The following is a 56,701-nucleotide window of genomic DNA, read 5'->3' as shown; positions in this document are numbered from 1 at the left end:
GAGCTCGGGCCCGGCGAGATGAAGAGCGGCGGCGAACGCCGCGATTCCATTCTGGCCGACGCCCTCGAGGCGGTAATCGCCGCCATCTACCTGGATGCCGGGTTCGAGGCCTGCCGGGCGACGGTGCTTCCCTGGTTCGATGTCGAGTTGGAGCGGCTGCCAGCCGGCAAGGTCGAGAAGGATCCCAAGACCCGTTTGCAGGAGTGGCTGCAGGGTCGGCAGTTGCCGCGGCCCGAATACATCCTGCTGGAGACCCGCGGCGACGACCATGCCCGGATCTTCCTGGTCAGCTGCCGTACCAGCGAACCCAGCCTGGAAGAGCAGGCGGAAGGCAGCTCGCTGCGCGCCGCCGAGCAGGCCGCCGCGGAGCGGATCCTGGCGAGACTGGAGGCCCGGTGAGCGAGTCCGCCACGCCTTACCGCACCGGCACCGTCGCCGTGCTCGGCCGTCCGAACGTGGGAAAGTCCACCCTGGTCAACGCCTTGGTCGGCGCCAAGGTCAGTATCGTTTCGCCCAAGCCGCAGACCACCCGGCACCGCCTGCTGGGCATCGCCACCTTCCCCGAGGGGCAGCTGTTGCTGGTGGATACCCCGGGCATCCACCGTGAGCAAAAGCGGGCCATGAACCGGATGATGAACCGCGCCGCCCGCGGCGCCGTCGAGGGCGTGGACGCCGCCGCCCTTGTGGTCGAGGCCGGTCGTTGGACCGACGAGGATGGGCTGGCCTATTCGGCCCTGCGCCAGGCGGGCGTGCCGGTGGTGCTGGTGATCAACAAGGTGGACAAGCTGGCCGAGAAGGCGCAGCTGCTGCCCTTCATCGCCCAGATCACCCGCGAGCGCGAGTTCGCCTCCGTGCACCCGATCTCCGCGCTCAAGGCCAAGGGTCTGGAGGCGCTGGTCAAGGATCTGGTGTGCTTGATGCCGGTATCCGGACCGCTGTACGGCGAGGACGAAATCACCGACCGCAGCCAGCGTTTTCTCGCCGGCGAGCTGGTGCGCGAACAGCTGATGCTGCGCCTGGGCGAGGAGCTGCCGTATTCCACCACGGTCGAGATCGAACGCTTCGAGGAGGACGGCGATCTGCTGCGCATCGCTGCCGTGATCTGGGTCGAGCGCGAGGGCCAGAAGCCCATCGTCATAGGCAAGGGTGGCGAGCGCATGAAGGCGATCGCCACCGCCGCCCGCCAGTCCATGCAGGCGCTGTTCGGGCGCAAGGTCTTCCTGGAGACCTGGTGCCGCGTGCGCGAGGGCTGGTCGGACGACGAGGCGGCGCTGCGCCGGTTCGGCTATTCGGACTGATGCCATGCGGGTGCTGGCCCAGCCCGCTTTCGTCCTGCACGCGCGGCCCTGGCGGGAAACCAGCCTGATCGTCGAGCTGCTGACCCGCGACCACGGTCGCGTCGGCGTAGTCGCCCGCGGCGTGCAGGGCCCGAAGCGGCATCCGCTGCGCGCCGCCCTGCAGCCGCTGCAGCACCTTCGCGTGGACTACCTGCCGCAAGGCGAGCTGGGCCGGCTGCTGCAGGCGGAGGCGGTGGATGCTGCGCCGGTGCTGCAGGGCGAAGCGCTGATGGCCGCCTTCTATGTCAACGAGCTGGTGCTGCGCCTGCTGCCGCGCCAGGACCCGGCACCGGGGTTGTTCGAACGTTACGGCTGCCTGCGCGCCGAGATGGGCGGTGAGGGCTCATTGGCGTGGACCTTGCGTCGCTTCGAACGCGACCTGCTGGACGAACTCGGCTATGGCCTGCCCTGGGATCAGGACGAGGCCGGCCAGCGCCTTGACCCGGCCGCCCGCTACCGCCTCGATCCGGAACGTGGCCCGGTCCGCGACACGCGCCACCAGCCCGATTCGCCCAGCGGCGCCGCCTTGCTGGCCCTGGCCGAAGACCGGCAGCCGCCACCGGCCCAGCTGGCGGAATTGCGGGTCGCGCTGCGTTCGGTGCTGCTGGCCCATCTGGGACCGACGCCGCTGAAGTCCTGGGGCCTGCTCTCGGACCTGGCCAGGCTGGGGCGGGAGTAGGCGACCGTAGCACCCGCGGATCGTCGAGGATTGTCGAGCGACGAGGCGCCGTGATCCCGCCGCATCAGACCGGGGCTGGTCGGGCGCATGACCAGATGGTGGAGCCCCGGGTGGCTGTCGCCGGCGGTGCGGGCCGGTTGGCGGCGGGCGGGGTAGGGGTGGGCGATACCTGCCGAAGGTCTGATTTGTGATGTCCGTCACATTTTTCCTGTCCTGTCGGCGGTTCGTCCCTCGTAACCTTCGAGTGCGTGCGTGCTTGGGGTGCGCGGTCGGGTGCGGGGAGGAAGCCCATGCGGGATGGTCGTTTGTTTGTGGCGATGCCGGCGCTGGCGTTGCTTGCTGCCTTGATCGCCGGACCGGTGGCGGCGCAAGCCAAGTTCAAGTGGGAGGAACACAGCGCGCTGGTCAAAGCGCGGCAGGTGGTGGGCGCGCTGGGTCCGGACTTTGCCGGTGATGATGTTGGCCTGTACAACGGCAGCCTGCGCTTTTCGGCGACCGATGTGGAGCTGCCGGGCAATGCCGCGCTGACGGTGGCGATCCGGCGCAGTTTTGCCGTAAGCGAGCATCGGACCCAGGCCTTGGCCTTCGGCGACTGGGATATCGAGCTGCCGCGCGTACATGGCGTATTTGCCCGGCAGACGGGCTGGGTCAATGCCAGCGGTAGCCCAAGCCGGTGTGCGGTGGGCAGTGTCGCGGCAGCGCAGCCCCCGGCGGTCACCCTGGGTAGCAACTTCTTCCTGCCGGAGCAGTACTGGCAGGGTCATCAGGTGGACCTGCCGGGCAGGGGCAGTCAGGAACTGTTGCTGACGGCGGCGGGGTCGCAGCGGCCTGCTGGCGGCCCGTGGTACTGGGTGACGAATGACTGGACTTATTTCGGCTGCCTGGCAAGCGTGCGCAATGGCAGCGGCCAGGGGTTCCTTGCGATTACCGCCGACGGCACCCGGTACTGGTTCGATTGGATGGCGAGCAACGGGGTAGAGGGGTTACGGGCGAAGGTCAACCAGGTCGAGGCCAGAAGCGGCGATGTCATCCTTTATCGTGACCGGGTGTCGCTGTACGCCACCCGGGTCGAGGACCGGTTCGGGAACTGGGTCACGTACAGCTATGCCAATGCGGCCGACCAGCCGGTCCGTCTGACTGCGGTGGAAGCCAGCGATGGTCGCCGGATCACGTTGGGTTATGACGGCCAGGGGCGGGTGGCCTCGGTGACGGCACACGGCCGAAGCTGGTCATACCAGTACGGGCCCGGGGGCAGTCTGACGCAGGTAGGTCTGCCGGACGGCAGCCGCTGGACGATCGACTTTGCCGCGTTGTCGTCCGCGGGTATTCGCTACGTGACCCAGGAGCCCGGGGAACCGTGGCGCGACTGTTTCAATCCGCCGGACGTCCTTAGCGGCGAGGCGGTTGGTCGCATCACCCACCCGTCTGGTGCGACTGCGGAGTTCACGGTTGCGCCGCGGCGGTTTGGCCGCTCGAACGTGCCGTACGTCTGCGAAAACGTGACCGGGCCATATAACGACCCCAATGACGACCTGCCGGCGTATCCGGTGCAGTTCTATGCGCTGGCGCTGTTGCGCAAGCGGGTAACCGGTCCCGGCCTGGCTGCGGCCGAGTGGAATTACGATTATGGCGGGGTATTTGGCTTCGCGCCGGTTCAGGGTCATTCCTTCACCGAAGTGAGGGGACCGGAAGGAACCTATGTGCGGTACACGTTCGGCAACCGTTACCGGGACAACGAGGGCCTGCTGCTGAGGGTCGAGCGGGGAACTGGGCCGACGGGGATCCTGGAGAGCCGGGATGACGAGTATCAGATCAGCGGAAGCGGCCAGCCGTTTCCGCCGATGTTGGGCCAGAGCCCGCAGCCGCGCGGCGACAGCTTTACGGCCGAGGCCTTGAGGCCACTGAAGAGCAGCGTGACCAGACGACAGGGCACCGACTTTTCTTATTTGGTGACTCAGTACGATGCTTTTGGCAGGCCGGTGTCGGTGATCCGTGCCAGTTCGCTCGGTACCAGCCGCACGGAACGCACCGAATACTTCCACCATCTGGGCGCATGGGTGCTGGGGCAGGTGGCGCGGGTGACGGTAACCGACACGGAGCCCGATGTCGTGCTTGCTGAAGTCGAGTACGACCCTACGACGGCACTGCCGCTACGGTTCTACGCGCCGGGCACGACCACGACGCGTGGTCCGCTCGAGCAATCGCTGTCCTACCACGCCGACGGCACGGTGTGGACGGTGACGGACGGGCGGGGCCAGGCGACGACGCTGACGGACTGGAAGCGGGGCATTCCGCAGACGATCGGCCAGGCGGACGGGACGGTGGTGAAGGCGGGGGTGAACGATCAGGGCTGGATCGTCTGGCGGGAGGACGAGCGGGGATCGCGAACCTGTTACGGTTACGATGGGATGGGCCGGGTGAGCGGGGTGACCTGGCCGTCGGGGAGCCAGGCCGGGGTGTGCGATGCCAGCGCCTGGGCGCCGACCGGCTACGCCTACGTGCAGGTGGCCAGCAGCGAGTACGGCCTTCCGGCCGGGCACTGGCGGGTGGTGGAGAGCCGGGGAAGCTACCGCAAGGCGACCTATTACGACGGCCTGTGGCGGCCGGTGATCGAGCGGGAGTACGACGCGGCCGACCCGGGGGGCACGCAGCGCTTCCGTGGCTGGCGCCACGACGCCTACGGGCGGGTGGTGTTCGAGGGCTACCCGCGGGCCAGTGCCAGCGGCATCGCCTCGTTCGGCCAGGGCGTGGGCACCGCCTATGACGCCCTGGGCCGGGTCACCCGGGTCAGCCAGGACAGCGAACTTGGCCCGCTCGTCACCACCACGGCCTACCTGAGCGGCTACAAGACCCGCGTCACCAACCCCCGCGGTTACAGCACCTTGACCGAGTACCTGGCCTGGGACCAGCCCAGCACGGCCTGGCCGGTGAAGATCGTCCAGGCCGAAGGACAGCCGGAACAGCAGAGCACCCAGATCGCCCGCAACGCTTTCGGCCACCCGACCCGCCTGACCCGCTCGGGCATGTACGACGGCAGTGCGCAGTCGGTGGTGCGGCAGTACGTGTATGACGCCCAGCAGCGGCTGTGCAAGCGGATCGAGCCGGAGACGGGCGCCACCCTGTTCGCCTACGACGCCGCCGGCAACCTGGCCTGGAGCGCCGAGGGGACGGGCCTGAGCACGCTGAGCTGCGACCGCGGCAGCGTGGCGGCGGCCGACAAGGTGCTGCGCCGCTATGACGCCCGCAACCGCCTGATCCTGGTGGACTACCCGGACGACACCCCGGACGTGAGCACCACTTACCACCCGGACGGCGCCGTGCACCAGGTGGTGTCCGGCCAGGTCACCCTGACCTATGGCTACAACCGCCTGGGGCGACTGACCAGCGAGCGCCTGCAGTACGGCAGCCTCGACTGGCTGACCCAGTACGGCTACACCGCCCTGGGCCACCTGGCCACGTTGACCTACCGGGACGGCCACCAGGTGAACTACGCGCCCAATGCCTTGGGCCAGCCGACCCAGGCTGGTACCTACGCCACCGGCGTCACCTACCACCCGAACGGGGCGATCAAGCAGTTCACCTACGGCAATGGCCTCGTCCACACCCTGAGCCAGAACATCCGTGGCCTGCCGGAACGCAGCCGGGACGCCCTGGGCAGCACGGTGATCCTGGACGACAGCTACGACTACGACCACAACGGCAACGTGGCGGCCATTTCGGATGGCTTGCCCGGCCAGCCCGGCAACCGGGACATGCGCTATGACGCTCTGGACCGGCTGCTTGGGGTGACCGCAGGCAGTGCTCAAGGGGGCAACGGAAGCTTCGCCTACGATGCCCTGGACAACCTCCGCCGCCTGGCCCAGGGCAGCCGGGACTACCGGCTGGCGTACGACGCGGCCAACCGCAACCATCAGGTCAAGGACGCCGCCGGGGCCGGGGTGTTCAGCCAGAGCTACGACGCCCGCGGCCGCCTGGTGCAGCGGCAGTGGGTGGGCGGTCCGACCGACACGTTCAGCTTTGACCTGGCCCACCGGCTGACCGCCAGCACGGTGGGGGGCCTGTCCAGCACCTATGTGTATGACGGCCTGGGCCGCCGGGTCCGGGAGGTGCAGGGTGCCTCGACCTACTTCCAGTACGGCCAGGATGGCCGGCTGCTGTACACGAACGACCTCAAGACCCAGTTCAGGCACAACCACATCTACCTGGGCGGGACGCTGGTGGCGACGCGGACGGTGTCGTTCGACGGCGCCGTTCGCTATGTCCGTTACCAGCACACCGACGCCCTGGGCAGCCCGGTGGCGGAGACGGACGAGGCCGGCCAGGGGGTGGGCCGCGAGCGGCTGACGGCCTGGGGCGAGCCGGCGGACGGCACCTGGCGCAATGGCCCGGGCTTCACGGGGCACCGGATGGACGCGGCCACCCGGCTGGTGTACATGCAGCAGCGCTATTACGATCCGGTGATCGGGCGGTTCCTGAGCGTGGATCCAGTGGCGGCCGACATGACGACCGGATGGAACTCCAACCGGTACAACTACGCCGCCAATAATCCGTATGCGAACCGCGACCCTGATGGGCGGGCCTGCGACAGCCTTAGCGGTAGCGGGTGCGGTATGTCAGCGTCGGGTCAGTCGACAAGCGACCCTGCCGCTGCTCGTGCGGCAGCAGGGCTTGTTGTCGACTTTATCCCTGTTGTTGGTGATGCTAAGGCTGTTTTCGAAGCCATTCAGGATCCAAGTGCAGTCAATATTGCTGCGGCGGGCGTTGGGCTTGTTCCCGTCTTTGGTGATGCTGCTGGCAAGGCCATCAAGGCAGGAAGTAACATCGCCGAGAACGCCGCCAAAGGTGCCAGAGCAGAGGATGCTGTGGCGACAAGTTTGGGCGATTCGGTGGCTGGGCGACGTGTGACGCTTGAAGCTTCAACTGGACAAAGAAGTGTTGCGGACATCGTAACGACAGATCGTGGAGTAGTAGAAGTGAAGAGTGGCGGTGGGAGACTTTCTCCTGGGCAGAGGGCGGTGCAAGCGGACATCGATGCTGGCCGCCCAGTCACGCCTCGTGGTCAGAACGCTGCGAATGCAGGTCTTGAGCCGGGCAAGCCAACCCAAATGAAATGCTATGACGTGAAGCGCTGCTGATGAGTGCCGTCGAACGTTGCGATGCGGCCTACAAGCAGAGGGTTCTGGAGGAGTGCTATAGAGCACTGGAGGCGGCAGGTTTCACGCGTTACCGGAAAGAGAATGTTGATTGGCCGCTCAGAAATGACTTTCATTGTTGGGTCGGACTCAATCATGCTTTGAAGCAGGAGTATGTGGAAGTCAATCCATTTGTTGGTGTGCACGCTGTGCCAATCATGAAGCTTTGTACCGCTCTTGAGGGACGGAAGTACAACCGTAGTATTGCGACATACGCTGTGCACATGGGCGAACTGGCACCAAATGAAAAGATGTTTCGTTTTACGCGTCAGACGAACCTTGAAGCCGAAGCAGCGCGCCTAGCGCATCTGTATGTGAGCATTGGGCTGCCTTACGGCGAGTCGATCGCAAGCTACCAGCACTTGTTGCCATTACTCCAAGAACGTGTGCCCGTGCTGGGTGGATACCCTGAACGGGTCGCCGCCTGTTTGTACCTGATGGGCCGCAAGGACGAGGCGCGCGCTTTTGTCGAAGACTTCCTAAAGGATCACCGCGGCTATTTTGAATGCTTCGCGATGCCATTCTTGAAATTGTTAACGCATTAGGGAAGGTCTGATCAACGCGCCTTGACCGCTTGATTTCAGCGTCGAGCGCCCGACCAGGCTCGGTTTGACCAAATCTACGCCATTTCGAGCCGTTTTCGACCGGGTTTCCCGTCCATCGGACGGATCTATCCCGTCGGTTGCAACACCCGTCGCCTCGCCATCCACAGGTTCGACAACGCGAACAGCGTCAACACCTGCGCCGCATTCTTCGCCAGCCCGCGGTAACGCACCTTGGTGTAGCCGAACTGCCGCTTGATCACCCGGAACGGATGCTCGACTTTCGCGCGCACGCTGGCCTTGTAGTGCTCCCACCGCGCGGCGTAGTGGCGGTCGCGCTTGTTCTTCATCGCCCGCAGCTTCGACGGCTTCTCCGCGATCAGGAAGCCCGCATCAACATGCTGCAACTCGGCGCGCTTGTCCGCCCCGGTGTAGCCGCTGTCGCCACACACTGTCTCCTCGTGCCCATGCAGCAGCTTGTGCATCTGGGTCACATCCGCCACGTTCGCCGCCGTGCATTGCACATGGTGAACAAGGCCGGATTCGTCATCGACCCCAATGTGCGCCTTCATCCCGAAATGCCACTGGTTGCCCTTCTTCGTCTGGTGCATCCCCGGGTCGCGCTGACCCTCCCGGTTCTTGGTCGAACTCGGCGCCGCAATGATCGTCGCATCCACGATCGTCCCCGACCGCAGGCTCAGCCCCTTGCGCTGCAGGTGCGCATTGACCTGCGCAAAGAGCTTCCCGGCCAGGCCGTGCTGCTCCAGCAAACGCCGGAAGTTCAGAATCGTCGTCTCGTCCGGGATGGCGTGCAGCCCGCCGATCCCGGCAAACCGGCGCATCACCGAGGTGTCGACCAGCGCCTCTTCCATCGCCGGGTCGGAAAGCGCGTACCACTGCTGCAAAAAGTGGATGCGCAGCATCGTCGCCAACGGATACGGCGGCCGGCCCGGGCGGCCCATCTTCGGGTAGTGCGGCTCGATCAGACCCAGTAGCGCCTGCCACGGCACCACCTGCTCCATCTCGGCCAGAAACAGCTCCCGGCGCGTCTGCTTGCGCTGGCCCAGGTCCTCGGCGTCACCGAACGTCAGCTGCATCGATCGTCTTTCCAGATACGGTGCGCTATTGTCGCCCAGTCAGGCTGATTTGTTCAGAGTTTCCTTAGCATGTACAAGTTGGGTAATTACCCGACACTGGGCCACCGGTAGCGGCGGTCAGGCCGTAAGCTTCCCCGTCAAGCACACAACGCGAAAGTAGAACTTCGAATCGCCCCGGTGATTCCAGAGACTCCAGGTCGAAGCAGGGCCAGATGTCCGACGCCGTGGACGGCTCGATGTTCACCGATCGACCCCATGAGCCCGTAGCCGCGTCATGCGGTTCCGGAACAAGGGGCGTTCAGTCGCGGATGAATCCGGCGCGGCCCGACCTATCAGATCCCATCCCCGGGCCGAAGCAGTTCCCGCGCCCGAAACTCGAAGGTCCGCCGGCACGCGCTGTCCCATGGCTCGTCGTGCAAGGCCCGCGCGGCCTGTCCCAGCGCGGCTGCGCCGACGAATCCGCAGCTGCCCTTGAGCCGGTGCAGGAGAGCGCGGGCGGCCGTGACATCGCCGGCATCCAGGCAGGCGAGCACCTGGCGCAACTGTTCGGGCAACTCGTCGAGGAAAAGCTTGCGCAGGTGCCGCATGGCTTCGGCGTTGTCCGCCAGGGCGGCCAGCGCCGCGCGGTCATCCCAGGCGGGCAAGGCCAGGCAGTCGCTAACGGTGCGGCGCAGGGCTTCACCGCTGACGGGTTTGCTCAGCGCGGCCCGGAAGCCCATGGTCCGCAGCATGCCGTCGGTGGCCGCGACGTCGTCGGCGGTCAGGGCCAGGGCAGGGGTATCCCGGCCCTCGCGGCGAAGCCGGGCCAGCAGGTCCCGGCCGTCGCCGTCGGGCAAGCACAGGTCGAACAGCCAGACGGCATGCCGGCGTTCGCGTGCCAGCGTCTCGGCTTCGGCGATGCCGCCGGCGCAGTCCACCGGCAAGCCCAGGGGGGCCAGTGCCTGGGACAGGAAGCCGCGACTGACCGGATCGTCTTCGAGCAGGAGCAGACCTGGATTCATCGGTGCGCACGTGTCATGGCCGTTCCCCGGCACTATGCTTGCGAGCATGCGCAGACCCGCGATCCGCGGCAAGACCTGGGGGCTGTCCCTGCTGGCGCTGTTGGCGACGCTGCCGGCGGCCTTGCCCGCGCAGGCGCGCGAGCTGCGCCTGCGGGTGGAGACGGTACGCAGCGAGGCGGCACAGCTGGCCGGCGTGCAGGCCCGTCTGCGTTGGCCCGACGACGGAGAAAGCGGCGAGCTGGAGCTGGTGGCCGAACGTGCGATCGCGCCCTTGCTGGCCTTCGAGGGGCGGGATCTGGCCTGGCGCTGCCCGCTCCAGCGCGAGGGGCCGGACGGGTGGAGCTGCGCCGGCCCGGTCAGCCTGGGTGGCCGCGAGCGGGCCGGCCTGCGGGTCGCCCTGTCGCCGGCCGCCCTGGAGGCGGTGCTGGGCCGTGGCGCCACCCGCATCGGCGTGCACACCGTCGCCGGCGCACCGGGGCAGGTGCGCGTTCAGCTGGAGAAATTGCCCGTCGCCTGGCTGCAAGGCTTCCTGTCCGGGCTCTGGGCCGACGGGCGCTGGAGTTCCGGCCGCGTCGACGGCCGGCTCGATCTCGGCCTGGGCGCGGCGACTACGGTGACAGCGGACCTACGCCTGGACGACATCGGCCTGGACACGCCCGGCGGTATACTGGCGGCGGCCGGCGTGGGCGGCGACCTGGCGCTGGACCTGGATCGGCAGGGTTCCGACACAAGCCTGCAGGCAAGGCTGAAAGTCCGCGGCGGCGAATTCCTCGCCGGCAGCCTCTACGTCCCGCTGCCTGTGGGCGGCGCCGAAGCCGAGCTGCAGATGGAGCAGCGCGGCAGCAGCCCTTGGCGTTTGCCGCGCTTGCGCTGGTTCGACCCGGGTGTGCTGGAGGTGAGTGGACGGGCGATGCTGGATGCCGAGGCCGGCCTGGACGACCTGCAACTGCAGCTGCGCATCGCCGATCTGACGACGGCCCGCGACCGTTACCTCAGCGGTTTCCTGGCGCCGGCCGGCTTTCCCGACCTGGTGCTGACCGGCGTGCTGGGCGCCGAGATCTCCATCCAGGACGCCCGCCTGACCCGCCTGGACCTCGAGGCGGAGATGCTCAACGCGGTGGACCCACGCCAACGTTTTGTCCTTTCCGGCCTGGACGGCAGCCTTCGCTGGCATGCCGGCACTGATCCGCTTGCCAGCCGCCTGGCCTGGCGTAGCGCCGCCTTGTACGGCATCGGCCTGGGCGCGGCGGAGTTCGAATTGAGCAGCCTCGACCGCGAGCTGCGCCTGGTCCGCCCCACGGCCGCCGAAACCCTGGGCGGTCGTATTACGCTCGAACACTTGCGCTGGCAGCCACCCGCAAAGGGGCGAGGCGCCCGATTCCAGCTTGGCGTCCGCCTGAACGGACTCGACCTGGGCAGCCTGTCGCAGCGCCTGGGCTGGCCACCGTTCAGCGGCAGCCTCGGCGGGCGCATTCCCTCGGCGCGTTATGCCGATGGCGTTCTTACCCTGGACGGCGGTCTGGCGATGCAGGTCTTCGGCGGCACCTTGGAGCTCTCGGACCTGGTGATGGAGCGGCCCTTTGGTGTCGCGCCGACGCTCTCGGCCAACGTCGAGATCGAGGATGTGGACATGGAGCCGATGACCGCTGCCTTCGGTTTCGGTTCCATCACCGGCCGCCTCGACGGCTACATTCGCGACCTGCGCATGGTGGACTGGTCGCCGGTGACCTTCGACGCCTACCTGCGCAGCGACGATGGCTGGAAGGGCAAGCGGCGGATCAGCCAGCGCGCGGTCGAGGACATTTCCCGGGTCGGCGGTGCCGGCCTGATGGGCAGCCTGCAGGCCCAGGCCTTGCGCCTGTTCGACGACTTCGGCTACGCCCGCCTGGCCCTGGGCTGCCAGCTGCGCGACAACGTCTGCCGGATGTCGGGCGTGGATTCAGCCGGCGATGGCTATACCATCGTCCAGGGCGCGGGGCTGCCGCGCATCCAGGTGGTGGGCTTCCGCCGCCGGGTGGATTGGCCGACCCTGGTGGCCCGCCTGAAGGCGGCCACCGAGGGCCAGGCCCCGGTCATCCAGTAAGGAGAGAGCGATGCGCAAGGCCAGTTCTAGATTCCTGCAGGTGTTCACGGTGGCGGCGGCCGTGCTGGCGCTGGGAGCATGCGTCACCATCAACGTCTATTTCCCTGCGGCCGAGGCCCAGCAGGCGGCCGAGGAGTTCGTCGAAAAGGTTATCGGCGAGGACGAGGCCAGCCCGGCCAGCGAGCAGCCGCAGGCGCTGCAGTTGCCGGCAGCTCGCCGAGGCTTCGATCCGCTGTCCCTGTTGATACCGAGCGCGCAGGCGCAATCACAGGAGCAGCTCAACATCCGTACCCCGGCCATCCAGGCGATCCGCGACCGCATGGCGCAGCGCTTCCAGGGCACCCTGCAGCCGCACTTCGACAGCGGGGCGCTCGGTTTCGGCAAAGATGGCTTGGTGGTGGTGCGCGACGCTGGTTTGTTGCCGCTCAAGGACCGGGTGGCCGTGAACGCCGCCGTGGCTGACGACAACCGCGACCGCAAGGCCCTGTACCGAGAGATTGCCGTGGCCAACAACCACCCGGAGTGGGAAGCGCAGATCCGTGAGACCTTCGCCCGGCAGTGGGTGGCCAGCGCCCGCAAGGGCTGGTGGTACCAGGCCGCCGACGGCAGCTGGAAGCAGAAGTAAGGTCCACGCAGAACGCGGCGAGCCGGGCGCAGCTCCGGCCCGCCGCGCTGTGGGCCCTGCTTTCCGCCGGCAGGGCATGGGTGTGCGACAATCCGCGGCCCGCTCCACCAGGCCGTCCCGTGTCCCGTTCCCGCAGCAAGCTTCACCAGCGCCTCGAACTCGACATCCATGATCTCAGCCACGATGGCCGCGGCGTCAGCCGCAACGCCGAGGGCAAGACGGTCTTCGTCGAGGGCGCGCTGCCGGGTGAACTGGTAAGGGCAGAGCGTACCGGCCGCAATCGTCACTTCGACGAGGCCCGCACCCTGGAGGTGGTGAGGGCCTCGCCGGACCGGACTGAGCCGCGCTGTCCGCATTTTCGCGACTGTGCCGGCTGCGTGCTGCAGCATATGCGCGAGGAGAAGCAGATCGAGGCCAAGCAGCGAACCCTGCTGGACAACCTGCGCCGCATCGGTCACGTCGAACCGGAACGGGTGCTGCCGCCACTGACCGACGCCGCCTGGAGCTACCGGCGCAAGGGCCGCTTTTCGGTGCGCTACGTCGAGAAGAAGGGTAGGACCGTGGTCGGTTTTCGCGAGGCCAACCCGCGCTTCGTCGCCGACCTTACGCAATGCCACACCGTGCTGCCGGAAATCTCGGCCGCCATTCCCGAACTGGCGGCGCTGGTGGATGGTATGGACGGTCGCCGCATCATTCCTCAGATCGAGTTCATCGCCGGCGACGAGGGCCTGGCCTTCGTGTTCCGGCACCTGGAGTCGCTGTCCGAGGGTGACCTGGAGAAGCTGCGCGACTACGCCCGCCGCAGTGGCCACGCCGTGTTCCTGCAGCCAGGAGGCGTCGACTCCGTGCATCCGCTGTGGCCAGAACGGTTCCCGCTGTCGTTCTTGCTGCCGGAATGGAACCTGCGCCTGGCGTTCCGGCCCCTGGACTTCATCCAGGTCAATGCCGGCCTCAACCACCGGATGATCCGCCTGGCGCTGGACCTGCTCGATCCGCGGCCCGAGGATCGGGTGCTCGACCTGTTCTGCGGCCTGGGCAATTTCACCCTGCCGCTGGCGCGCAGGGCGGGCCGGGTAGTGGGCGTGGAAGGCGAGGCCGGGCTGGTGCAGCGGGCGCGCGAAAACGCCGCCGCCAACGGCCTGACCAATGCCGAGTTCCATGCCGCCGACCTGGCGAAGGACCTGGCCGGCGAGCCCTGGATGCGCGCAGGCTTCGACAAGCTGCTGCTGGACCCGCCCCGGGCTGGCGCTGCCGAAGCGCTGGCGCAATTGCCGCTCAGGGGCATCGGCCGCATCGTCTATGTGTCCTGCCATCCGGGCTCGCTGGCCCGCGACGCCGGCTTCCTGGTGCGCGAGCGCGGCTACCGGCTGGTTGCCGCCGGCGCCATGGACATGTTCCCGCAGACGGCGCACGTCGAATCCATCGCCCTGTTCGAATGCTGAGGCAAGGGATGGGAATCGAGATCGAAAGGAAGTTCCGGGTGATCGGCGAGGGCTGGCGGCGCCGGGTCACGCGCTCGCAGCGCATGGTCCAGGGCTATCTCAACGACGCCGCCAGCCTGCGCGAGGGCCGGCAGCAGGCCTCGGTGCGCGTGCGCGTCGCCGGCGACCGCGCCTGGATCAATCTCAAATCACGCGAGATCGGCAGCACCCGCCAGGAATTCGACTACGAGATTCCGCTCGCCGATGCCGAAGCGCTGCTGAATCTCTGCGTAGGCGGCCGGGTGGAGAAACTGCGGCATTACGTGCACCACGGTGGCCACGTCTTCGAGGTGGACGAGTTCCTCGGCGAGAATGCCGGCCTGGTGGTGGCCGAACTGGAGCTGGACTCGGCCGATGCCGCCTTCGAACGACCCGACTGGCTGGGCGCGGAAGTGACCGGCCAGCCGCGGTACTACAACCTGGCGCTCGCCGAGCGCCCGTACGCGCGCTGGAGCGCGCAGGAGCAAGCCTGATGCTGGTGATCGGAATCGCGGGCCACAGCCTGGCCGCGGAAGAGCGGGAATGGCTGCAGCACCCGGCGGTGGCCGGCGTGATCCTGTTCTCGCGCAACTTCGCCTCGCGCGAACAGGTGGCGGAACTGACCGCCGGCATCCGCGAGGCCGCGCCGCGGCCCATACTGGTCTGCGTGGACCAGGAAGGGGGCCGCGTGCAGCGCTTCCGCGACGGCTACCTGCCGCTGCCGGCGTTGGCGGGCCTCGGCGCGATGTACGAGCGCGACCCCGCCGGTGCCCTGGCGCTGGCTCGCGAGCACGCCTGGCTGATGGCCAGCGAGATCCGCGCCACCGGCCTGGACCTGAGCTTCGCCCCGGTGGTGGACCTGGGCCGCGGAAACCGCGCCATCGGCGACCGCGCCTTCCACGCCGAGCCGGCGGTGGTGGCCGAGCTCACCCGTGCCTATGTCGCCGGCATGCACGAAGCCGGCATGGCCGCCACCCTCAAGCATTTCCCCGGCCACGGTTCGGTGCTGGAGGACACGCACTTCGACGAGGCGGTGGATCCGCGGCCGCTGGCGGTGCTGGAAGTCGAGGACCTGTTGCCTTTCCGGGCCGGCATCGCTGCCGGCGCCGACGCGGTGATGATGGCGCACGTACGCTATCCCGAGGTCGCGCCGGAGCCGGCCGGCTATTCGCCGCGCTGGATCAGCGAGATCCTGCGCGCGCGGATGGGTTTCCGCGGCGTGGTCTTCTCCGACGACATCGGCATGGCCGCGGCCGAATCGGCCGGCGGCGTGCGCGCCCGCATCCTGGCCCACCTGCGGGCGGGTTGCGACGTGGTGCTGGTCTGCCCGCCGGCCCTGGTGCCGGCCTCGCTGGCGACCATGGACGACGCGCCGCCGACCAATGCCGCGGCCTTGACCGCCTTGCTGGGCCGCGGCGCCGCCGGCTGGGACAGCCTGCTGGCGCAGCCGCGTTACGATCAGGCCCGGGCTCGCCTGGCCGGGCCGGAAGGAGTTGCCTGATGAGCCTGGACCTGGCCACCGCCCTGCAACGCTCGACGGTGCTGTACGACCGCGAGCGCCTGGACCACGAGATCCGCCGCCTGGCCGCCGAACTGGACGCACACTATGCCGGCGGCGAGCGGCCGCTGCTGCTGACCGTGATGCACGGCGGCCTGCCCTTCGCGGGCCAGCTGGCACTGGCCATGCATACCGACATCGAGTTCGATTATGTGCATGCCAGCCGCTACCGTGGCCAGACCACCGGTGCCGGCCTGGCCTGGCTGCATCGTCCGGCCACGCCGCTGCGCGGGCGCAAGGTGCTTCTGGCCGACGATATCCTCGACGAAGGCAATACCCTGCGCGCGATCCGCCAGTGGTGCCTGGACGAGGGCGCCAGCGAAGTGCGGGTGGCGGTGCTGGCGGAAAAGGAACACGACCGGCGGGTGCCCGGAATCGCCGCCGAGCATGTCGGCGTGAAGGTGCCGGACCGCTACGTCTACGGCTACGGCATGGACGTTTACGGCCAGGGCCGCAACCTGCCGGCCATCTACGCCCTGGAGGACTGAAATGGCCGGTTTGGACCTCGCGGTGATCGGCGGCACCGGCGTCTACCGCCTGGCCAGCCTGGAAGGCGCCGAGGCGGTGGGCGGCGACACGCCCTGGGGCAAGCCCTCGGGACCGGTGCGGGTGGGCACGGTGGCCGGCAAGCGGGTCGGCTTTCTGGCACGGCATGGCGAAGGCCATGCGTTGCCGCCGCATCGGGTGAACTACCGGGCCAATCTCTGGCGGCTGAAAGAGCTGGGTGCGCGGCGCGTGCTGGCCATCAACACCGTCGGCGGCATCACCGAACGTTTCGCTCCGCGGGTGCTGGCCTGCCCCGACCAGCTGATCGACTACACCTGGGGCCGTGCCGGCAGCTACTGGGACGGCGAGGGCGGCGAGGTGCTGCACGTGGACTTCGGCGATCCCTACAGCCCGGCATTCCGGGCCGAGCTGCTGGCGGCGGCGGCGCGGGCCGGCGTGGCGGTGCTGGACGGCGGCTGCTACGGCGCCACCCAGGGGCCGCGTCTGGAGACGAAGGCCGAGATCGCCCGACTGCGCCGCGACGGCTGCGATCTGGTCGGCATGACCGGCATGCCCGAAGCCGGCCTGGCCCGCGAGGCGGGTCTGGAATACGCCTGCCTGGCCGTGGTGGCCAACTGGGCGGCCGGCTGCGGCGACGCCACCGAGATCACCCTGGCCGATGTGCTGGCCAACGTCGAGGCGGCGTCGGCCGGTTTGCCGGCCGTGGTCGAGGCCTTGCTGGGGTGATTGTCAAGCGTTTTGCCCTTGTTCATACTCGGGCCGTGCACGCGGCCCGGTGAACCGGAACACGGCGCACGCTCGCTACCTACCGCATTGAGGTCACGTTTTATGAGTTTCGGCACCGTGAAGTGGTTCAACGACGCCAAGGGTTTCGGTTTCATCGCGCCCGAGGACGGCAGCGCGGACGTGTTCGTGCATTATTCCGCCATCAACGCCAAGGGCTTCCGCACGCTGCAGGAAGGCCAGCGCGTCAGCTTCGACGTCGTGCAGGGCCCGAAGGGCTCGCAGGCGGCCAACGTCGTGCCGGCCTGAACCCCGGCCAGATTGCAGATCGAACGCCTTGAACAGGAAGCCCCGCCCAGTGCGGGGCTTCCTGTTTCCGTACGCATCCGGCCCTGGCAGGGGCCGGGCCTCCGGGCTCCGCGGGCGGGGCAGCGGGTTCTGGCCGGCCGCCGCAGGGTCCGGGCTCAGTGCTGGCCGAACTGCAGCCGCGCCAGTTCGGCGTAGAGGCCGCCCTTGGCTATCAGCTCGGCGTGGCGGCCCTGGTCCACCACGCGGCCGCGGTCCATCACCACGATGCGGTCGGCCTTGAGCACGGTGGCCAGGCGGTGGGCGATCACCAGGGTGGTGCGGCCGCGCATCAGCCGCTCCAGGGCCTGCTGCACCGCACGTTCGCTTTGCGCGTCCAGGGCACTGGTGGCCTCGTCCAGCAGCAGGATCGGCGCGTCCTTGAGCAGGGCCCGGGCGATCGCCAGGCGCTGTTGCTGGCCGCCGGACAAGCGGGCGCCGCGCTCGCCCAGCTGGCTGTCGTAGCCCTCGGGCAGGGCGCTCAGGAACTCGTGTGCCTCGGCGGCGCGGGCCGCGGCCTCGATGTCGGCCTGGCGGGCGTCCAGCCGGCCGTAAGCGATGTTGTCACGGGCGCTGGCGGCGAAGATCACCGGGGCCTGCGGCACCAGGGCGATGTGCCGGCGCCACTGCACCGGGTCCAGCGCCCGCAGGTCCACACCATCCACGGTGATCGTGCCGGTCTCTGGATCGTGGAAACGCAGCAGCAGCTGGAACACCGTGCTCTTGCCGGCGCCCGAGGGCCCGACCAGCGCCACTGTCTCTCCCGGGCGCACGTCCAGGGAGAAATCCTCCAGCGCCGGCGCGTCCGGGCGGCTGGGGTAGTGGAAGCGCACGTGCTCGAAGACGAGGTGTCCGCGCACCGGGTCCGGCAGCGCGGTCGCCTGCGCCGGCACCGGCAGGCCAGGGCGCTCGTTCAGCAGCTCCTCGATACGGGCCATGCCACCGGCGGCGCGCTGCACCTCCGCCCAGACCTCGGCCAGGGCGCCGACCGAGCCGGCGCCGATCAGTGCATACAGCACGAACTGGCCCAGGGTGCCGGGGCTCATGCGCCCGGCCACCACGTCCTGGGCGCCGATCCACAGCACGGCGGTGATCGAACCGAACACCAGCACGATCACGACCGCGGTCAGCGCCGCCTGCAGGCGGATACGCCGGCGCGCCGCCCGCAGCGCCACGGCCACCGCTTCGCCGAAACGGCCTGCCTCGTAGGCTTCGCGGGCATAGCTCTGGACGGTGTGCATGGCGCCCAGGGTCTCGCCGGCGCGGGCGTTGGCCTCGGCGACGCGATCCTGGGCCGCCTTGGCCACGGCGCGCACGCGCCGGCCCGACAGCACCAGCGGCGCCACCACCAACGGAATGCCCAACAGGGCCAGCAGGGCCAGGCGCGGGCTGGTCACCGCCAGCATCACCGCGCTGCCCAGCACGGTGACGAGGCTGCGCAGGGCCACCGACATGCTGGAGCCGACCACGCTGCGCAACAGTTCGGTGTCGGCCGAGAGGCGGGAAAGCAGTTCGCTGGAACGGTTGCGCTCGAAGAAGCTCATGTCCAGCGACAGCAGGTGCTGGTACAGCGTCCGGCGCAGGTCGGCGACCATGCGTTCGCCCAGCAGGGTGACGAAGTAGAAGCGCGCCGCCGTCGCCAGCGCCAGCAGCACCGCCACCGCGAACAGCAGGGCGAACCAGCGGTCCACCGAGCCTTCCGAGGAAAAGCCCTGGTCGATCATGTGCCGCACCGCCACCGGCAACAGCAGGGTGGCGGTGGACGACAGCGCCAGCGCGCCCAGCCACAGGGCCACCAGTCCCCGGTGCGGGCGCAGGAAGGGCAGCAGCCCGCGCAGCGAGTTCACGGGCACGCGGACGCGTTCGGAGGAGCTCATGTTTCCTTGTCGGTGCGATGCAGCCGGGCGCTGCCGCGGCTCAGGTCGCGCAGTTTAGCCGCCAGCTCATCCAGGCGCGCGACCGGCAGGCGCAACCGCAGGCGCAAGCCGTCTTCATCGAAGCCTTCGCCGAGCTTGTCGGCCTGCAGCTGCGCCAGCAGCCCGTACACGGCCCCGGCGTGGGCGAAGTCGCAGGCCAGCTCGGCTTCGGCCCAGTCCACCAGATCGCGGCGCGGCGCCGTGCGCAGGCATTCCGCGGCGGCGGCGCCATAGGCGCGCGCAAGGCCGCCCACGCCCAGCTTCACGCCGCCGAACCAGCGCGTCACCACCACCACCACCTGGTCCAGCCCCTGGCCCTCGATGGCGGCCAGGATCGGCCGGCCGGCGCTACCGCCGGGCTCGCCGTCGTCGGAGAAACGGTAGTGCGGGCCGACCCGGTAAGCCCAGCAGTTGTGGCTGGCCTGGGGATCTGCGACCCCGGCCAGAAAGGTCAGGGCCTGCTCCGGTGTCGTTGCCGGGCTGGCGCGGGCCAGGAAGCGGCTCTTGCGGACCTCGAGCAGGTGCTCGGCCGGACCCGCCAGGGTCTGGGCGCGACTCACCGCTCCAATCCGGCCAGGTCGGGGGGAATGACCAGGTCCGGGTGGGCGCGTCGCAGCAGGACCAGGCTGGCGCGGGCGCCGGCCTCGTCGCCGGCGTGCAGGCGCTCGCGGATGCGTTCCAGCCAGGCTTCGGGCGGCAGTAGCCGGTCGTCCGCCACCGGCGGCAGCGGCGAGGGCGCGGCGACCGCTGCCCGAGCGCGTTCAGGCGCCGGTGCCGGAGGCTCGGTCGGTGGCGCCGCACCGGCATCGGTGGGCGCGCCCTCGTCCGCCAGGGGCGTCGGTACGGCGACCGCCTCGGCTTGCCGGAAAGCCGAGGCCTTGCGAAGTTCCACCGTTTCCGCTGCCGCTTTCGCCGCTGCCTCGAGTTCCGCCTTGGCGGCGGTGTCCGCGGTCGATGCTGCCGCTGCCGCGTGCCGGCGTTCCTCGGTCCGCGCCGCCTGCCGTTCGGCGCCGCCGCGATGGACGTCAGCCGGGTCGGCCGCGGCCGTCACATCGTCCTGCGCAGCCGCCGGCGCGATCCGGTCGCCGGTGGCGACGGCCTCCGGGGTGGCTGCCGTTCCGGGGGAAGGTGCCCGGGGCGCGGGCGGCGGCGGGGGTGGAACCGGCAGATCGGGCAGATCCGCGCCCGGATCGTCCGCCACCGGTGCCTGCCCGGCCGCCCCGACCGGGGGCAGGGGCTCGTGCCTGGCCTCGGCGATGAGTTCGCGCGGCGCCGGCGACAGGGCGGGGCGCAGCTGACCGCCGACGAAAACCGCGAGCACGGCGGCGGCGGCCGTGCCCAGTGCCCAGGCCGGCAGGCGCCGCCGCGACGGGACCGGCCGACCGCCGTCCCGGCCGGCGGCGGCGTCGGTGGCCGCGCGCAGGATGGCGGCGTCCACCCGGGCTGGCGGTTCGCCGGCCGGCAGCGCGCGCAGCACCCGGGCCAGCTCGGCTTCCTCGCCGGCCAGGGGCTGCGTACGCGGGTCCTGCGGTGTGTTCACGGCGCTGCTTTCACTCCTCGTGGATGGCGGCGATGCCAGGCTGGCGTGCCTCGCTCAGGCTGCGCGCCATGCCGACCAGTTGCAAGAACTCGCCGCGATGACCCCAGGGGTCGTCGCCGCGGGCGTCACGGGCCAGGGCCTCGACCCGCGCCCAGTCGAAATCCCCGGTGTTGCCGCCGCCGCGCAACAGGTCGGCGAAGGCGACCACCGCAGCTGCAAAGCGCAAGTCCCCGCTGGCGGTGTCCCGTACCTGGCTGCGCCTGACGGGCTGCTCCATGAGCACACTGTGCTCGTCGCCCGGCAGCTTGTAGCGCAGCTTCAGGTAGGCCAGTTCGTCGGCATGCGGCGCGGTGGCCGGTACCTTGCCATAGCGCAGCGGGTCGGAGGAATCGCAACCCATGCCAAGCAGGCAGATCTCGTAGAGGGCGGTGACGTCGTGGCCGGCGCCGATTTCGCCGGCGTCCACCCGGTCGTTGTTGAAGTCCTCGCGCGCCAAGGTCCGGTTCTCGTAGCCGATCAGCCGGTATTCGGCCACCGTGGACGGGTTGAACTCGACCTGCACCTTGACGTCGCCGGCGATGGTCAGCAGGGTCGAACCCATTTCCTCGACCAGGACCTTGCGCGCCTCCATCAGGTTGTCGGTGTAGGCGTAGTTGCCGTTGCCGGCGTCGGCCAGCCGCTCGGCGAGGGCGTCGTTGTAGTTGCCGCCGCCGAAGCCCAGCACGCTGAAGGCCACGCCGGATTCGCGACCGGCCTCGATCCTGGTTTCCAGCGCGCGCGGATCGCGGATGCCGACGTTGAAGTCGCCATCGCTGGCCAGCAGGATGCGGTTGACGCCGTTCTCGATGAAGGCCTGCTTCGCCACGGCGTAGGCCAGCTCGATGCCTTCGCCGCCATTGGTCGAGCCGCCGGCTTCCAGGCGGTTGAGCGCATCCAGGATTTCGCCATGCCGGTCGCCCGGGGTCGGCGGCAGCACCAGGCCGGCACTGCCGGCGTAGGCGACGATGGAAACCCGGTCCTGGGCGCGCAGCCGCGGCACCAGCTGGGCAAAGGCCTGCTTGAGCAGGGGCAGCTTGTCGTCCGAATACATCGAGCCCGAGGTGTCCACCAGGAACACCAGGTTGGCGGCCGGAATCTCCGCGGCCGGCACGCTGTAGCCCTTCAGTCCGACCTGCATCAGCAGGCGGCGCGGGTTCCAGGGCGCGGGCGCCAGCTCGACGCGGCTGGCGAAGGGCTGCTCGCGGCTGTCCGGAGCGGGATAGGCGTAGTCGAAGTAGTTCAGCATCTCCTCGACCCGCACCGCGTCCTTCGGCGGCAATCGGCCGGCATTGAGCATGCGCCGGACATTGCTGTAGCTGCCGGTGTCCACGTCGATGGAAAAGGTGGAAACCGGGTTCTCGGCGGTACGGACGATGCCGTTGTCCTCGAACCTGGCGTAGTTCTCGGTGTTCACCTCGGGCACCGGCGTCCGCAGGACCGGCGCAGCCGGGGCGGCGCCGGTCGGAGGCGGGGCAGACGGCGCGTACAGAGGCTGGGAGGAAGGAAGGCCGTCAGCGGCGACGGCGAGACGTTCGCTCTCGGCAGCGGCTTCGGCGCGCCGATGATGTTCGGCCTTGGCCTTGACCGGGGCATCGGCTTCCGCCTCCATGCGGGTTTCGGACGGACGCGTGCAGCCGGCGCCAAGGGCGAAGGCGAGGGCGGCGGCCAGCAGGGTCGGACGGATACGAGACATGGCGGAACTCCTGTCGGGGTGGGCACCAATGTCAACGTCCGACCGGGCGCGACGGGGTTGCGGGCAGGCGATGCTCATGACCGCAGTCTCGCCCGCAGCTTGTCCATGGCGTAACGCAGGCGGGACTTGACCGTTTCCCGGCCGACCCCGGTGATTTCACCGATCTCCTCCAGGCTCAGCTCCTGTTCCAGGCGGAGCAGGACCACTTCCCGCTGCTCATCCGGCAGTTCCTCGAGGGCGCGTTGCAGGCGGCGCCGTTCCTCGAAGGCCGACAGCTGCCGGTCCGGGCCATCCGGGTCGGGTATCGCTTCGACCATGGCCCGGGCCTCTTCCGGCGCGTCCGGGCGGTGCTGGCGGGCCCGCCAGTGGTCGGCCAGGCGGTTGTGCGCCACCTGGTACAGCCAGGTGGCGAACCTGGCTTCGGGCCGCCAGCGCTCCCTGGCGGCAATCACCCGCTGCCAGACATCCTGGAAGAGCTCCTCGGCCAGGGAGGGATCGCGCAACTGCCGCAGCAGATACCGGAACAGGGCATTGCGATGCCGGGCGTACAGGGTCTGGAAGGCGCCGACGTCGCCGGCGCCGTAGGCCAGCATCAGCGCTTCGTCGGTCGGCTCCGGGTGCATCCGGGCAGCCTAAGGCCAAGCGCGCCGGCCGGGAAGGCCGCCTGTCCGCCGCTGGTGTAGATTGGCGGCATGTCCGGTTCCGACCCGTTCGTGCAGGCCGCCGCGGACCCGGCCTCGACGTCGGGCAGGGGAGGGTGGCGGCAAGGGCGGCCCGTGCTGGTGGGCCTGCTGGTGCTGGTATCGGGCATCTACCTCAGCCTGGAATCGGCCAGCCTGGACCGGCGGCGCGAGCTGTCCGAGCGCAAGTCCCTGGTGCAACGGGAGCTGTCGGACTTCCGGGCCCGGCTGGAGACCGACGTCTATGCCTCGACCGCGCTGGTGCGCGGGCTGGCAGTACAACTGATGCTGGCCGAGGGCATCTCCGATCACGACTTCGACGCCATCGCCGCCGAACTGCTGCGCCAGCAGCCGCAGATCCTCAACCTGAGCCTTGCGCCCGGCTTCGTGATCCGTCGTATCCATCCGTTGGAAGGTAACGAGGCGGCGCTGGGGCTGGACTTGCTGCAGGACCCGGTGCAGAGCGCCGCCATGCGCAGGGCCATCAGCCAGGACGATGCCGTGCTGGCCGGCCCCTTCGAACTGGTGCAGGGCGGCCGGGCCCTGGCGGTGCGCATTCCGCTATGGCTGGACCGGGAGGGCGTTCCAAGGCTGTGGGGTGCGGTCAGCATGGTGCTGGACTACGACGCCATGCTGGAACGGGCGGGTCTGCGCCGGCTGGAGAAGGAACTGGACATCGCCATCGTCGGCCGCGACGCCGCCGGTCCGGGCGGCGAGTTGTTCCGCGGCCGCCGGCATGACGCCTCGGTGGATGCGGTACGGATGCCGGTCTTCCTGCCCGGCGGCAGCTGGCTGATCACGGCGGTGCCGCGCGAGGGATGGTTGCCACGCGGCGCCTGGCTGAACGCCAGGCTCGGTTTCCGTCTGCTGGTTTCCCTGTTGGCCGCCCTGGCCATCACCCGCATCCTGCGTGACCGGCAACGCATCCGCCGCCTCGCCGAGCGCGACGCGCTCACCGACCTGCCGAACCGGCGGCATGCCTTGCGGCGCCTGTCGCGACTGATCGTCCGCGGCCGCCGTGGTGGCGAGCGTTTCGCGCTGTTCTCGTTCGACCTGGACGGTTTCAAGCCGGTCAACGACACCCACGGTCATGCGGCCGGCGATCGGCTGCTGACGGAGATCGCCCAGCGCCTGGGCGATTCGGTGCGGCCGGGCGACCTGGTGGCGCGGATGGGTGGCGACGAATTCGTGGTGCTCGTGCCGCTGGAGCCGGGGACCGACGACGACTGGTTGCGGGCGATGGCGCGCCGCCTGCAGGCCGCGGTGGGGCGGCCCGTGGCGGTGGACGAGGAATGGGTGGTGGTCGGCGCCAGCATCGGTATTGCCCGTTTCCCGGAGGACGGCGACGACGTCGAGACCCTGCTGCGCAAGGCCGACGAGGCCATGTACCGGGCCAAGTCGGGCGGCTCGCAGGGCGTCGAATTCGCCACGCCGCTGCCGCTGGGCCGCCGTGCGCAGGACACGGGTCAGACGGACCCGCGCTGAATGCCGGCAGGGGTGCCCCTTGGCGCGCCCACTGGTTGGCGTGTCGGCGCCGGCCGCGGCGCGCCGGCGGACGCGGGTGCACGATGCCGCCGGCAACCTGGTCGAAGAGACGCGCGGCGGTGTCGTGGTGACGCGCCGCTACGACGGCCAGGGGCGGGTGGTGGAGCTGCGGCGGCCGACGGGGCAGACGCTGCCGCAGCCGGGCGGGGGGAGCTTCAGTCTGGCGGCGGGCAGCTGGCGCTACGCCTACAATGGCCCGGGCCAGCGGGTGGTCAAGCAGCGGGCTGAACCGCCCCGGCTTCTCCGCAGGCCATCCCGCCTGTGCCCTGCCGTCACGACGCGTTCCCCTTGGGGCATCGCGTGGTCCGGGTCAGCGATCCTTCCTTTCGACGCGAAGCTGCAACGAGCCGCGGGCGAGGCGGGCGGTGAGGCGGTCGTCGAGCTGCGCGTCGGCGCTGTCGGTGAGCACGCGGCCGTCGGGTCGCTGCAGGATCGCGTAACCGCGTTGGAGGGTGGCCAGCGGGCTGACGCCGGCGAGGGCGCGCCCCAGTCCCTCCAGGCGCAGGCGTCGCGGCGGCAACAGGCGCGCGGGCAGGGCGTCCAGGCGGCCGGCGGCACGCAGCAGGCGTTGCCGCAACAGCTCCAGCCGACGTTGTGGGTGGCCCTGGTCTAGCCGGCGCAGCAGGTGGGCAAGCCGATCCCGGCGAGGTTGCAGCGCCTGGCGGCCGGCCGCGGCCAGCCGATGGCGGAGATCCTCCAGCCGATGCCGGCCGCGTTCCAGCCGCAGCTGCGGCCTGGTTGCGCGCAGGCGCAACCAGGCCTGGTCGCTGCGCTGGGCGGCGGTGGCCAGACGCTGCGCCAGTCGCTCGTGCAGACGGTCGCCGGCGCGGCGCAGGCGGGTGGCCAGATCGCCGGCGTCGGGCGCCAGCATCTCTGCTGCCGCCGATGGCGTGGGCGCCCGCAAGTCGGCGGCGAAGTCGGCCAGGCTGACGTCCACTTCGTGGCCCACCGCGCTGACCACCGGCACCGGACAGGCGGCGATGGCGCGGACGAGGGCTTCGTCGTTGAAGGCCCACAGGTCTTCCAGCGAACCGCCGCCGCGGGTCAGCAGCAGGATGTCGTAGCGCCCGCTGTGGCCGGCCTTTGCCAGCATGGCAAGGATCTGCGCGGCCGCCCCTTCGCCCTGGACGGGCACCGGCAGCACCTCCACTTCCAGCAGCGGGAAGCGCCGGCCCAACACGGTCAGGACGTCGTGCACGGCGGCGCCATGCGGCGAGGTCAGCACGCCAAGGCGATGCGGCATCGTCGGCAGGGGCCGCTTGCGCGCGCCGTCGAACAGGCCTTCCGCGGCGAGTCTGGCCTTCAGCTGCTCGAACGCGCGGCGCAGGGCGCCTTCGCCGGCTTCTTCCAGGTGGTCCAGCACCAGCTGGCAGTCTCCACGGGCCTCGTACAGGGTCAGCCGGCCGCGGGCAAGCACTTGCATGCCGTCGCGCGGCAGGAAGCGCAGGCGCGAGGCGTTGACGCGGAAAAGGGCGCAACGTACCTGGGCACGTTCGTCCTTCAGGGTGAAATAGCAGTGGCCGGAGGCGGGGCGGGAGAAGTTGCTGACCTCGCCCTCCACCCAGACCTGGGGAAAGCTGCCCTCGAGAAGATCGCGGGCAAGCGCGTTGAGCTGGGACGGTCGCAGGACCTGGCGATCGCGAACGGGGCTGGACATCGGGCGCGCCTTCGGGGCCGGACAGCATACCCCCATGCCGGGTGGGGCTGGGGCCTTGGGGCGACCCGGTCTACACTGTGCCGGCCAGAAGGAGCCGTGATGAGCGAGAGCTACCAGCGCCTGAGCCAGGATCTGCCGCCGCCGGTGGGGGGCGCGCCGCGATTCGCCGCCGAGCCGCGCAAGGTCAGGGCCTGGGTGGCGGCCCTGCCGCGCGCCAATCCCCAGGCGACCGAACAGGCGCTGGCGCAGGCACTGGAAGCGTTGGCCGGTCAGCGGCTGGACGGCGGCGCCCGTTTCGGCGCGCTGGAGGAACTGCGCGGGGCGGTGCTCGAGGCGGTGAGCCTGCTGGAGCGGCAGTTCGCCGCCAGCCCGTTGCCGCTGCCGCCGGACAAGGCGCGCGCCGCGGCGCTGGCGGAAGGCTTCCACCTGGGCTTGGGCCATGGCTATCGGCTGGCGGTGGCGGAACTGTGTGCGCCTTCCGGCAACATTCCTTTCCTCAAGGGCGGCAGCGTACAGACGGCACTGCATCGGGCGGCCTGGCATTACAGCCGCGCCCTTGCCCTGGCCTGGCGCGTGTATCGTCCGGCGACGCCGGGAGCGTGGCAGGGCCTGCACCGTCTGCACCGTTTCGCCAGCGCACTCAAGCTCGAAACCAAGACGGTCGAGGACAAGGCGGGCGGCGGGCCGCCCGACCTGCTCGGCCTTTACGTTCAGACCTTGCTGATGGCCGCGCTCAACCCTTACGCCTTTGCCCAGGCCGAGCAGGACAGCCTGTGGCCCATCGCCCGCGGCTATGCCCGCCGTTGCGGGCTGAGCACCTCGCCGCCGGGCGATCTGGCACCGGTCGTTCCCGACGATGCCGATCGCGGGCCGGGCGGTGCCGGGGACGAGCCGCATTCGTACTGGCTGGACCTGCGGGCCTTCGCCGACGATGTCGAGCGCGCCCTGGAGCGCGTGCGGGACGGCCAGTCCGAGCTCGGCGCCGGCCCGGGGCCGGGCGAACGGGTCGGCAACGACCTGCTGCTGCGCCTGCGCCGCGCCTTCGGCCAGATGTCCGCGCGCGGCCTCAGGCGCCTGCCGGCCGGCCATCATCTGGACACGGTGCTGGGCCTGAGCGGCCTGCACTACTTCCTGGCCGGGCAGCGCGACTTCGATACCTTCATGCGGCAGTCGGCGGCCGGTGCCGTGCACGTCATCACCGGCGCCGCCTGGACCCACGGCGCGGCGGCCATGACCCGGGTGCCGCGTTTCCCGGCCCGAGTGCTGGACCAGAGCCTGGGCGGCTACCGCATGGCCTGGGACAGCGCCGAGCAGGCCCGGGCCAAGGTCGGCGAGCTGGTCGGGCTGAACTTCGGCGAGGGCGACGACGATAGCGAATGGATGGTGGGCGTGATGCGCTGGTTGCGTTACGAGACCGACGGCAGCCTGTCGGCCGGGGTCGAGCTGCTGGCCCGACGCGCCACGCCGGTGGCGCTGCGGGTGGTCAGCGCCGACGGCGGCAGCCGGCAGGTGAACCGGGCCGTGGAAATCTTCCCGCTCGACGGCTCCCCTGGCCGGCGTTTCGTTTCCAACGTCTCGGTGGATGCCGGCAGCCGCATCGAGGTCATCCATGACGCCAACAGCCTGGTGCCGGAGGCCGGTCCGCGCGGGCCGGACCTGCTGGCCGATGTGGAGGTGCTGCTGAACGCCGGCGATTACGTGTTGCTGGGCGAACGGCTGGAGCAGCCGGCCGCCGCAGCGGCGGAGGCGGAGGGCGCGACCGCATGAGCGATGTCGGTGCGAGGCCCCGCCGCCGAAGCCTGGCGGTGGCGGTGGGCAAGGTCCAGGTCGGCGGCGGCGCGCCGATCGTCGTGCAGTCCATGACCAATACCGACACTGCCGACGTGGAGGCCACGAGCCGCCAGGTGGCCGAGCTGTGGCGGGCCGGCTCGGAGATCGTCCGGATCACGGTGAACAACCCTGAATCGGCGGCGGCCGTGCCGCGCATCCGCGAGCGCCTGGACATGATGAACGTGCCGGTGCCGCTGGTCGGCGACTTCCACTACAACGGCGACCGCCTGCTGGCGGCCGAGCCGGCCTGCGCCGAAGCCCTGGCCAAGTACCGCATCAACCCCGGCAATGTCGGCTTCGGCAAGAAGAAGGACAGCCAGTTCGCTGCGATCGTCGAAAAGGCCATCGAATACGGCAAGCCGGTGCGCATCGGCGTGAACTGGGGTTCGCTGGACCAGGCGCTGGCAGCCCGGCTGATGGACGAGAACGCCGCCCGCGCCGAACCCTGGGACGCCGCCCGGGTGCTGCGCGAAGCCCTGGTCGTCTCGGCGATCGAATCGGCCGGGCGGGCCGTGGAGATCGGCCTGCCCCGCGACCGCATCGTGCTGTCGGCCAAGGTCAGCGGCGTGCAGGAGCTGATCGCCGTCTACCGCGACCTGGCCGCGCGTTGCGACTGGCCCCTGCACCTGGGCCTGACCGAAGCCGGCATGGGCAGCAAGGGCATCGTCGCCTCCAGCGCCGCGCTGGCGGTGCTGCTGCAGGAGGGCATAGGCGACACCATCCGCATTTCGCTGACGCCGGAGCCGGGCGCGCCGCGCACGCTCGAGGTCGTCGTCGCCCAGGAACTGCTGCAGACCATGGGCTTGCGCGCGTTCACGCCGCTGGTCACCGCCTGTCCCGGGTGCGGACGCACCACCAGCGAGTTCTTCCAGGTCCTGGCCAAGAAGGTGCAGGAACACGTGCGGGCACAGATGCCGGTGTGGAAGCTCAAGTACCCGGGCGTCGAGAACCTGTCGCTGGCGGTCATGGGCTGCGTGGTGAACGGTCCGGGCGAATCGCGCCATGCCGACATCGGCATCTCCCTGCCCGGCACCGGCGAGGCGCCGGCGGCCCCGGTGTTCATCGACGGACAGAAAGCCATGACCCTGCGCGGTGAAGGCATCGCCGAGGAGTTCATGGCGGTGATAGACGATTACGTGGCCAGGCGCTGGGGCAGGAGCGCGGCCTGAGCAGGGACCGGGCGCGGTTGCCTGGCTGCCGGAAAACGGCCGGCTAGGGTTCGACCCGGACCCGGTTGCGGCCTTCGTCCTTGGCCCGGTACAGGGCGGCGTCGGCTGCCTGCATCAGGCGGCTGCGATCGCCGCGCTCGGGCGAGAGCCGGGCGATGCCGACGCTGACGGTGAGCCGGTGCGGCTCGTTGCCGAGCAGGAAGGTTTCCGCCTCCACGGCCTTGCGCAGCCGCTCGGCGAAGCGGCGGGCCGCCTCCAGGCCGGTTTCCGGCAGCAGCACGGCGAATTCCTCGCCACCGATGCGGGCGGCGATGTCCTCGCCGCGGACCAGGCCGCGCAGGATCGCGGCGATCTGCCTCAGCACGCCGTCGCCAGCGATGTGGCCGAAACGGTCGTTTACCGGCTTGAACAGGTCCACGTCCACGATGCACAGCACCAGCGGCCGACCGTGGCGCAAGGCGCGGGCGATTTCCTTGTCGGCCAGTTCGGCAAAGTGACGGCGGTTGCACAGCTCGGTCAACGGATCGTGCGTGGCCAGCTGGTAGACCTCTTCGTGGTACAGCGCCTCCACGCTGGAGTGGCTGATGAACTTGAGGATGGTCTCGCCGACCGTGATGTGGTCGCCGTCGCCCAGTACCGCCTCGACCACGACCTGGTCGTTCAACCGGGTCGGATTGGTGGCGCCCAGGTCGCGCAGCCTGTACTCATCGCCCACGCGTCGTATCTCGCAGTGGCGACGCGATACCGACTTGTGGGGAATGTGCAGGTCGGCCTCCTGCGAGCGGCCGATCACGACCGGATGATCGTGGATGTCGGCGCGCTTGCCCAAGCCGTCGCCATGGATGACCACCACGCAGGCAGAGCGTGGCGCCCCGCGTCGGGGTCCGGAACTGAGCAGGGTCAGCTGAGTGGTGGTGGGGTCGGCGTCCTGGTTGCTCATGCGGGCGGGGGCCGTGGGCGCGGGTCGAGTGTAGCCGAAGCCGGCGACGGGAGCTTCGGGTACCATCGGCAACGGGAGGGGAGGGGGATGAGCGGTCACGAATCCGACGACCTGGCGCCGACCGAGGGCCTGCGCACCCGCGCCGGCCAGTCCGCGGAAATGCCCGAGGGCACGCTGCCGCCCGGTACCCGCATCGGCCGCTACCGGATCGAGGCGCTGCTGGGCCGGGGCGGCATGGGCGAGGTCTACCGGGCCGAGCAACTGGAGCCGGTGCGGCGCACCGTGGCGCTCAAGCGCCTGCACCTGAAGCAGCTGGACGCCCGGCACCTGGCCCACTTCGAAATCGAGCGGCAGATGCTGGCGCAGATGCGCCATCCGGCCATTGCCCAGGTCTACGACGCCGGCACCACGCCCGAAGGCCATCCCTATTTCGCGATGGAGTTGATCGAGGGCAGCCCGCTGACCAGTTACTGCGAGCAGCGGGAACTGCCTCTTCGCCAGCGCCTGGAGCTGTTCATCAGGGTTTGCGAAGGCGTGCAGCACGCGCACCAGAAAGGCGTGGTCCACCGCGATCTGAAGCCAGGCAACATCCTGGTCGGCGAGGTGGACGGACGGCCCTTGCCGAAAATCATCGATTTCGGCATCGCCACTGCCGCCGGCCGCGGCGCCGCCGGCGACACGCGGCTCGAGCGTGCCGGCACGCCGGACTACATGAGCCCCGAACAGGCCGGTCTGGAGGACGGGGTCGAAGTAGACACCCGCAGCGACGTTTATTCCCTGGGCGTGCTGCTGTACGAGCTGATCGCCGGCCGGCGTCCGTCGGCGGGTGCCGTCACCGGCGAAGCCGTGCGTACGGCGGCGACCACGCCGGCACCGCCTTCGCAGCAGATAGATACCCTGGCCCCGGGCAATGCCGAGGCCCGGGCCCGGCAACTGCATCTGCGCCGCCGGCAGCTGCGCAGGTTGCTGCGCAACGAGCTGGACTGGGTGGTACTCAAGGCCATGCGGCGCGACCGCAATGAGCGCTATCCCTCGGCCTCGGCCCTGGCCGAGGAACTGCGCCGGTTCCTGGACGGCCGGCCGCTGTCGGCGGTGCCGCCGACGCGCCGTTACGTGTGGAGCAAGTACCTGGCCCGGCACAGGCTGGGCGTGGCGGCGGCGGCAGTCGCGTTGGCGGTACTGGCCGGCCTGGCCCTGTCCCTGTACGGCCTGCGCCAGGCCACGGCGCAGCGGCAGTTGGCCGAGCGGCGCAGCGCCGAGCTGGAAAAGGTCGCCGCGTTCCAGCAATCCATGCTCGAGGGCGTGGACATCGAGGCCATGGGCACCGGTCTCTCTGTCGGTTTGCGCGAGCAACTCCGTAACACTGCGCCGGACAAGCTGCCCCTGCTCGACCAGATACTGTCATCGGCCAGTCCGGCCGACCTGGCCCGGCACCAGATAGATCGGCAGATCCTGGCCAATGCCCTGGCGGCGATCGAGCGGGATTTCGCCGACCAGCCGGCGCTGGCGGCCGACCTGCGGCAGGCGGTGGCCGAGGTGCAGTTGGCTCTGGGCTTGCCGCACAAGGCGGTGGACGTGCTGGCTGGCGTCGCCGCCTGGCGGGAATCCAGTGAAGGGCCCGGAGCGATCAGGACCCTGCGCGCCAGGAAGCTGTGGGCGGACGCGCTGGTGGCGGCCGGCCGCAACCAGGAGGCGCTGGCGATGGCCGAACGCAACCTCGAGTTGCTGGCGGCCGCGCCGTCCGGGCAGGACGCGAACGGGTTGCGCCTGGACGCGGAGCGCACCCGTGCCCTTGCGCTGTTTGCCCTGGGCGAGCGGGCACGAGCCCGCGAACTGCTTGAATCGCTGGTTGCCGAGGAAAGCGGCCGGCGTCCGCCAGACGATCCGCTGCTGCTGAACCTGCGAGCCGACCTGGGCCTGGCCATGGGGCGCATGGGCGACGTCGGCCAGGCGCGCGCCACCTTCGAGGACATCTACCCGCGCCTGCGCGACGCCCTTGGGCCCGAGCATGACGACACGCTCATGGCCATGGGGCGGCTGGCGGTCATGCGGGTCCTGGATGGCGATACCGAGGCGGCAGTGGCACTGCAGCGCGAACGGGTGGAAATCAGCCTGCGCAAACTGGGCGCCGAACATCCGGCCACACTGTCCGAGCGCGGCAACCTGGCGAACATGTTGTTGGAGATGCGCGCCATGGACGAGGCGGAAGCGCTGATGCGGGCAGTGCTGGAGGCGCGGGCCCGGCTCTATGGCCCTGAAGCCGCCGGCACGCTTCGCGCCCAGCTCAACCTGGCCGCCCTGATCGCCCGGCGCGGTCGTGCCGGCGACGCCCTGCCGCTGGAGCTCCAGGTGCTGGAGGCACGCCGGCGCCTGCTCGGCCCCAGGCATCCCGACACGGTATTCGTCGAGGTCAACCACGCCACCACCCTGCATCGGGCTGGCCGGCCGCCGGCCGAGGTGCAGGCCCAGTTGGACCGGGCCCTGCCGCTGGCGCGCGAGGTGCTGGGCGCCAGGCACCCGCAGACCGGCGCCGCCGAGCGCATCCAGGCGCTCACCTTCCTGCGCGCGGGACGTGCGGATCTGGCGGAAAGCCTGCTGGCGGCGCAGCGCGCCGAGGCGGCGGCACGCCGGGAGGAGGGCGACGAACCGGACGTGCTGCTGGGCTGGGCGCATGCCGAAGCGCTGCGCAGGTTGGGCCGGAGCGAAGAGGCGCGGCGGATTCACGCCGCCGACGTCCAGTGGCTGTACGACATCCCGGATGCGGAATTGAGACCCGAACAGCGCGGCGCCCGCGAGCTGCTGGCCGAAGAACAGGCCCTGCTCAACGCGGCGTCGGTGTCTCGGGATTGATCTCCGGATCGGTGACGGCCTGCCGGGCCAGTTTGGCCTCGCGACGGGCGATGTAGACGTTGGAGCCGAAGATCACCGCCGCGCCCAGCAGCGTCCAGCGGTCCAGCACCTCGCCGAACAGGGCCCAGCCGGCCAGCGCCACCACCACGATCTGGAGAAAACTGATCGGTGTCAGCAGCGAGGCGTCGCCCAGTTTCAGGGCGCGGGTCCAGAACATGTGCCCGGTACTGCCCAGGGCTCCGGCCAGGGCAATCCACAGCCAGGTGATGCCGACCGGCGTTTCCCAGACCGCCAGGGCGGGCAGCAGCGACATCGGCACCCACAACAACGTGGTGTACAGCACGATCGCGTCCGGATGCTCGGTGCGCGAGAGGAACTTGATGCTGATCGCGACGCTGGCACTGGCCACTGCCGCGCCCACCGCCACCAGGCTGGCGGCGGTGAAGGCGTCGGTGCCGGGCCGCACGATCAGCAGCATGCCCAGGAAGCCGAAGGCCACCGCCGACCAGCGCCGGGCACGAACCACCTCGCCCAGCACCAGCACGGCGCCGATGGTGACGAACAGCGGCGTCGAATAGGACAGCGCCACTGCCTGCGCCAGCGGCAGGTGCACAATCGCCCAGAAGCCGGCCAGCATCGAGGCGATGCCGATCAGGCAGCGCATGAAGTACAGCGGCAGCTTGCTGGTGCGCAGGATGCCCGGTCCGTGCCGGAATAGCAGCGGCAGCACGAACACCAGGCCGAAGAAGTTGCGGAAGAAGGCGATTTCGAACGGGTGCAGCTGCGAGGAGGCCAGGCGTATGCACACCGCCATCAGGCCGAAGGCGACCGTGCTGGCCGCCATCAACAGCACGGCCCGGCGCAACTGGCCTGCCGCGTTCAAGGCCGGAAGTCCGCGCCGACGATGCGCGGCTCCGGCTCCAGTTGCACGCCGAAGCGTTCGCGCACCGAGTCGGCGATGCGCCTGGCCAGGTCCAGCAGCTGCCGGCCTGTGGCCTTGCCGTGATTGACCAGCACCAGGGCGTGCTGGGCGGACACGCCGGCGTCGCCCTCACGGTAGCCCTTCCAGCCGCAGGCCTCGATCATCCAGGCGGCGGAAAGCTTGCGCCGGCCGTCGCCGCCGCGGAAATGCGGCAGACCCGGATGTTCGGCCGCCAGCGCTTCGGCCTCGGCGTCCGGCAGTACCGGATTCTTGAAGAAGCTGCCGGCATTGCCGAGCAGGGCAGGGTTGGGCAGCTTGCGGGTGCGCAGGCGGCTGATCGCCTCGGCCACGTGCACGGCCCGCGGTTCCGTCACGCCCATGGCTGCCAGCTCTTCCTTGACGCCGGCGTAGTCCAGGCGCAGTTCGCGCCGGCGCGGCAGACGCAGCTCAAGCGCCGTCACCACCCAGCGGTCGGCCTCGCGCTTGAACAGGCTGTCGCGATAGCCGAAGCCACAGTCGGCGGCGGCGATGCGTTTGACTTGGCCCGTGTCCCGCGAAAAGGCCTCGACGGCCTCGACGAACTCGCCGACCTCGACACCGTAGGCGCCGATGTTCTGTATCGGCGCCGCACCGACCGTGCCCGGAATCAGCGCCAGGTTCTCCAGCCCGCAAAGGCCGCGACCGAGCGTCCAGGCCACCAGGTCGTTCCAGTTCATGCCGGCCTCGGCCCGGACCACGGCGCTGTCGCCGTCGTCGCGGACGATGCGGCTGCCGGCCATGGCCAGGCAAATCGCCACGCCGGGGTAGTCGTCGGCGAACAGCAGGTTGCTGCCTTCGCCAAGCACCATTACCGGCCCTTCGCGCAGCATGGCGAACTCGAACAGCTCGCCGAGCGCGTCGGCGCGCTGCACGTCGGCCATCATCGCGGTCCTGGCCGGGACGCGGAAGGTGTTGCGGCCGGCCAGGGAGACGTTCTCGGCCAGCTGGTAGCCGCTCATGCCGGCGCGCCCTCGCGCAGGCGGCGGATGGCGTCCACGCATTCGCCGATCAGGTCCGGCCCGCGGTAGACCAGGCCGGTGTAGAACTGCACCAGTCGTGCGCCGGCGGTGATCTTGCCGGCGGCGTCGGCGCCGCGCAGGATGCCGCCGACGCCGATCATCGGAACGGCCGGATCCAGACGCGAGCGCAGCCGGCGCAGCACGGCGGTGGACTTGCCGTACAGCGGCGCGCCGGACAGGCCGCCGGCCTCGCCGGCCAGCGGGTGGCCCTCCACCGGCAACCGGTCGGTGGTGGTGTTGGTGGCGATCACCCCGTCCACCTGCAGGTCCGTGAGCACCCGGCCACAGGCGTCCACGTCCTCGTCGCTGAGGTCCGGGGCGATCTTCACCAGCATCGGCACCCGCTTGCCGTGTTTGCCGGCCAGGGTCTCCTGCGCCTCGCGCAGGGTGCCGACCAGCCGGCGCAGTGCGTTCTCTTCCTGAAGTTCGCGCAAGCCGGCGGTGTTGGGCGAGCTGATGTTGACCGTAACGTAGTCGGCCAGGGGATAGACCCGCTCAAGACAGAACAGGTAGTCCTCGTGCGCACGCTCGTTGGGCGTGTCACGGTTCTTGCCGATGTTGATACCCAGCAGGCCGTGCCGGCGCCGGGCCCGTTCGACGTTGCGCACCAGGGTGTCCACGCCCCGGTTGTTGAAGCCCAGGCGATTGATCACCGCCTGGTGCTCGGGCAAACGGAACATGCGTGGCCGCGGATTGCCGGCCTGTGGCCGTGGCGTGGTGGTGCCGACCTCGACGAAGCCGAAACCCAGGCCCAGCAGGGCATCCACGTGGGCGCCGTCCTTGTCCAGGCCGGCGGCGCAACCGACCGGATTGGGGAACTCCAGGCCCAGCACCCGGGTGGGCAGGGGTTTGGGCCGGCCGGACAGCAGCGGATTCAGACCGAGCCGCCAGGCGGTTTCCAGCCCCCTCAGGCCCAGGTCGTGGGCCCGCTCGGCATCCATGTGGAAGAGGAAGGGACGGGCCAGTCCGTACATGCGGGCGTCGCCCTCAGGCGGAACCGGCCACGCCGAGGAAGGCGGCCAGCGCCGCCAGTCCGCCCAGGAACAGCACGAAGAACAGGATCACCGCGACCACCAGGCCCAGGTTGATCCAGCCCAGGATCAGGCCGGCCAGGGCCATGCCGTCGCCCTCGATCGCGCCGTTGGCGCGGCGGATCTCGCTGCGGGCCATGTGGCCGGTGACCACGGCCACCAGGCTGGCCAGCACCGGCAGCATGATCCAGCCCAGGATGCCCGCCACCAGGCTGGTGACGGCCAGGCCGCTGGTGGGGCGAACGGGCATGTTCATGGCGATGTCCTCAGAGGTCGAACCTGATGCCCTGGGCCAGCGGCAGCGCGTCAGAGTAGTTGATGGTGTTGGTCTGGCGTCGCATGTAGGCCTTCCACGCATCCGAGCCCGATTCGCGGCCACCGCCGGTTTCCTTCTCGCCGCCGAAGGCGCCACCGATCTCGGCGCCGGAGGTGCCGATGTTGACGTTGGCGATGCCGCAGTCGCTGCCGGCAGCCGACAGGAAGGCCTCGGCGGCCTTCAGGTTCTGGGTGAAGATGGCCGAGCTAAGCCCCTGCGGCACGTCGTTCTGCATCTCGATGGCCTGCTCCAGGCTCGAGTACTTCATCACGTACAGGATCGGCGCGAAGGTCTCGTGCTGGACTATCGGGTCGCTGTTGTTCAGGCCGGTGACGATGGTCGGCAGCACGTAGAAGCCCGGGCGGTCCAGGGCGGCGCCACCGGTCTCGACCTTGCCGCCGGCGGCCCGGGCCTGTTCGATCGCCGCCAGGTAGGCCTGCACGGCCTCGCGGCTGTTGAGCGGGCCCATCAGGTTCTTCGGGTCGGTCGGGTCGCCGATCTTCTGCTCGACCTGCTTGTAGGCGGCGACCAGCTTCTCCAGCACGGTGTCGTAGATGGACTCGTGCACGAACAGGCGGCGGGTGGTGGTGCAGCGCTGGCCGGCGGTGCCGACCGCGCCGAAGACGATGGCCGGGATGGCCAGCTTCAGATCGGCGCTGGGGTCGACGATGACGGCGTTGTTGCCGCCCAGCTCCAGCAGCGAGCGGCCCATGCGCCGGGCAACGCGCTCGCCGACGATGCGGCCGACCCGGGTCGAGCCGGTGAAGCTGATCAGCGCAATGCGCTTGTCGTCCACGAAGCGCTCGGCCAGGCCGGTGCCGGCGTCGTTGAACAGGTAGAAGATGTCGGGGAAGCCGCCGGCGCGCAGCGCCTCGTTGCAGATCTTCATCGCCGCGATCGCCGACAGCGGGGTCTTGGGGGAAGGCTTCCAGATGCAGACGTCGCCGCAAACCGCGGCGATGAAGGCGTTCCAGGACCAGACCGCGACCGGAAAATTGAAGGCCGAGATGATGCCGACCAGGCCCAGCGGGTGCCACTGCTCGTACATGCGGTGGCCCGGACGCTCGGAGTGCATGGTCAGGCCGTAGAGCTGGCGCGACAGGCCGACGGCGAACTCGCCGATGTCGATCATCTCCTGCACTTCGCCGTCGCCCTCGGGCTTGGACTTGCCCATCTCCAGGGCGACCAGCGACCCCAGCGCGTCCTTGTGCTTGCGCAGGGCCTCGGCGCAGAGGCGGACGGCCTCGCCGCGGCGTGGCGCCGGGGTGGTGCGCCAGGTGCGGAAGGCGGCCTGGGCACGCTCGACGATCAGCTCGTAGTCGGCCTTCGAAGCGGCGAAGACCTTGCCCAGCACCTCGCCCTTGTCCGGGTTGACCGGCTCGAGCACGCCGGCATCAGTGGTTCCGGACCACTCGCCATTGCCGAGGTAGGTGCCGGATTCCTGGGCGCCCAGGCCGAGCGCGGTGAGGACGGGGTGGGTCATGCGGTCTCCTTGCAGCTTGCGGGGCGAACACCGACGCCGGGCCGGGGCCCGGGCAGGTCGCGGGAATGTGGCGACCCCGACACGATTCGAACGTGTGACCTTCCCCTTAGGAGGGGGATGCTCTATCCAGCTGAGCTACGGGGCCGGTGGTGCAATGCGCGAATTCTCGCATGGGGGGCGGCGGCCGGCCAGTCGCCGGGCTGGCACCTCAGTCCCGGCACCAACCGCAGCCGAGCAGGAAACGGCCGTCATCCAGCACCGTCAGGCCGACCATGTCCGGACAGCGACCGCCGCCGGCCTCGCCCTCGCGTTCCGCGACCCGGATCCAGTCGGCGATGGCGCCCGGATGGCCGTCGCCGGGCTCCAGGCCCAGGGCCCGGATCACGGTGGCCGGGTCGCCCCGGAACTCGGCGTGGACGAAGGCCCGGAAGTCCGGCGAGGCGGGCTCGGACGACTGCCTTGCTTCGTGGATCGGCAATCGCAGTCCGCCGACCTCCAGCCAGGCAGGCGGATCGAAGCGGACCTGGATGCGTTCGCTCGGGCCCTCCAGCCCGTCCGCTTGTACCTGCACGCCGTCGCCGGCAGAGAGCTCCGGTTCCGCGGCCAGCACGCGCATGGCGTATAGCGGATCCGGCCCACCGCAGGTCAGCGCCTCCGCCACCGATTCACGCGGCGCCAGCGGGACCGGCGAGCGCAGGCCGTCGCCCGGGCCCGCCAGGCCGATGGCAGGCAGTACCGGCAAGAGGAGTGATGGCAGCGGAGGCATGCGCATGTCGGACTCCAGGCGCGCCGGAAAAGAATCCGGAAAAGAATAAGGGCCGGAACGGAGCCGGCCCTCGGGATGTGGTGGAGAGGATGGGGATCGAACCCACGACCTCGTCATTGCGAACGACGCGCTCTCCCAGCTGAGCTACCCCCCCACGGAAGGTGGCGGCGATTATACCAGCGGTGCCCGCCATGGCTAGCCCGCGGGCAAGAGCGGCTTCAGCACCGGTTCCAGCAGTTCGCGTCGCCAGCCGTCCAGCGCCTCCGGCCAGCCGCGCCCGTCCAGCAGTGCTTCCAGATGCCTTCGCGCGCACAGCAGGCCTTCCGGCAGGCCTTCGCGTTCGGCGATGCCGGCCACGGCCGACTGCAGCGCTTTCAAGGCCTGCTTGTCCACCGGCTCTGCGCTGAGCAGGGGCATGTCGGCGAACTCGGCCGGATCCGGTCCACGCTCCAGCAGCGCCCACAGCTCGGTGCGACCGCGCCGCGGCGCTCTCGGGTGGCGGTCGAGGGTGGCATGGAATTCCGCTAGCGAGCGCGGCGGCCGCCGCGCCAGCGACACCGCCAGTTCGTTGTCGAGAATCCAGCCCCTGGGACGGTCGGCGCGTCTGGCCTCGCGATCGCGCCAGCGCAACAGCAGGCACAGCCGAGCCTGGCCGGCCGAGTCCAGGCCGGCGGCGCTGCGCAGGCCCAGGTGCGGCCAGGGATCTTCGGCATCGTCGGCGGCGGCGCGCAAGGCCCGCTCCATGTCCGCGGCCAGCCAGGCGTCCCGGCCGCTGCCGGCGAGGCGGGGGGCCAGCCAGTCGTGCAGGGCATGCAGATGCAGCACGTCCTCGGCGGCATAGCGCAACTGCGATTCGCTCAGCGGCCGGCGCAGCCAGTCGGAACGGGTCTCGCCCTTGGCCAGGGTCTGGCCGGTGACCTGCCCGACCAGCTTCTGGTAGCCCAGGCCGGCGCCCAGCCCGCACAGCGCCGCTGCCAGCTGGGTGTCGAACAGGGGCGCCGGCAGGACGCCGCAGCCGCGCCGCAAGGCCTGCAGATCCTCGCTGGGGCTGTGCATCAGCTTGACGGTCGCCGGATCGGTCAGCAGCGGCCGCAGGGCTTCAGCCATGCCCGGAACCAGAGGGTCCGCCAGCAGTACTTCTCCCGGAATGGCCAGCTGGACCAGGGCCAACTGCGGGTAGTAGCTGCGCTCGCGTACGAACTCGGTGTCCAGGCCGACCCGGGCCTGGCCACGCCAGCCGCGCAGCCGCGCCGACAGCGCTTCGGGGGTGTCTATCCAGTGCTTCAAGGTGTGAGACCGCGGTTTACAGGAGGCGGCACCTTAGCCTAAGTTCGGGCCGCCCCGTCCATGTCCGGGCTGTCGGCCCGGCCGCCGCCGATGAATGCACTGCCGAGAAACCTGCCGGCCTTGCTGCTGCTGGCCATGACGCTGGCCGCCTGCGGCGGCTCCGGCGAAGGCGGCGACGCGCCGAGCCCGAACGGGGATGCCGGCGAGGCGGCGGTGGTCGAACCCCTGCCGGCGGTGGACCCGGCCGGGCTCGAGCAGGACGTCGTCCCCGAACCGGAAGCCGAACAGCCGCCCGTGCCCGACTGGCAGCCGCAGCTGCCGGCGCTGACGCGCGGGGACCTGCGCACGGCCCTGCGCGAGGCGGAGAGCCTGGAACAGGCGGGCATGCTGGTGGCCGGCGGTCGCCTTCCGGGAGAGCCGGAACCGGCGGTGATGCTTCCCGACACGGCTTTATCCGAGCGGTCGCCGGGCGCCTTGGAAATCTACCTGGCCGTACTGGCGGTCGAACCAGAGCATCCGGCGGCCCGGCAAGGGCTGGAGAGGGTCGCCGCCCTGCTGCAGGCGCGCGGCCGCGCTGCCCTGCTGGCCGGCCGCTTGCGGGAAGCCGAAGGCGTGGAGCGGGTGCTTGCCCGGGCGACGCCGCAGGATCCGGCCCTGGTTGGTTTTCGGGAAGCCCTGGAGGCCGCCCGTCGGGCCCAGGCGGCAGTCCGCCTGGCCGAAGCCCGGGCCAAGGCAGGGCGTATCCTCCGGCCGGAGGGGGCGGGCGCGGTGGCGGCCTACCGCCAGGCCCTGACGGCGTTTCCGGAATACCTGCCGGCTTTGGACGGCCTGAACCGGCTGCAGTCAGACCGCCTGAACCTGGCCCTGGAGGCCGCCCAGGCGGGCGACTACCCGGCGTCGGAGCGCTACCTGGCGGAGGCGGCGCGCATCCTGCCGGATTCGGCCGTCTTGCAGGACCTGTCCGCGCGCATCGTCGAACTGCGCCAGCAGCGCGCCGAACAACTGTTGGCGCAGGGGCACGCGGCGGTGGACGCGCTCGATCTGGACCTGGCCGAACGCCGCCTTGCCGAGGCCGGGCGGGCCAGCGTCCAGGCCCAGGGTCTGGAGGGCTTGTCGCAACGCATCGCCCTGGCCAGGCACTACGGTCGTTTCCGGCCGGGCGAGGTGTTCCGGGAACCACTGGCCAGTGGTGGCGAGGGGCCGGAGATGGTGGTGCTGCCGCATGGCCGGTTCCGCATGGGCTCGAATCAGGACGAGCCGCATCACCAGCCCGCCGAGGCGCCAGCGCACACCATCCGCTTCGCGCGCGGTTTCGCCATCGGCCGCAACGAAGTGACAGTGGCCGAGTTCCGCCGCTTCGTCGAGGCAAGCGGCTACCGATCGACGGCAACCCGGCGTGGCCGTTCGCTGGTCTACGACGAGCGCGGAGGCGTGATGGCGGAACGCGAGGGCGTGGACTGGCGGCACGACTACACTGGCCGGCCGGCTGCGCCGGAGCTGCCGGTGGTGCATGTCTCCTTCGAGGATGCGGAGGCCTACGCCGCCTGGCTGTCGGCGCAGACCGGGCAACGCTACCGGCTGCCCACCGAGGCGGAGTTCGAATATGCCTTGCGGGCCGGAAGCACCGACCCCTGGCCCTGGGGCACGGGCGCGCCGGCGCGCACGGTCGGCAATCTGACCGGCGACGGCGACCAGTCGGGCATCGGCCGGCGTTGGGCCAACGCCATCACCGGCTATTCGGACGGCCACTGGGGGCCGGCGCCGGTGCGCAGTTATCCGGCCGAGCCCTACGGCACCTACGACCTGATCGGCAATGTGTCGGAATGGGTGCTGGACTGCTGGCATGACAGTTACCGGCGCGCGCCCGGTGACGGCAGCGCGTGGGTCAACCCGGGTTGCGAGGATCGGGTGGTGCGCGGCGCGTCCTGGGCCAGCACCCTGGAGCGGGCGCGCTCGGCGGCGCGGCAGGCGGCGCCGGCGGCCAGTACCAATCCGCGGGTCGGCTTCCGGGTGGTGCGCGAGATCTAGGGCAACACTGAACACGTCCATCCTGGACGTGTTCAGTGATCGCAAGTCCGGCACATGTCCGGACTTGCTCCCGCGGATCAAGCACTTGCGTGCTTGGTCAGCGGGCGCGCCATCCATGGCGCGCGGGCAACGCTGACTTGATCAGCGTTGCCCTAGCGGCTTGCGCTCGGGCGACACGCCGGCGGCGGAGCGGGGGCGCCTGGGTCCGTGCCGGTACAGTCGCGCCGGACCCGGTTTCTCGAATCGGTGCGCCGGGTCCGGCAAAGCGGTGCGGGCGGGAGGCGTCCGGCCCTGGACGCTCAGCGGCGACGGAACGGCGCGACGGCCCCGGGCTCGCCCGGGCCGGACGCTTGCCGATGCTGTTCCAGGAAGTTCCGCAGGCTGCGCTCGAGACAATCGCACAGCAGGGCCTGCTGGCTGCCACCGTGGAAACGTATCGCCAGGGTCAGCAGTTCGTTGGTGAACACTGGCTGCTCCTGTGGTTCCTGCTCGGCGATGATCTGCATCAGCACCACCCGGGTCAGGTCGGAGCCGGTGCGGGCGTCGCGCACCGATACCTCCTCGCCCTCGACGATCAGCTGGCGCACGTCCTCCAGCGTGATGTAGCTGGAGATCCCGGTGTCGTAGAGCCGACGGTTCGGATACTTCTTGATGATGCGGACCTGCGCCATTTTCCTCCCCGATGATCCCGTGTTGGCGGACGGCACGGGCACCGGAGCATCGCCCAGGCTGGAGGGTCATGCAAGCGGTTCGTGTCCGGGTTCCTGACCCTTTCGCGTTTTCGCCGCGTCAATCCTGCTGACGGGGCGACTGCTGCTTGGCAGGCGCGCCGGCTGGAACCATGGCAGGGCGCGCTCCAGGGCCTTCGCCGGGTCGCCGCTACGGGGCAGGGCGGCCGGATCCTGGCCGAGGAAGGTCCAGGCGGCGCGTAGCGCCGGCCAAGGCTCGTCCGCATCCACTGCCAGGGCTCCCAGCGACTTGCCCAGCTTGCGCCCGCGCTCGTCGAGCACCAGCGGCAGGTGCAGATAGGCGGGTGTCGGCAGGCCCAACTTGCGCTGCAGCAGGATCTGCCGGGGGGTGGAGTCGAGCAGGTCGGCGCCGCGCACCACCTCCGTGACTCCCTGGGCGGCATCGTCCACGACGACCGCCAACTGGTAGGCCCAGTAGCCGTCGGCACGGCGCAACACGACGTCGCCGACTTCCCGCGCCAGGTCCTGCTCGAACCGGCCTTGCAGGCCGTCATTGAAGCCGAGCCTGCCTTCGGTCACCCGCAGGCGCACGGCTGGCCGCCGCCCCGGCACCGGCCCGCGCAGGCACCGGCGGTGAATGCCGCCCGCGGACGCCAGATCGGCCCGGCTGCAGTGGCACTCGAAGGCATCACCAGCCGCGAGCAGGCGGGCCAGCGCCTCGGAGTAGGCCTCGTGACGCCGGCTTTGCCGCCAGACCTCGCCGTCGGGTTCCAGGCCGAAGGCGCGCAGCGTCGCCAACTGCCGCTCGGCGGCACCGGGAACTTCCCTGGGCGGATCGAGGTCTTCGATCCGGACCTTCCACGCACCGCCGCGCCAACGCGCCATCAGCCAGCTGCCCAGGGCCGCCACCAGCGAGCCGAAATGCAGCGGCCCCGTGGGCGAGGGCGCGAAACGCCCGACCGGGCGGACCTGGGTATCCGGCGACTTGAAATTCACGCCGGAAGCCTACAGTGAAGGCCCCGGCGGCGGAATCGCCTGCATAGTGACCCGAATGGAGCAGACCATGTTCAAGCGTATCGCCCTGTTCCTTGCCACCAACCTCGCCGTGCTGGCGCTGGTCAGCATCGTGTTGAGCGTGCTGAGTGCGGCCGGCGTGAACCTGGGCGACAACGGCACCCTGCTGCTGTTCGCCGCCCTGTTCGGCTTCGGCGGTGCCTTGTTCTCCCTGGCCATCTCCAAGTGGGTGGCCAAGCGCATGACGGGCATGTACGTGATCGGCCAGCCGCGCAACGAAGCCGAGGCCTGGCTGCTGGCGACGGTGCGCCGGCAGGCCGAGGCAGCCGGTATCGCCATGCCCGAGGTCGGCATCTACGATGCTCCGGAGATCAACGCCTTCGCCACCGGCCCCAGCCGCAACAACTCCCTGGTGGCGGTGTCCACCGGCCTGCTGCGGGCGATGAACCGGGACGAGGCCGAGGCGGTGCTGGCGCACGAGGTCAGCCACGTCGCCAACGGCGACATGGTGACCATGGCCCTGATCCAGGGCGTGCTCAACACTTTCGTGATCCTGCTGGCCCGGGTGGTCGGCCGGGTCGTGGACGCCTGGCTAAGCGGCGGTCGCAACGAGGGCCCGGGCCTGGCCTATTACCTGATCGTGTTCGTGCTGGAGATGGTGTTCGGGCTGATCGCCTCGGTGATCGCCATGTGGTTCAGCCGCTGGCGCGAGTTCCGCGCCGATGCCGGCGGCGCCCGTCTGGCCGGGCGCGACAAGATGATCGCCGCCTTGCAGCGGCTGGCCCAGAACTACGGGCAGAGCACCCTGCCCAACGAGGTGCGTGCCTTCGGCATCTCCGGTGGCGTCGCCGGCGGCCTGCGCCGCCTGTTCATGAGCCACCCGCCCCTGGCCGAACGCATCCAGGCCCTGCGCGAGTCCGCGGAAGTCTGACGGAGAGGCTCCCGGCGCGGGTTTGCGCGGACGAAAATCAGCCGAAGTCGTAGTTCATCTGCGGGCCGGCGGGGGCGAGGAAGTTTCCTTCGACGAAGTCCACGCCCATGCCGAACAGTACGCTCATGGTGGCCGCGTCGGAGACGAACTCGGCCAACGCCAGCTTGCCGGCCGCGTGAGCCTTCTCGACGATGCCGCGCACCTGTTTCTGGATCTCGGCGTTCTTGCCCAGCTCGGTGATGAAACTGCGGTCGATTTTCAGGATGGCGGCATCTATGTGGCTGAGCATCTGGAACGAGTTCAGGCCGGTGCCGAACTGTTCCAGCGCCACCCGGCAGCCCAGGGCCGAGACCGACTTCTGGAAGGACTGCAGCGCCTTGAGGTGGGTGAATACCTTGGACTCGGGGATCTGCAGCACCAGGCGTTGCCCGGCCACGCCATGGGCCTTGAGCTGCTCGGCGATATGCTTCTCCAGCCCGCCTTCGACCAGCGAAGCCGGGGTGATCTTGACGAACAGGTTGGTGGTCTTGCCGGCCTTGCCGCGTTCGGCGATCACCTGCACGGCATGGGCGATCACCCAGCGGTCGATGTCGTCCAGCAGGCCGTGTTCCTCGGCGATGCTCAGGTAGGTCATCGGCGGAATCACTTCGCCGCCAGGCCCTTTCATGCGCAGGTAGACGTCGTAGTTCTCTTCCTCGCCACCCGCCAGGCTGATGATCGGCTGGTAGTGCAGGACGAACTGGTCGGTGGCGAGGGCTTCGCGGATCCGCTGCACCCAGGCCTGGATGCGCTCCTCCTCGGCGCGGTCGCGCGCGGCCGGATCGAAGATCTCGATGCGGTTGCCGCCCATGCCGGCGCTGGAGTTCAGGCATTGTCCGGCCTTGCCCATCACCTGCGAGACCGAGGCGATCTTCTCGCCGATCTGGACGCCGCCGATGCTGACGCTCAGGTTCACCGAACGCTCGCCCAGCTCGAGGATATGGCTGTTGAAGGCGTCGCGGATGCGTTCGGCCTGGGCCTGGCTGTGCTTGTGGTCGTGTTGCAGGCAGAGCACGGCGAAGCTGTGGTCGCCCATGCGCGCCGCCAGGGTCTGTTCGTCCAGGGCCGAGGCCAGGCGCTCGGCACAGCCCTTGACCAGGTCGTCGGCGGCGGCCAGGCCGATTTCGCCGATCAGGTTCTCGTAATGGTCGGGTTCGATCAGCAGTAGCGCCTGCTGGCCCTTGCCCTCGGCGGCGCGGGCGACCGCGGCCTCGAGCTCGGTCATGAAGTGCTGGCGGTTGAACAGGCCGGTCAGGGCATCACGCTGGCGCAGCGTGTCCAGTTCCTTGGCCAGGTTCGGGTCCACGGTCTGTTGCCGGAACACGATCTGCAGGCAGGGTTCGCCCTCGTAGGTGGCTGGCGTGAACTCCATCACCGCGTCGAAGGTGCTGCCGTCGGCGCGCTGTGCCTGCAGCTCGAGCTGGCGCGGCGGCGCCTCGCCCTTGCTCAGCCGCTTGAGCAGCTGCCGGAACTGGTCGGCATGTTGCGGCGCCACCAGGTCCAGCACGGTCAGCCCTTCGATCTCTTCGAAGTCCTCGAAGCCGAACATCTCCAGGTAGGCGTCGTTGGCGCGGATGTGCATGCCCTCGTGCACGTAGGCGATCGGGTCGCGCGACGAGGCGATCAGGGCGTCGCAGCGGCGTTCGGTCTCGCGCAGGGAAGCTTCCAGCTGGCGCAGGCTGCGCCGGGCCAGCAGGGCGTTGAACTCGCTGCGCACCACCGCCTGCACGTGTTCGGCGTGGTTGCGCAGGCAGATGTCGCGGGTGCCGGCCTTCAGCGCGGCCAGCACGGTCTTGTCGTCCAGGGTGGTGACCGAGGCCAGCACCGGTATGTCCTTGCCGGTGGCGGTGACCCGCTCCACCACGGTGGCCAGGGGCAGGTACTTGGCCTCGAACGAGGCCAGCACCAGGTCGATGCTCTGGTTGGCGAGCAGTTCCACCAGTTCCTCATCGGATTCCGGCCGCTGCGGGCGCACGGCCATGCCGCCATTGCGCAGGTGGCTGATGAGCTGCTCCGCGTCTTCGAGACGGTCCTCGACCAGGAGCAGACGGATCACGGCGTCCTGCTGCGGCATCCAGGGGCACTCCTTTTGCTATCAAGGGCTTGCGCGGGGGGATTGAGACAATACCAGAATGTCGGGGCGGCGCCAGCGTCCCTCAGAGCGGGACTTTGGCCGGGGCGCCGGCGACCTCCCGGACCAGCCTCGGCACGAGGTAGCCGGGCAAACGGGCCGCCAGGCCGGCATGCAGGGCCCGGGCCTCGTCGTCGGGCACCTCGAAATGGGCGGTGCCGGCCACCCGGTCCAGCTGGTGCAGGTAGTAAGGCAGCACTCCGGCCTGGAACAGGCGTTCGGACAAGGCCGCCAGGGCTTCGACGCTGTCGTTGACCCCACGCAGCAACACCGCCTGGTTGAGCAGGGTGGCTCCGGCCTCGCGCAGTCCGGCCAGAGCGCGGTCAACGCCGGCATCCAGTTCGTTGGCGTGGTTGGCGTGGATCACCACCACCACCTGCCGGGGCTGGCCGGCCAGCCAGTCCAGCAGCTCCGTGTCGACGCGTTCGGGCAGCACCACCGGCAAGCGGGTATGCAGGCGCAGGCGTCGGACATGGGGCAGGGCGGCCAGGCCGCGGGTGAACTCGGCCAGTTTGCCGGTGGCCAGGGACAGCGGGTCGCCGCCGGAAAGCAGCACTTCGTCCACCTCCGGATGCGCGGCCAGGTAGTCCAGGGCCTCGCGCCAGCGGCCGGCGGCGGCGGTCTGGTCGGCGTAGGGGAAATGCCGGCGGAAGCAGTAGCGGCAGTGGATGGCGCAACTGCCGGTGGCCACCAGGAGGGCGCGACCCCGGTACTTGTGCAGTACGCCGGTGGCGCCGCCGGCCGCCAGGTCGCCAACGGCATCGTGCACGAAACCCGGCACCGGCCGGTCTTCCTCGTCCAGGGGCAGCACCTGGCGCAGCAGCGGGTCGTCCGGGTCGCCCTTGCGCATCCGGGCCACGAAACCGCGCGGCACCCGCAGCGGGAACTGCCCGGCGGCGGCGGCCGACACCCGCGCGGCCAGACCGGGCAGTTCGAGAGTGCGCAGCAGTTCGGCCGGCTCACGTACGGCCTGACGCCAGGCCAGGCGCCAGTCGCTGGCGCCGGCCTCGGACGTCGTGAGCTGCGGAGCGAGGGGCGGGGCGGGTATCATGTCGGGCTCCGGAACGGCCCGGCGGGCCGTCTGGGCCCCACATTCTAAAGCCTGGCCGTCCGCCGCGGCGGCCACGATACCGCAGGAGCTACGCATGGCCAGCTATGGCATGAACGACGTCAAGAAGGGCATGAAGATCATCGTTAACGGCGAGCCGTGCGTGATCACCGACACCGAGTACGTCAAGCCGGGCAAGGGCCAGGCCTTCACTCGCGTGCAGTACCGCTACATCAAGTCCGGTCGGGTGCAGGAAATCACCCTCAAATCCACCGATTCGGTCGAAGCGGCCGACGTGGTGGATACCGACATGCAGTTCCTCTATTCCGACGGCGAGTTCTGGCATTTCATGCAGCAGGAGACCTTCGAGCAGGTGCAGGCCGACAAGAACGGCGTCGGCGATGCCGCCAAGTGGCTCAAGGGCGAGGAGCCCTGCGTGGTCACCCTGTGGAACGGCACGCCGATCGCGGTCACCCCGCCCAACTTCGTCGAGCTCAAGGTGGTCGAGACCGACCCCGGCCTGCGCGGCGACACCTCCGGTGGCGGCGGCAAGCCGGCCACCCTGGAAACCGGTGCCGTGGTGCGGGTTCCCCTGTTCGTAAACCAGGACGAGGTGATCAAGGTGGACACCCGCTCCGGCGAATACGTCTCGAGGGTGAAGTGAGGGCATGGCCGGGGCGCCCGCGCAGGAAAGCTGCGACCTGCTGATCGAGGCCGGCTGGGTCGTCCCGGTCGAACCGCATGGCCTGGTCCTGACCGACCACGCCGTGGCCGTGCGTGGGGGGCGCATCCTGGCCTTGATGCCGAGCGGGCAGGCCCGCGAACGTTTCCAGCCGGTCGAGCGGGTTGTCCACCCGGACGGGGTGCTGATTCCGGGCCTGGTCAATGCCCACTGCCACAATCCCATGACCCTGCTGCGCGGGGTCGCCGACGACCTGCCGCTGATGACCTGGCTGCAGGAACACATCTGGCCGATCGAGGGCCAGGTGATAGGCCCGGACTTCGTCGCCGACGGTATCGAGCTGGCGGTGGCGGAAATGCTGCGCGGCGGCATCACCGCCTGCGCCGAGAACTACTTTTTCCCGGACGCCCAGGCCAGCACCTATTCGCGCCTGGGCTTCCGCGCACTGGTCGGCTTGCCGGTGATCGATTTCCCGACCGCCTGGGCCCGCACCCAGGACGAGTACTTCGACAAGGCCCTGGAAGTGCACGACAACTGGCGGCGCGATGCGACCGTTTCCCTGTGTTTCGTGCCGCACGCGCCCTACACGGTCAGTGACGCGGGTTTCGAGCGCATCCGCATGTTGGCCGACCAGCTCGACCTGGTGGTGCATTGCCATATCCATGAGACCGCACACGAGAACATCGAGGCGCTGCAGAAGCACGGCATGCGCCAGCTGGCCCGGCTGGAGCGCCTGGGTCTGGTCAACGACCGGCTGATGGCCGTGCACATGACCGATCTCAACGAGCAGGAGATTGCCCTGTGCGCCAACCGCGGCGTCTCGGTGGTGCATTGTCCGGAATCCAATCTCAAGCTGGCCTCGGGCTTCTGCCCCAGCGCGAAGCTGCTGGCCGCCGGCGTCAACCTGGCGATCGGCACCGACGGTTGCGCCAGCAACAACGATCTGGACATGTTCGGCGAAATGCGAACTGCGGCCCTGCTGGCCAAGGGGGTCAGCGGCGACGCCTCGGCCATGGACGCCGCCAGCGCCCTGCGTGCCGCCACCCTCGGCGGCGCCCGCGCCATGGGCCTGGGCGAGCAGATCGGATCGATCGAGCCCGGAAAGTGGGCCGACCTGACCATGGTGGACCTGAGCCCGCTGGAAACCCAGCCGCTGCACCACGTGGTGTCGCAGCTGGTTTACGCCACCGGCAGGCACCAGGTCAGCGAGGTCTGGACCGCCGGCCGCCTGCGCCTGCGCGAAGGCCGCCTGCTGGACATCGACGTCGAAACCCTGCGCGCCAAGGCGCGCCGCTGGCGCGAGCGCATCGCGGCGATTCCGGGGGGCGCGTGAGGCGCGTCCAGGCCAATGCCAGTCCGGCCGAGCTGCAGAAGTTCGGCGCCCTGGCCGCCCGCTGGTGGGACCCACAGGGCCCGCAGCGGCCGTTGCACGAACTCAACCCGGCCCGCCTGGCTTATGTGCGCCGGCATGTGGATCTGGCCGGTGCTCGCGTGCTCGATCTGGGCTGCGGCGGTGGACTGCTCAGTGAGGCGATGGCCCGCGAAGGCGCGCGCGTGGTCGGCGCCGACCTGTCGCCCGACCTGGTGGATGTGGCGAAGCTGCACCTGCTGGAATCGGGTCTGGAAGTGGACTACCGGCTGGCCTCAGCGGAAGATCTTGCGGCGGCGGAGCCCGCGAGCTTTGACGCCATCGCCTGCATGGAGATGCTCGAGCACGTACCCGACCCTGGCTCGGTGCTGCGCGCCTGCGCGGCCCTGCTAAAGCCCGGCGGCCGCCTGGTCCTGTCCACGCTCAACCGCACGCCGGCGGCCTTCGCCCTGGCCATCGTCGGCGCCGAATATCTGGCCCGGCTGTTGCCGCGAGGCACCCACCACTACAAGCAGTTCATCCGTCCTTCGGAGCTGGCGGCCTGGTTGCGGGCGGCCGGCCTGCAGCTGGAGGACGTCAGCGGCCTGCACTACGACCCGCTGCGCCGGCGCGCCTCGGTTGGCGGCCATACCGCGGTGAACTACCTGGCCTGCGCGGTGAGGCCGGCATGACTGGCGGCAATGGCCGGCTGCAGGCCGTGCTGTTCGACCTCGACGGCACCCTGGTGGACAGCGCGCCCGACCTCTGCGACGCGATGAACCGGGTGATGCGCCGCCTGGGGCGCGCGGAAGTGGCGGAATCGCGCCTGCGCCAGGTGGTCTCCAAGGGCGGCCGGGCCATGCTGGCGGTGGCGGCGCCCGACCTGACCGAGGCCGAGCGCGAAGCCCTGCTGCCGGAATTCCTGCAGGAATACTCCAAGGCCCTTGCCGAACGCAGCACCCTGTTCGACGGCATCACCGACCTGCTGGCCGCGATCGAGGGACGGGGGCTGCGCTGGGGCATCGTCACCAACAAGCCCGGCTGGCTGGCCGAGGGCGTGGTCGAGGGCTTCGGCTGGGGCAGGCGCTGCGCCGTGCTAGTGGCCGGCGATACCTTGCCGAGCCGCAAGCCGGATCCGGCCACCCTGTTATTCGCTTGCGAACGTCTGGCCATCGCTCCGGACCAGGCCCTGTATGTCGGCGACGACCTGCGCGATGTGCAGGCGGCGCGGGCGGCCGGCATGCCGGTGGCGACGGCCTTGTGGGGATACCGCGAGGACGGCGAGGATCCGCGCGCCTGGGGCGCCGACCTCGATTGCGAAACCGCCCGCGAGCTGATCGGACACCTGCCGGCATGAGCGCGCGCACGCCCGACCACGGTGCCTTGGACCATTTCGTGGCCAAATGGCAGCGGCGCGAACCGGAGATGGCACTGGCCGAACCGTTCTGTCCATCGGCCGAGCGCCTGCGCTTCCGTGCCTGGGGAGCCCTGGTGCACGAGTTGCGTGAGGCCGTTTTCGAGCTCAGCGATCCCGCGGTGACCGCCGCCAAGAGTCGCTGGTGGGCCGAGGAGCTGCTGGCCTTGGCCGACGGGCAGGGCAGGCACCCGCTGGCGGCGGCACTGCAGGAGGCGGCGGTGCCATGGCCGGCCCTGGCCTCGGCCGTGCTTGCCACCGCCACCGCGGAAGCCGGCCGGCCCGGCGACACCGCAGCAGCCCTGGCCCAGCTCAGGCCCCTGGCCGAAGCCCTGGCGAACGCCGAGGCCGCCCTGTTCGGTGCCGAGGTCGGCGACGCCGGGGCCGTTGCAGTGCACTTGCTGCTGCATCGCTTGCCCGAAGGGCTCGGGGCCGAGGACCAGGCGCGGTTGCCGCTGCATCTGCTCGCGCGGCATGGCCTGGACGCCAGTGCGGTGGCGGCAGGGCGTGGTGGCGCCCTGTTGCGCGATTGGGGCCGGGAGCTGCAGGCGGTACTGCCGTCCCCGAAGCCCGGCCAGGCCCTGTTCCGGCGCCTGCGCACCGGCTTCGATCGGGCCAGGCTGGGACGCCTGGCGCGTGGGCCGCGTTTCGATGCTCCGGCAGCCCTGCCCACCGTACTTCGGGCCTGGCGCCTGGCACGGGCACGCTGAGACGGACCGTTGCGTCCCGTTCCGTGCCCGACGCCGCGACTTGACGTAGCCTGCACCCGCCAACACCTAGCCTGAGACCGTTCTTTCACAGGAGAGTCGCCGTGGCCCCGACCAATCAAGACAATGCCGCCCGGGTGATGCCCGACGTTGCCGCCGACGCGCGTCCGGCTCAGGCCGGGCTGCTGGATTGGGTGGGCATGGGCGAGATCGAGATGCCCGTCGTCCTGAATGGAGACGATGGCCGTCCGGTGGGCAGCGGCGCCCGGGTCAATGCCTTCGTCAACCTGACCCGGCCCGAGGTCCGCGGCATCCACATGTCGCGGCTGTACCTGCATGTGGACAGGGCGCTGTCGGCCGAGCCGCTGACACCCTGTTCGCTGCGCAGGCTGCTGCGCGACTTCCTGGATTCCCATGCCGAGCTCAGCGACCGTGCCATGGTGTCGATCCGTTTCGAGCACCTGGTGCGCCGGCCAGCCCTGGCCAGCGAGAACAGTGGCTGGCGCGCCTACCCCGTGCGCCTGACCGGCGTCATGGAGCGAGGCCATTTCGCCCTGGAGCTGGCCGTGGAAGTCACCTATTCCAGTACCTGTCCCTGTTCGGCGGCCTTGGCCCGGCAGCTGATCCAGGAGCAGTTCCAGGCCGATTTTGCCGATGGCGCGCCCCTGGATCGCGAAGCCGTGTTGGCCTGGCTGGGCAGTGAACGCGGTATCCGCGCCACGCCGCACAGCCAGCGCAGCCTGGCCGAAGTGAAGGTACGGCTGGTGCCGTCCTTCCGGGATTTCCCGATCGTGGCCCTGATCGACCGGGTCGAGCAGGCCTTGCGTACGCCAGTGCAGACTGCGGTGAAGCGGGCCGACGAGCAGGCCTTCGCCCTGCTCAATGGCCAGAACCTGATGTTTTGCGAGGACGCTGCCCGGCGCATCCAGGCCGCCCTGGCGCAGGACGAGCGGATCAGCGATTTCTGGGCCCGGGTGGTCCACCAGGAGAGCCTGCATCCGCACGACGCCGTTGCCGTCACCAGCAAGGGTCTGCCCGGCGGCTACAGCGCGGTGCCGGAGGGACTGTTGCCGCGCTGAGCGCGGCGGGCCTTCACCTCGCCGGCCGGTTCTCGCCCGGGTCCACCAGGGTCTGCGGGTCCACCCGCACGTCGAACCAGTTCACGCCCCAGTGCATGTGCGGGCCGGTGGCCCGGCCGGTGGCACCAACCGCGCCGATCACCTGGCCGGCCTCGACCCGGTCGCCGACCTTCACGTCGAGGCGGCTGAGGTGCAGGAAGTTCGAGCTGACGCCATGGCCGTGGTCTATCAGCACGGTGCCGCCGGTCAGGTAGAGATCGGGCCTGGCGAAGGTGACGATGCCCGGCGCCGGCGCCCGGACCGGGGTGCCGGCCGGCGCGGCCACGTCCAGTCCGGAGTGCGGCGAGCGCGGCGTGCCGTTGTAGATGCGCTGGCTGCCGTAGACGCCGCTGACACGGCCGGTCACCGGCCAGCGGAAGCCGGTGGCGAAGTCGCTGCGTGGGTCGTCGCGTTCGCGCGCAGCGGCCACGTCGGCCTGCTCGCGGGCGATGCGGGCGGCGATCTCCGGATCCGGCGTCACGGTCTGCTGGGGCACGCCGTCCACGCGCTCGATCTTCCATTCGCGCGCCAGCACCCGCAGGCTCACTGTCTCGACGGCACCGTCCGGCCAGGTGATGTCCAGGCGCAGCGGGCCGCTTTCGTCGCGGCCGACCCCGAACACGAAACGGCCGTGGCCGTCCACGCGCAGCTCGCGGCCGGCGTAGTGCACGCGCGCCCCCGGCGCCGTAGTGCCGATCACCAGGTCGCCCTGGCGCACCTGCCGGGGCAGGTCGGTGCGCCGGTCCGATGCCGGCGCCGGCGTCGCCAGCAGGGCCGCCAGCAGGGCCAATACGCCAGCCAGCATCGGCAGGCGGCGTTCCGCCGTGGCCTTCATCGGGCGAAGGCGAGGCGCTGTCCGTTCGGCGCGCCGACCAGCTGCCGGCCGTCCCAGGCCAGCCGGCCGTTCACCCAGGTGGCCGCCACCCGCGAGCGGAACTGCCGGCCCTCGAACGGCGACCAGCCGCAGCGCGACAGCACCTGGTCGCGTTCGCGCGTCCAGGGCGCATCCGGCTGCACCAGGGTCAGGTCGGCGTACCAGCCTTCGCGCAGAAAGCCGCGCTCGGCGATCGAGAATCGCAGCGCCGGGGCGTGGCAGATCTTCTTCACCAGGTGCGGCAGGTCGAAATGGCCCTCGTGCACCTTCTCCAGCGCCGCCACCAGGAAGTCCTGGACCAGTGGCAGACCGGAAGGCGCGCCCAGATAGGGCTGCTGCTTCTCTTCCAGGGTGTGCGGCGCGTGGTCGGTGGCCAGCACGTCCACCCGGTCCTCGGCCAGGGCCTTGATGATCGCCGCGCGGTCCGAGACCTCCTTGATCGAGGGATTGCACTTGATGAAGTTGCCGAGGCGGGCGTAGTCGGGCCTGGCGAAATGCAGGAAATGCACGCAAGTCTCGGCCGTGATCAGCTTGTCCTCGACCGGGCCGGGTTCGAACAGCTGCAGTTCCTCGGCGGTGCTGATGTGCAGTACGTGCAGGCGGCTACCGTGCCGGCGCGCCAGTTCCAGGGCGAGCTTGGTGGACTTGATGCAGGCCTCGCGCGAGCGGATCTCGGCGTGCAGGTCCACCGGGACGTCGTCGCCGTACTTCTGCCGGGCCTTGGCCATCTCGGCGTCGATCATCGGCGTGTCCTCGCAGTGCGTGATGATCGGAACCGGGCATTCGCGGAACATCGCGTCCAGGATGGCTGGATCGTCCACCAGCATGTTGCCAGTGGATGCGCCCATGAAGATCTTCAGGCCGGGCGTGCTTTTCGGGTCGATGCGCTTGACGTTTTCGAGGTTGTCGTTGCTGGCGCCGAAGTAGAAGCCGAAATTGGCCCTGGCCCGGCCGGCGGCACGCCGGTACTTGTCCTCCAGCGCCTCGTTGTCGAGCGTCGGAGGGCGGGTGTTGGGCATTTCCAGGAAGCTGGTGACACCGCCGGCCACCGCCGCCGCCGGTTCGGTATCCAGGTTGCCCTTGTGCTCCATGCCAGGCTCGCGGAAATGCACCTGCGCGTCGATCACGCCGGGCAGCAGCCAGTGGCCGCCGGCGTCATGGACCGGTTCGCCGGGCAGGGCGGTCAGGCCGGGGCCGATCTCGTCGATGCGGTCGCCACGGACCCGCAGGTCGGCCTCGAACATCCGGCCTTCGTTGACCAGGGTGGCGTTCTTGATCAGGAAAGAGTTCATGGTTTCCTTTCCGGGGGCCAGACCTCGGGAACCGGATCCAGGCCGCCTTCATTGAGGGGATGGCAGCGGCCGACGCGGCGCAGGCCCAACCAGCCACCGCGCAAGACGCCGAAACGGTCCACGGCCTGCATGGTGTACTCGGAGCAGCTGGGATGGAAGCGGCAGCGCTGGCCCAGCAAAGGGCTGATGAAGCGCTTGTATGCGCGCAGCAGGGTGAGGACGAGGGCTTTCACGAAAGTGCCGATTGCGCCGGCAAGGCCACCGGCATAAGGTTGCCGCTCGGGGGGGACTAGGCTATAACACGCCGCCTTCCTGCCTCAAGGAATAGAGAGGAAAAGCCGTAGTGGCCGCCAAGAAAACCGCAAAGAAGGCCGCCAAGCCGGCGGCCGCCAGAAAGACCGCCAAGGCCACCAGGCCGGTGGCGAAGAAGCCGGTGTCCAAGACCAGGCCGGCGAAACTCGCAAAGCCAGCGCCGAAGAAGGTTGCCAGGCCGGCGCCCAAGAAGGCTGCCAAGCCCGCCAGGGCGGCCAAGCCGGCGGCGAAGAAGGTCGCCAGGCCCGCCAAGCCAGCGGTGAAGAAGGCCGCCAAGCCCGCCAAGGCCGCCACGTCGGCGGCAAAGAAGCTCGCGAAGGCCGCCACGCCCGCGGCGAAGAAGGCCGCCAAGGCCGCCCGGCCGGCCCCTGTCCAGACCGCGCCGGCGGCCAGGCCGACACCGGCCCAGGCGGTGCCCGCGCCGAAGCCGGCGCCCGCCGCCAAGCCGGCAGCGCGCCGTGGCGACGGCGTGCGGGCCGGTTACGTCAAGCCGGCCGAGCCGCGCCTGGAACGCATCAAGACGGTGCCGCTGCGGGCTCCGGTCGAGTTGCCGCCGGGTTATCGGCCCAGCCCGGACGAGGAGTACATGAACCCGATGCAGCTGGAGTATTTCCGCCGCCGTCTCCTGCAGTGGAAGGAGGAGCTGGTGGAAGAGTCCAAGCAGACGATCGAGAACCTCAAGGAGGAAGTGCGCGACGTCGGTGACGAGGCCGAGCGCGCCAGCCGCGAGTCGGAGAACAGCCTGGAGCTGCGTACCCGCGATCGCTACCGCAAGCTGATCAACAAGATTGACAGCACGCTCAAGCGCATCGAGGACGGTACCTACGGTTACTGCGTGGACACCGGCGAGGAAATCGGCCTGGAGCGCCTGGAAGCCCGCCTGACCGCGGAACGCACCATCGATGCCCAGGAGCGCTGGGAACACCGCCAGCGGCAGATGGGCGAGTAACCTGCCCGGACCGCTCACCGCAAGGCCCCGGGATACCCCAGCCGTTAAGTTAACGTGTTGAAACGCTGGCCGTATTGCGGTGCCGACAAATCCCCCAAAGTCGATCCTGACTTTGGGGGATCTTTTTTGGTTCTTCTCCCAACTGAGGGGAGAGAGGCGCACGGCCGACCCGGCAGAATTGTTGTTCTCGAGGCAACAAAACGGGGCCGGCCGTGGCCGAAGTGGATTGTATGTCCCAGCTGGGTGGCTGGAAG

49 protein-coding genes and 2 tRNA genes (1 of these 51 cut by a window edge) are annotated in these 56,701 nt (G+C 69.9%); 26 read left to right on the top strand and 25 right to left on the bottom strand.

What is annotated here, in order from left to right; genetic code table 11:
* From rnc to F0415_RS02510, 5 genes are all read left to right on the top strand, one after another.
* On the top strand, positions 1 to 399 hold the 3' portion of the coding sequence (rnc, locus tag F0415_RS02530; RefSeq protein ID WP_149859636.1) for a ribonuclease III. The gene continues 258 nt to the left of window position 1, outside the view; 399 of the gene's 657 nt are visible here — the last part of the coding sequence; the start codon falls outside the window, past its left edge; its stop codon occupies positions 397 to 399.
* Positions 396 to 1,298 (top strand): GTPase Era, encoded by a 903-nt coding sequence (gene era / locus F0415_RS02525; RefSeq protein WP_149859635.1) that lies wholly within the window; start codon positions 396 to 398, stop codon positions 1,296 to 1,298. The genes rnc and era overlap by 4 nt, the downstream gene beginning before the upstream one ends.
* A 4-nt stretch (positions 1,299 to 1,302) precedes the next feature.
* The gene (recO, locus tag F0415_RS02520; protein ID WP_149859634.1) at positions 1,303 to 2,016 is read left to right on the top strand and encodes a DNA repair protein RecO; all 714 of its coding nucleotides are present in this window, start codon (positions 1,303 to 1,305) and stop codon (positions 2,014 to 2,016) included.
* A 290-nt stretch (positions 2,017 to 2,306) separates the two neighbouring features.
* A complete protein-coding gene (locus F0415_RS02515; protein WP_149859633.1) occupies positions 2,307 to 7,151 on the top strand; it encodes an RHS repeat domain-containing protein in 4,845 nt (1,614 codons plus the stop codon).
* Positions 7,151 to 7,753, top strand: coding sequence for a hypothetical protein (locus F0415_RS02510; protein WP_149859632.1), 603 nt, complete (start codon positions 7,151 to 7,153; stop codon positions 7,751 to 7,753). Before F0415_RS02515 ends, F0415_RS02510 begins: the two co-directional genes overlap by 1 nt.
* Before the next feature lie 125 nt (positions 7,754 to 7,878).
* Here F0415_RS02510 and F0415_RS02505 read toward each other — a convergent pair whose 3' ends face one another.
* Positions 7,879 to 8,847 (bottom strand): IS5 family transposase, encoded by a 969-nt coding sequence (locus F0415_RS02505; protein WP_149859631.1) that lies wholly within the window; start codon positions 8,845 to 8,847, stop codon positions 7,879 to 7,881.
* Positions 8,848 to 9,179: 332 nt separating this feature from the next.
* Entirely contained in the window at positions 9,180 to 9,848 is a 669-nt protein-coding gene (locus tag F0415_RS02500; RefSeq protein ID WP_188310264.1) for a response regulator, read from the bottom strand.
* A gap of 46 nt (positions 9,849 to 9,894) precedes the next feature.
* Between F0415_RS02500 and F0415_RS02495 the strand changes: the two genes are divergently transcribed.
* The 8 genes from F0415_RS02495 (at position 9,895) to F0415_RS02460 (ending at position 17,113) form a co-directional block, all read left to right on the top strand.
* A complete protein-coding gene (locus F0415_RS02495; protein WP_149859629.1) occupies positions 9,895 to 11,931 on the top strand; it encodes a hypothetical protein in 2,037 nt (678 codons plus the stop codon).
* Between the two features lie 10 nt (positions 11,932 to 11,941).
* Positions 11,942 to 12,556 (top strand): YdbL family probable chaperone protein, encoded by a 615-nt coding sequence (locus F0415_RS02490; RefSeq protein ID WP_149859628.1) that lies wholly within the window; start codon positions 11,942 to 11,944, stop codon positions 12,554 to 12,556.
* Positions 12,557 to 12,675: 119 nt separating this feature from the next.
* The gene (gene rlmD / locus F0415_RS02485) at positions 12,676 to 13,998 is read left to right on the top strand and encodes a 23S rRNA (uracil(1939)-C(5))-methyltransferase RlmD (RefSeq protein ID WP_149859627.1); all 1,323 of its coding nucleotides are present in this window, start codon (positions 12,676 to 12,678) and stop codon (positions 13,996 to 13,998) included.
* A gap of 8 nt (positions 13,999 to 14,006) precedes the next feature.
* On the top strand, positions 14,007 to 14,510 hold the full coding sequence (locus F0415_RS02480) for a CYTH domain-containing protein (protein WP_149859626.1): 504 nt from the start codon (positions 14,007 to 14,009) through the stop codon (positions 14,508 to 14,510).
* On the top strand, positions 14,510 to 15,517 hold the full coding sequence (nagZ, locus tag F0415_RS02475) for a beta-N-acetylhexosaminidase (protein WP_149859625.1): 1,008 nt from the start codon (positions 14,510 to 14,512) through the stop codon (positions 15,515 to 15,517). Before F0415_RS02480 ends, nagZ begins: the two co-directional genes overlap by 1 nt.
* Complete coding sequence (locus F0415_RS02470; protein WP_188310279.1) at positions 15,514 to 16,062, top strand: hypoxanthine-guanine phosphoribosyltransferase; 549 nt, start codon at positions 15,514 to 15,516, stop codon at positions 16,060 to 16,062. Before nagZ ends, F0415_RS02470 begins: the two co-directional genes overlap by 4 nt.
* Position 16,063: 1 nt before the next feature.
* Positions 16,064 to 16,807, top strand: coding sequence for an S-methyl-5'-thioinosine phosphorylase (locus F0415_RS02465; protein ID WP_149859623.1), 744 nt, complete (start codon positions 16,064 to 16,066; stop codon positions 16,805 to 16,807).
* Positions 16,808 to 16,909: 102 nt separating this feature from the next.
* Positions 16,910 to 17,113 (top strand): cold-shock protein, encoded by a 204-nt coding sequence (locus F0415_RS02460; RefSeq protein WP_149859622.1) that lies wholly within the window; start codon positions 16,910 to 16,912, stop codon positions 17,111 to 17,113.
* Between the two features lie 155 nt (positions 17,114 to 17,268).
* Here the strand turns inward: F0415_RS02460 and F0415_RS02455 are convergent, their stop codons facing one another.
* The 5 genes from F0415_RS02455 to F0415_RS02435 form a co-directional block, all read right to left on the bottom strand.
* Complete coding sequence (locus F0415_RS02455; RefSeq protein ID WP_149859621.1) at positions 17,269 to 19,026, bottom strand: ABC transporter transmembrane domain-containing protein; 1,758 nt, start codon at positions 19,024 to 19,026, stop codon at positions 17,269 to 17,271.
* Positions 19,023 to 19,625 carry an IMPACT family protein gene (locus F0415_RS02450; RefSeq protein WP_149859620.1) on the bottom strand — a complete coding sequence of 201 codons (603 nt, stop codon included), beginning with the start codon at positions 19,623 to 19,625 and terminating at the stop codon, positions 19,023 to 19,025. Before F0415_RS02450 ends, F0415_RS02455 begins: the two co-directional genes overlap by 4 nt.
* Positions 19,622 to 20,605: a hypothetical protein gene (locus F0415_RS02445; RefSeq protein ID WP_149859619.1), complete on the bottom strand. Its 984-nt coding sequence runs from the start codon at positions 20,603 to 20,605 to the stop codon at positions 19,622 to 19,624. Before F0415_RS02445 ends, F0415_RS02450 begins: the two co-directional genes overlap by 4 nt.
* A 10-nt stretch (positions 20,606 to 20,615) precedes the next feature.
* Positions 20,616 to 22,337, bottom strand: a complete 1,722-nt coding sequence (locus tag F0415_RS02440) for a vWA domain-containing protein (RefSeq protein ID WP_149859618.1) — start codon at positions 22,335 to 22,337, stop codon at positions 20,616 to 20,618.
* A 74-nt stretch (positions 22,338 to 22,411) separates the two neighbouring features.
* Positions 22,412 to 22,960 (bottom strand): RNA polymerase sigma factor, encoded by a 549-nt coding sequence (locus F0415_RS02435; RefSeq protein WP_149859617.1) that lies wholly within the window; start codon positions 22,958 to 22,960, stop codon positions 22,412 to 22,414.
* 69 nt (positions 22,961 to 23,029) lie between these two features.
* Here F0415_RS02435 and F0415_RS02430 point away from each other — a divergent pair, with 69 nt between their 5' ends.
* Entirely contained in the window at positions 23,030 to 24,502 is a 1,473-nt protein-coding gene (locus tag F0415_RS02430) for a diguanylate cyclase domain-containing protein (RefSeq protein ID WP_149859616.1), read from the top strand.
* Positions 24,503 to 24,872: 370 nt separating this feature from the next.
* Here F0415_RS02430 and xseA read toward each other — a convergent pair whose 3' ends face one another.
* Entirely contained in the window at positions 24,873 to 26,219 is a 1,347-nt protein-coding gene (gene xseA, locus F0415_RS02420) for an exodeoxyribonuclease VII large subunit (RefSeq protein ID WP_149859614.1), read from the bottom strand.
* Positions 26,220 to 26,318: 99 nt separating this feature from the next.
* Between xseA and F0415_RS02415 the strand changes: the two genes are divergently transcribed.
* Both F0415_RS02415 and ispG read left to right on the top strand, forming a co-directional pair.
* Positions 26,319 to 27,986 (top strand): hypothetical protein, encoded by a 1,668-nt coding sequence (locus F0415_RS02415; protein ID WP_149859613.1) that lies wholly within the window; start codon positions 26,319 to 26,321, stop codon positions 27,984 to 27,986.
* A complete protein-coding gene (ispG, locus tag F0415_RS02410; protein WP_149859612.1) occupies positions 27,983 to 29,218 on the top strand; it encodes a flavodoxin-dependent (E)-4-hydroxy-3-methylbut-2-enyl-diphosphate synthase in 1,236 nt (411 codons plus the stop codon). The genes F0415_RS02415 and ispG overlap by 4 nt, the downstream gene beginning before the upstream one ends.
* 43 nt (positions 29,219 to 29,261) lie before the next feature.
* Here the strand turns inward: ispG and F0415_RS02405 are convergent, their stop codons facing one another.
* Complete coding sequence (locus F0415_RS02405; RefSeq protein ID WP_188310263.1) at positions 29,262 to 30,158, bottom strand: GGDEF domain-containing protein; 897 nt, start codon at positions 30,156 to 30,158, stop codon at positions 29,262 to 29,264.
* An 87-nt stretch (positions 30,159 to 30,245) separates the two neighbouring features.
* Between F0415_RS02405 and F0415_RS02400 the strand changes: the two genes are divergently transcribed.
* Complete coding sequence (locus F0415_RS02400) at positions 30,246 to 33,008, top strand: serine/threonine-protein kinase (RefSeq protein WP_188310262.1); 2,763 nt, start codon at positions 30,246 to 30,248, stop codon at positions 33,006 to 33,008.
* On the opposite strand, the gene F0415_RS02395 is transcribed toward F0415_RS02400, so the two are convergent.
* The 9 genes from F0415_RS02395 to rnd form a co-directional block, all read right to left on the bottom strand.
* Entirely contained in the window at positions 32,980 to 33,891 is a 912-nt protein-coding gene (locus F0415_RS02395; RefSeq protein WP_342780488.1) for a DMT family transporter, read from the bottom strand. The two genes, F0415_RS02400 and F0415_RS02395, sit on opposite strands and share 29 nt — an antisense overlap.
* Entirely contained in the window at positions 33,888 to 34,928 is a 1,041-nt protein-coding gene (gene murB, locus F0415_RS02390; protein ID WP_149859609.1) for a UDP-N-acetylmuramate dehydrogenase, read from the bottom strand. The genes F0415_RS02395 and murB overlap by 4 nt, the downstream gene beginning before the upstream one ends.
* Entirely contained in the window at positions 34,925 to 35,962 is a 1,038-nt protein-coding gene (locus tag F0415_RS02385; protein WP_149859608.1) for a quinone-dependent dihydroorotate dehydrogenase, read from the bottom strand. Before F0415_RS02385 ends, murB begins: the two co-directional genes overlap by 4 nt.
* 13 nt (positions 35,963 to 35,975) lie before the next feature.
* A complete protein-coding gene (locus F0415_RS02380) occupies positions 35,976 to 36,275 on the bottom strand; it encodes a DUF4190 domain-containing protein (RefSeq protein ID WP_149859607.1) in 300 nt (99 codons plus the stop codon).
* Positions 36,276 to 36,285: 10 nt separating this feature from the next.
* On the bottom strand, positions 36,286 to 37,818 hold the full coding sequence (amaB, locus tag F0415_RS02375) for an L-piperidine-6-carboxylate dehydrogenase (RefSeq protein ID WP_149859606.1): 1,533 nt from the start codon (positions 37,816 to 37,818) through the stop codon (positions 36,286 to 36,288).
* A gap of 68 nt (positions 37,819 to 37,886) precedes the next feature.
* Positions 37,887 to 37,963, bottom strand: a tRNA-Arg gene (locus F0415_RS02370).
* A 63-nt stretch (positions 37,964 to 38,026) separates the two neighbouring features.
* Positions 38,027 to 38,590: a hypothetical protein gene (locus F0415_RS02365; RefSeq protein ID WP_149859605.1), complete on the bottom strand. Its 564-nt coding sequence runs from the start codon at positions 38,588 to 38,590 to the stop codon at positions 38,027 to 38,029.
* 72 nt (positions 38,591 to 38,662) lie between these two features.
* Positions 38,663 to 38,738, bottom strand: a tRNA-Ala gene (locus F0415_RS02360).
* A 41-nt stretch (positions 38,739 to 38,779) separates the two neighbouring features.
* On the bottom strand, positions 38,780 to 39,871 hold the full coding sequence (rnd, locus tag F0415_RS02355) for a ribonuclease D (RefSeq protein ID WP_149859604.1): 1,092 nt from the start codon (positions 39,869 to 39,871) through the stop codon (positions 38,780 to 38,782).
* A 90-nt stretch (positions 39,872 to 39,961) separates the two neighbouring features.
* On the opposite strand from rnd, the gene F0415_RS02350 reads away from it, so the two are divergent.
* Positions 39,962 to 41,899 (top strand): formylglycine-generating enzyme family protein, encoded by a 1,938-nt coding sequence (locus tag F0415_RS02350; protein ID WP_188310261.1) that lies wholly within the window; start codon positions 39,962 to 39,964, stop codon positions 41,897 to 41,899.
* Between the two features lie 299 nt (positions 41,900 to 42,198).
* On the opposite strand, the gene phaR is transcribed toward F0415_RS02350, so the two are convergent.
* Positions 42,199 to 42,570, bottom strand: a complete 372-nt coding sequence (gene phaR, locus F0415_RS02345; RefSeq protein ID WP_149859602.1) for a polyhydroxyalkanoate synthesis repressor PhaR — start codon at positions 42,568 to 42,570, stop codon at positions 42,199 to 42,201.
* Between the two features lie 66 nt (positions 42,571 to 42,636).
* Positions 42,637 to 43,584 carry a tRNA glutamyl-Q(34) synthetase GluQRS gene (gluQRS, locus tag F0415_RS02340; protein WP_149859601.1) on the bottom strand — a complete coding sequence of 316 codons (948 nt, stop codon included), beginning with the start codon at positions 43,582 to 43,584 and terminating at the stop codon, positions 42,637 to 42,639.
* 67 nt (positions 43,585 to 43,651) lie between these two features.
* Between gluQRS and htpX the strand changes: the two genes are divergently transcribed.
* Positions 43,652 to 44,533 carry a protease HtpX gene (gene htpX, locus F0415_RS02335; protein ID WP_149859600.1) on the top strand — a complete coding sequence of 294 codons (882 nt, stop codon included), beginning with the start codon at positions 43,652 to 43,654 and terminating at the stop codon, positions 44,531 to 44,533.
* A 37-nt stretch (positions 44,534 to 44,570) separates the two neighbouring features.
* On the opposite strand, the gene F0415_RS02330 is transcribed toward htpX, so the two are convergent.
* A complete protein-coding gene (locus tag F0415_RS02330) occupies positions 44,571 to 46,646 on the bottom strand; it encodes a GGDEF/EAL domain-containing response regulator (RefSeq protein WP_149859599.1) in 2,076 nt (691 codons plus the stop codon).
* A gap of 82 nt (positions 46,647 to 46,728) precedes the next feature.
* A complete protein-coding gene (gene epmB / locus F0415_RS02325; RefSeq protein WP_149859598.1) occupies positions 46,729 to 47,754 on the bottom strand; it encodes an EF-P beta-lysylation protein EpmB in 1,026 nt (341 codons plus the stop codon).
* Positions 47,755 to 47,848: 94 nt separating this feature from the next.
* Between epmB and efp the strand changes: the two genes are divergently transcribed.
* The 6 genes from efp (at position 47,849) to folE2 (ending at position 52,981) form a co-directional block, all read left to right on the top strand.
* A complete protein-coding gene (efp, locus tag F0415_RS02320; RefSeq protein ID WP_149859597.1) occupies positions 47,849 to 48,415 on the top strand; it encodes an elongation factor P in 567 nt (188 codons plus the stop codon).
* Between the two features lie 4 nt (positions 48,416 to 48,419).
* Positions 48,420 to 49,766 (top strand): TRZ/ATZ family hydrolase, encoded by a 1,347-nt coding sequence (locus F0415_RS02315; RefSeq protein ID WP_149859596.1) that lies wholly within the window; start codon positions 48,420 to 48,422, stop codon positions 49,764 to 49,766.
* Positions 49,763 to 50,473: a bifunctional 2-polyprenyl-6-hydroxyphenol methylase/3-demethylubiquinol 3-O-methyltransferase UbiG gene (gene ubiG / locus F0415_RS02310; RefSeq protein ID WP_149859595.1), complete on the top strand. Its 711-nt coding sequence runs from the start codon at positions 49,763 to 49,765 to the stop codon at positions 50,471 to 50,473. Before F0415_RS02315 ends, ubiG begins: the two co-directional genes overlap by 4 nt.
* The gene (gene gph / locus F0415_RS02305) at positions 50,470 to 51,138 is read left to right on the top strand and encodes a phosphoglycolate phosphatase (protein ID WP_149859594.1); all 669 of its coding nucleotides are present in this window, start codon (positions 50,470 to 50,472) and stop codon (positions 51,136 to 51,138) included. The genes ubiG and gph overlap by 4 nt, the downstream gene beginning before the upstream one ends.
* Positions 51,135 to 51,905, top strand: coding sequence for an isoprenoid biosynthesis enzyme family protein (locus F0415_RS02300; RefSeq protein WP_149859593.1), 771 nt, complete (start codon positions 51,135 to 51,137; stop codon positions 51,903 to 51,905). The genes gph and F0415_RS02300 overlap by 4 nt, the downstream gene beginning before the upstream one ends.
* A gap of 137 nt (positions 51,906 to 52,042) precedes the next feature.
* On the top strand, positions 52,043 to 52,981 hold the full coding sequence (gene folE2 / locus F0415_RS02295; protein WP_149859951.1) for a GTP cyclohydrolase FolE2: 939 nt from the start codon (positions 52,043 to 52,045) through the stop codon (positions 52,979 to 52,981).
* Between the two features lie 13 nt (positions 52,982 to 52,994).
* Here folE2 and F0415_RS02290 read toward each other — a convergent pair whose 3' ends face one another.
* The 3 genes from F0415_RS02290 to yidD are packed head-to-tail and all read right to left on the bottom strand — an operon-like array spanning position 52,995 to position 55,419.
* The gene (locus F0415_RS02290; protein ID WP_149859592.1) at positions 52,995 to 53,855 is read right to left on the bottom strand and encodes a M23 family metallopeptidase; all 861 of its coding nucleotides are present in this window, start codon (positions 53,853 to 53,855) and stop codon (positions 52,995 to 52,997) included.
* Complete coding sequence (locus F0415_RS02285) at positions 53,852 to 55,186, bottom strand: dihydroorotase (protein WP_149859591.1); 1,335 nt, start codon at positions 55,184 to 55,186, stop codon at positions 53,852 to 53,854. The genes F0415_RS02290 and F0415_RS02285 overlap by 4 nt, the downstream gene beginning before the upstream one ends.
* Positions 55,183 to 55,419 carry a membrane protein insertion efficiency factor YidD gene (yidD, locus tag F0415_RS02280; protein WP_149859590.1) on the bottom strand — a complete coding sequence of 79 codons (237 nt, stop codon included), beginning with the start codon at positions 55,417 to 55,419 and terminating at the stop codon, positions 55,183 to 55,185. Before yidD ends, F0415_RS02285 begins: the two co-directional genes overlap by 4 nt.
* Positions 55,420 to 55,529: 110 nt before the next feature.
* Here yidD and dksA point away from each other — a divergent pair, with 110 nt between their 5' ends.
* Positions 55,530 to 56,447 carry an RNA polymerase-binding protein DksA gene (dksA, locus tag F0415_RS02275; RefSeq protein ID WP_149859589.1) on the top strand — a complete coding sequence of 306 codons (918 nt, stop codon included), beginning with the start codon at positions 55,530 to 55,532 and terminating at the stop codon, positions 56,445 to 56,447.
* Positions 56,448 to 56,701 lie beyond the last annotated feature (254 nt).

This window comes from Arenimonas fontis (assembly GCF_008386465.1).
Lineage (GTDB): Bacteria > Pseudomonadota > Gammaproteobacteria > Xanthomonadales > Xanthomonadaceae > Arenimonas > Arenimonas fontis.
This window is presented reverse-complemented; position numbering and strand designations above follow the sequence as displayed.

Bases quoted from the DNA above. Each gene is read 5' to 3' on its own strand.
- murB (WP_149859609.1), bottom strand. From the start codon at position 34,928: ATGAGCGGCTACCAGCTGGCCGAGAACGTCTCCCTGGCCGGCCGCAAC.
- htpX (WP_149859600.1), top strand. From the start codon at position 43,652: ATGTTCAAGCGTATCGCCCTGTTCCTTGCCACCAACCTCGCCGTGCTG.
- F0415_RS02315 (WP_149859596.1), top strand. From the start codon at position 48,420: ATGGCCGGGGCGCCCGCGCAGGAAAGCTGCGACCTGCTGATCGAGGCC.
- F0415_RS02415 (WP_149859613.1), top strand. From the start codon at position 26,319: ATGAGCGAGAGCTACCAGCGCCTGAGCCAGGATCTGCCGCCGCCGGTG.
- F0415_RS02290 (WP_149859592.1), bottom strand. From the start codon at position 53,855: ATGAAGGCCACGGCGGAACGCCGCCTGCCGATGCTGGCTGGCGTATTG.
- F0415_RS02440 (WP_149859618.1), bottom strand. From the start codon at position 22,337: ATGTCTCGTATCCGTCCGACCCTGCTGGCCGCCGCCCTCGCCTTCGCC.
- F0415_RS02500 (WP_188310264.1), bottom strand. From the start codon at position 9,848: ATGAATCCAGGTCTGCTCCTGCTCGAAGACGATCCGGTCAGTCGCGGC.
- F0415_RS02405 (WP_188310263.1), bottom strand. From the start codon at position 30,158: ATGAGCAACCAGGACGCCGACCCCACCACCACTCAGCTGACCCTGCTC.
- gph (WP_149859594.1), top strand. From the start codon at position 50,470: ATGACTGGCGGCAATGGCCGGCTGCAGGCCGTGCTGTTCGACCTCGAC.
- F0415_RS02430 (WP_149859616.1), top strand. From the start codon at position 23,030: ATGTCCGGTTCCGACCCGTTCGTGCAGGCCGCCGCGGACCCGGCCTCG.
- phaR (WP_149859602.1), bottom strand. From the start codon at position 42,570: ATGGCGCAGGTCCGCATCATCAAGAAGTATCCGAACCGTCGGCTCTAC.
- F0415_RS02285 (WP_149859591.1), bottom strand. From the start codon at position 55,186: ATGAACTCTTTCCTGATCAAGAACGCCACCCTGGTCAACGAAGGCCGG.
- F0415_RS02495 (WP_149859629.1), top strand. From the start codon at position 9,895: ATGCGCAGACCCGCGATCCGCGGCAAGACCTGGGGGCTGTCCCTGCTG.
- amaB (WP_149859606.1), bottom strand. From the start codon at position 37,818: ATGACCCACCCCGTCCTCACCGCGCTCGGCCTGGGCGCCCAGGAATCC.
- epmB (WP_149859598.1), bottom strand. From the start codon at position 47,754: ATGATACCCGCCCCGCCCCTCGCTCCGCAGCTCACGACGTCCGAGGCC.
- F0415_RS02465 (WP_149859623.1), top strand. From the start codon at position 16,064: ATGGCCGGTTTGGACCTCGCGGTGATCGGCGGCACCGGCGTCTACCGC.
- F0415_RS02505 (WP_149859631.1), bottom strand. From the start codon at position 8,847: ATGCAGCTGACGTTCGGTGACGCCGAGGACCTGGGCCAGCGCAAGCAG.
- F0415_RS02460 (WP_149859622.1), top strand. From the start codon at position 16,910: ATGAGTTTCGGCACCGTGAAGTGGTTCAACGACGCCAAGGGTTTCGGT.
- F0415_RS02490 (WP_149859628.1), top strand. From the start codon at position 11,942: ATGCGCAAGGCCAGTTCTAGATTCCTGCAGGTGTTCACGGTGGCGGCG.
- F0415_RS02380 (WP_149859607.1), bottom strand. From the start codon at position 36,275: ATGAACATGCCCGTTCGCCCCACCAGCGGCCTGGCCGTCACCAGCCTG.
- nagZ (WP_149859625.1), top strand. From the start codon at position 14,510: ATGCTGGTGATCGGAATCGCGGGCCACAGCCTGGCCGCGGAAGAGCGG.
- F0415_RS02455 (WP_149859621.1), bottom strand. From the start codon at position 19,026: ATGAGCTCCTCCGAACGCGTCCGCGTGCCCGTGAACTCGCTGCGCGGG.
- F0415_RS02300 (WP_149859593.1), top strand. From the start codon at position 51,135: ATGAGCGCGCGCACGCCCGACCACGGTGCCTTGGACCATTTCGTGGCC.
- recO (WP_149859634.1), top strand. From the start codon at position 1,303: ATGCGGGTGCTGGCCCAGCCCGCTTTCGTCCTGCACGCGCGGCCCTGG.
- F0415_RS02435 (WP_149859617.1), bottom strand. From the start codon at position 22,960: ATGCACCCGGAGCCGACCGACGAAGCGCTGATGCTGGCCTACGGCGCC.
- folE2 (WP_149859951.1), top strand. From the start codon at position 52,043: ATGCCCGACGTTGCCGCCGACGCGCGTCCGGCTCAGGCCGGGCTGCTG.
- F0415_RS02480 (WP_149859626.1), top strand. From the start codon at position 14,007: ATGGGAATCGAGATCGAAAGGAAGTTCCGGGTGATCGGCGAGGGCTGG.
- F0415_RS02400 (WP_188310262.1), top strand. From the start codon at position 30,246: ATGAGCGGTCACGAATCCGACGACCTGGCGCCGACCGAGGGCCTGCGC.
- F0415_RS02515 (WP_149859633.1), top strand. From the start codon at position 2,307: ATGCGGGATGGTCGTTTGTTTGTGGCGATGCCGGCGCTGGCGTTGCTT.
- ispG (WP_149859612.1), top strand. From the start codon at position 27,983: ATGAGCGATGTCGGTGCGAGGCCCCGCCGCCGAAGCCTGGCGGTGGCG.
- efp (WP_149859597.1), top strand. From the start codon at position 47,849: ATGGCCAGCTATGGCATGAACGACGTCAAGAAGGGCATGAAGATCATC.
- xseA (WP_149859614.1), bottom strand. From the start codon at position 26,219: ATGTCCAGCCCCGTTCGCGATCGCCAGGTCCTGCGACCGTCCCAGCTC.
- F0415_RS02385 (WP_149859608.1), bottom strand. From the start codon at position 35,962: ATGTACGGACTGGCCCGTCCCTTCCTCTTCCACATGGATGCCGAGCGG.
- F0415_RS02330 (WP_149859599.1), bottom strand. From the start codon at position 46,646: ATGCCGCAGCAGGACGCCGTGATCCGTCTGCTCCTGGTCGAGGACCGT.
- F0415_RS02365 (WP_149859605.1), bottom strand. From the start codon at position 38,590: ATGCGCATGCCTCCGCTGCCATCACTCCTCTTGCCGGTACTGCCTGCC.
- F0415_RS02510 (WP_149859632.1), top strand. From the start codon at position 7,151: ATGAGTGCCGTCGAACGTTGCGATGCGGCCTACAAGCAGAGGGTTCTG.
- F0415_RS02350 (WP_188310261.1), top strand. From the start codon at position 39,962: ATGAATGCACTGCCGAGAAACCTGCCGGCCTTGCTGCTGCTGGCCATG.